The following is a 57,671-nucleotide window of genomic DNA, read 5'->3' as shown; positions in this document are numbered from 1 at the left end:
CCTTATAAGTCTTCAAATTCATCGTCCTTTAAGTCCTCACCCAAAAAATTCGTCCGATAACATTCGTCATATCGCTGCGCATGCATCGGATCGATTTTGCAATAATACTCGAAGGAGTTGTACGGCTCCGGCTTCCGATTCCGTTCCTCCAGCTTCTTCACGTTGACCCATTTCCCGTCGATGTACTGAATATTCGAGGCCCAGCAGACGAAGCACAAAATCAATATTGCAAGCAGCATGTTCTCACTCCTTTCACGACCCAAAATTTTCACGGTCCAAAATCTCCATCTTTACAGGTATTCTACCCCCTTTCCCCGCCGCTGGGAAGCACATCTTCTGTTTCACGACCGCAATGAGAGCTTTCTTTACCAATTAATCCCGCCGCTTTCGCCACGCATCAACGGAACTCCGCATCTAACGCGAGTTCGCGGAGTTTTCTTTATATAAAGAGAGTGATTCGCCCGGCGAATCACTCTCCTTCCTCTCTTATCTTCTCTTTTTCTAAAAACATTCCTTATAGATCTCATAGATTTCATCCTGCCGGATTTCCCGGAAGGCGCCGCCGGCGGTGTAGCAGGAATCGGCGATTTCCCGAAGGTCTGTGCTTTCATCCACGCCCAGCTCCCGCAGGGTTCCCGGAAGCCCGCACTCCCGGATGAAATCCTCCAGCGCCTGAATGCCTGCCAGCGCCAGTTCCTCTTCATCCGCATAGTCCGCCGGATTCAGGCCCCATACGTTCGTTGCGAAACGGGTGAATTTGCCCAGGCCGTCCCGGAAAATATGGCGGTAATACGTCGGGTGCAGCACCGCAAGTCCCTCTCCGTGGTTGCAGTCCGTATAGGCACTCAGCTGGTGCTCCATATTGTGAACCTCGAAATCCTTGGTTTTGCCCATTTTGATCACCCGGTTTTCCGCCATGGAAGCTTCCCACATGATGTTGCTTCGTGCTTCGTAATCCTCCGGATTCTGAAGGGCCTTGCGGAAATCCCGAATGACGCCCTTCATCAGGGCTTCGGAAATATCATCGGACACGTTGTCCTCAATCGGGAAACTGAAATAGGTTTCCATAATATGGGACAGGATATCGAAAGTGCCTGCCCGCAGCTGCCGCAGCGGCATGGAGTAGGTATAGGTCGGATCCATCAGGGCGAAATCCGCATTCATCCGCGGATAGTCCCGGTCGGTCTTGATGTGTTTTTCCGTATTGGTCAGCACTGCGGAACCGTTCACCTCACTGCCGGTGGCCGGCATGGTTACGATCATGCCCAGCGGCAGTGGATCGAAATCCAAATTGCCCGGCTTTTCCCAGAACTCTTCCCACACGTCGCCGTCGTAAGGAACGGCGATGGAAATGGATTTGCAGCAGTCCATTACACTGCCGCCGCCCACAGCCAGAATCCAGGTAACCCCCTGTTCCTTTGCCAGACGGGCGCCCTCCTGCATTTTCTCCAGGGTCGGGTTGGACATGATGCCGCTGAACTCCACGATCTCCACGCCGGCATCCTTCAGGATTCCGGTGACTTCATCGTATACGCCGTTCTTCTTAACAGAGCCGCCGCCGTATCCCAGCAACACCTTGCCGCCATAGCCAGCGGCCAGCACCGGCAGCTTTTCTGCCACCACACCTTTTCCGAAATATACCTTCGTCCGATTCTCAAACTCAAAATTATTCATCGTTCTTCCCTCTGCTAATTTTCTTCTTAAAGAATTGCATTTCATGCCTCTCCATCTTACAACAAAAAAGTCTTTTTCCGCAAGCCTGTTGCGGAAAAAGACTTTTTTGCATAATGACTTCTACTTCAGTCCGGTGAGTTCCAGCACTTCCTCCACCCGGCTTACCGGCAGGATCTCCAGCTTCTCCCGAACTTCCTCTGCCACATCCTTCAGATCCTCTTCGTTCTCCTTTGGAATGAGTACCTTGCGGATGCCGGCCCGCTGCGCTGCCATGAGTTTCTCCGGCAGCCCACCGATTGGCGTCACCGCGCCCCGCAGGGACACCTCGCCGGTCATGGCGATTTCCGGCGATACCGGCCGGTTCTCAACCAGAGAGGTCAGTGCCGTGGTCAGGGTAATTCCCGCCGAAGGCCCGTCCTTCGGTACCGCCCCTTCCGGCACGTGAATGTGAATGTCGTTCTCCTCAAAAAGCGCCGTCTTATCCGGGTGCATGGATTTCACCAGACTCACCGCAATCTGAGCGGATTCCTTCATCACATCTCCCAGCTGACCGGTGAGAATCAGCTTGCCGCTTCCCTTTGTGAACAGGGTTTCCACAAAAAGAATTTCGCCGCCGGCCCGGGTCCACGCCAGTCCGGTCACGATACCGGGTTGCTTTTTCTCCAAAATCCGGTCGTGACTGATTGGTCGCATATCCAGATATTCCCGGAGATCCTCCTTCCGGACTTCCACCTTCGCCGGTTCTTCGCCCGCTTCCTTCACCATTTTCACTGCAGCCACTCGGCACAGGGTGTCCAGTCGTTTCTTCAGGCCCCGAACGCCGGCCTCCGCCGTGTAATCCGAAATGATGGTCTCCAGCACGTCCTCCGAAATCTCCAGATTCTCCTCCCGGATTCCCATGGATTCCATGGCTTTCGGCAAAAGATGCCGCCGTGCAATCTGGAATTTCTCCGTGGCCGTATAACCGGAGAACTGAATCACTTCCATCCGGTTCAGCAGCGGCTCCGGAATGGTATCCGTGGAATTGGCCGTGCAGATGAAGAACACATCCGACAGGTCGTACGGCACGTTCATGTAGTGATCGGTAAACGTGCTGTTCTGCTCCGGATCCAGAACTTCCAACAAAGCGCTGGCCGGGTCGCCGTTATAGGACGCGGACAGCTTGTCCACCTCATCCAGCACCATCACCGGATTGGACACACCGCTCTTATGAATGCCGTTCATAATCCGGCCGGCCATGGCACCGATATAGGTCCGCCGATGACCCCGAATATCCGCCTCATCCCGAACGCCGCCCAGGCTGACCCGAACGTATTCCCGCTTCAGCGCGCGCGCAATGCTGCGGCCGATACTGGTTTTACCCGTGCCCGGTGCACCTACAAAAAGAAGGATGGAGCCGGTCTGCTTTTTCTGAAGCTCCATCACCGCGATCTGCTGAATGATCCGGTGTTTCACCTTATCCAGGCCGAAGTGGTCTTCCTCCAGCACGCTTTCCGCCTCGTCCAGGTCGATGTGCTCCGGTTCCGCCTTGCCCCATTTCAGGGTGGTGACAAAGTCCAGATAGTCATAAAGCATGCCGGATTCCGGACTGTTCTGACCCTCCTGCTTCAGTCGGTTCAGCACCTTCTTCGCTTCCTTCTCGGCCTCCGGGTTCATGCCCGCCTCTTCGATTTTCTTCTCGAATTTGCGAATATCGGAAACGCTTTCCGGATCCATTTCGTCCAGCTCCCGCTGCAGAAATTCCATCTGCCGCTGGATGGCCTGTTTCCGGTACGCCTTCTCGTTCTCATTTTCCTGAGCACTCTCGGCTTCCCCGGTGAGCTTCGCCATCTCCAGATATTCGTAAACCATGGACTCCATGATTTCCATTCTTTTTACCGGACTGCTCTCCAACAGTACCCGGTACTTCTCCTCCGGCGTATTGCTCATCCAGATGGACAGGGCGGAAGCGATTTCTCCCACGCTCTCCATGTTCTTCAGGTAGCTTTTGGCCATGACCCCCCACGGCACGGTGCTCAGGAACTCGTAAAGCTTCTGCTTCATGCGGTTCACTCGAGGCTGTTCAATTTCGGGATCCATCTCCTCCTCGTCCGGAATCCGGCTGATGCTGAGCTCTGCGTGAAACGCGCCCTTTCCGTTAATGGCATCCAGGCTCACCCGATCTGAGGTTTCCACGATGCAGTAGCCGTTCTTGCTCACATCGGTGACGGTACCGCCCACGCCCACGGGATAGAACCCCTCTTCCGTCAGTTCCTTCCAGCTGTCCTCTTCCCGAGAAAGCAGGAGAATCACTCGTTCTCCCACTTGCGGCAATTGACCGGTTACCATCCGGTACCGGTCGCTGATAATGTATACTTTTCCGTTTGGAATTATGATTCGATTATATATCGGTACTAATGTCATCTCTCTTCATCCCTTCTATGTATTTGTTTGCGGCATGCCTGCATCAGCGGGAATGCTGCAGGTTTCTTTACTTATGATAGGTCTCATTGTTGGCAATCTTGAAGCTGCGGTAGATTTGCTCCAGCAGCAGCACCCGGGCCATCTGGTGGGGGAAGGTCATGCGGCTGAAGGAAAGCCCGAAGTCCGCCCGCTTTTTTACCGCCGGGGACAGCCCCAGGCTGCCGCCGATGATGAAATCCACGGTGGACCGACCGCTGTCGAAGGTTTTCGTGAGATGCCGGGACAGTTCCACGGAGTCCAGCATCTTCCCCTCCACCTCCATGGCAATCACGTAATCCGACTCTCCGATTTTGGACAGGATGGTCTCCCCCTCCTTCTCCATCACCTGACTCTCATCCGCCGGCGATGCGTTCTTCGGGAGTTTCGATTCCTTCAGCTCCACAATCTGAATCCGGGCATACCCACCGATTCGTTTGGTGTACTCCGCCACCGCCGCCTGCCAATATTTTTCCTTTAATTTTCCGATGCAAATAATATTGATGTTCATTTTCTTCCTATCCTAGAATCCGATCAGCGGTCCGGCTGCGCTCTTGGCCGCCACCTCCATGCGGAAATTCACGTTCTTGTGGTAATCGTTCTGGTCCAGCACATCCCGCACCGTCAGCGCCGCATTGAAGGGCGTGTTGTTGGTGGTACTGAGATGGGCTAAAAGAATTTTCGGCAGCGCCAACTTCCCGTCCTCACAAGGGTGTCCGGCAAGGCTCAGGGACGGCCGGTCTTCCAGCATGCGGGTCAGGGCTTCGCCGCAAGCCACGTTGGAAAGATGGCCTTGGTCGCTGAGAATTCTTCTTTTTACCGGATACGGGTAGGGACCCATTTCCAGCATGGACACCTCGTGGTTGGCTTCCATCACCAGCACGTCGGAGGTACGGATTTCTTCGTAGATTTCATCGGTGACGGTGCCCGTATCCGTCACCACCGTGATTTTCGTGTTGTCCTTCCGGAAAGAGAAGCCCAGCGGCTCGCTGGCATCGTGGGAAAGGGCGAAGCCCTTAATCTGAATGTCTCCGATTCGGGTTTCATCCTGAGCGGAAAAATACCGAAGCCGATCCTCCGGCACGTACTGGAACTTGTCGCAGTTGTGAGCCGTGCCCCGGGAGGCGATGACCTCTGCGTTCTCGCAGATGCGGGACATCATGCGGATGCTCTTTACGTGATCCACGTGCTCGTGGGTCACCAGAATTCCGGAAACGGCGTCCTCGGAAATGTTGGCGTCCGCCAAAGCCGCGCGGATATTTTTGCCGCTGAGGCCCACGTCCAGAAGGAGGTGCGTGGTGCCATCGGTGATTAAATAGGAATTGCCGGAGCTGCTGCTCCCGATTGATTGTATTGCTAAATTCATGAATTTCTGCCTATGTTCTATATCTGTCTGTACTTGTTGTTTCTGTAAGTTAAGTCGAATTTGCAGATGGCACGGTACTGGCAGTACGTGCATTCTGCCCGTTTGTCCTTCTTCAGGCGGGTCGGGGAAATGTCGATTTTGCCGCGGACGATGCCGTCGCTGAGCAACTCGATGGTTTTGTGCACATCCTCCCGCAGGGCGCGGAATTCTTCTTGACTCAGCTTTTTCGGCTTCTTCTCCAGCATTTCCACCGGCATGCTGCTGAGCACCGCCGGGTCGTCCAGCACGGCGCCCCGCAGGCTGAACCGCTCGCCCTCTTCCTTGGCCAGTTGTTCCTGCTGCTTGACTTCATCCAGCTTGTTGGCGTTGAGCTCGCTGTCGCTGATGTTAAAGTAGAACATGCCCACCGGATTGTATTCGTCGCCGCTGGCCCCTTCCAGGTACACCATCAGCTGCATTTTGTAGCCCATCCGCATCTGCTCGATGTCCAGCTTGTCCTTTCCGGTCTTGTAATCGATGATTCGGATGTTGCCGCCCCGCATCAGATCGGCCCGGTCGATTTTTCCCTCGATGTAGACCTTCTGCCCGTGGAGGGTGTATTCAATGGGCCGGAACCGGCAGCCCCGACCGAACTGCTCTTCGAAGAATGACATTTCCACATTTCCAAGGCGCAGCTGTTCCGCCAGCACCTGCACCGCATCCTCGCAGATTCGACGGATCCGGCTCATGCGGTATTTCTCTCGGTCGCCGGAAACGAAGAGTCCGCCGCGATAGGATTCGGACAGCTTCAGAAGCTCTTCGTCCACCATTTCTGCCAGGTGCTCCATGGAGATACCTCCTTCCGCTTTCGCCTGCGATTCCGACGTCTTCGGTTCCTCCGCTCCCTCACCGATACCGGTGCCGACAGCTTCCGCCTCTTCCGTATTGCTTTTATCCTCCAGAATGCCCTCTGCCAGAAGCCGTTTGGAAACCCGCATGATGCACTCGTGGTACACATCGCCGATTTCCCGGCCGCTGCTTCGAAACTCCCGCGGCTCTTCCGCCCGAAGTCCGTGCATCACAAAAAATTCAAACGGACAGTGGTTGTATTTCTCCAGCTTGGAGGCGCTGAAGACGAAATCCTCCCCTCGGCGGTACAGCCGTCCGGCGGTGTCGATGTCCAGATCCCGAGCGCTGTTCTCATCCAGTCCCGCCCGGCTGAGTTCCTTCAGCTGCTCCGGCCGGTGCTTCTCGTACCAGCGGAGGATGCCCTCTGCCAGATATTTTTCTTCCTCTTCCGCCGATTCCGTTGCCGCTGCAGATGCCGGTGTCGGAATTGCCTCCGTCTCTTCTTCCTCTGACGATGCCTCCTCTTGAAGCGCTCCGATCATCTGATCCATCGGCCGCTCCTTGAAGTGGTTCATCATGTGGCGCAGGGACTCCGGTCCGTTCTGTATCAGATCCGCATTAAAGCCCCGGCTCACCGCATCCTTTCGGATTTTCAGCAGGGGGAACAGGTCCTTCAGGTAATCTACCAGAACGGACGGCTTCATATCGCTGCCATCGCTTCCCGCCAGGGAATAGCTTACGTACAGCTTCTCCGATGCCTGGGACACGGTACGGTACATGGCGCCGTTCTCTTCCATCATTTTCAGGTCGTCCAGGCTCCCCAGAACGAATTCGTGCCGCGCGAACTGCTGCTTTTCATCCACGGAAAACAGCCCTTCCGGCGACGGGGTCTGAGGCAGGATTCCCTCATTGGCGGACAGCACCATCACCACCTTCGGCGGTGCCGGCCGGGTTCGAATCATCACGCCCATGGTCAGCCCGTCCTGAGTCGGCGGAATCAGCCCCACTTCCGCATTGAGAATTCCCACGGAATACAGATCCACGAACTCCTTCAGGTCCATGTTCTCGTCCCCCATGATATTCCCCACGCATCCCAGAATCCGAACCACCTCGTTATAGCTCTGGGCGGTCCACTGAGCCTCTTCGAACCGCTCCCGGTTGTACTGACCGTCCTCGATCTCCCGGATTTTATTCCGAAGATCCCATACCTCATTCAGGTAACGGTAGAATTTCTCGATAAAATCCGCCATCCGCTCCGATTCTTCCGCCAGCACCTTCAGCTGGTCGATTCGTCCGGTAATCTCCACCCGGCTCTCCTCCAGCTTGGCGAATTCCTCCGGGTCATACTCGAAATCCCCGTATTTAAACGGATTCGTCCACATAGAGCCCTTGATGCCGAAATCCCGGACGTAGTTCTCCAGGTTCCAGATGGCCTCCCGCTCCAGCCCGGTGAGGCCGCTCTTCAGCAGCGCCATCACCGCCGGCGTCCGGTACCCGCCGCTGCAGATTTCCAGAAGGTTCATTACGAAACCCACCACCTGCGAATCCCGAATGCTTCGCCGGGCGTCCCGGAACAGAGGCAGTCCGTACTCCCGAAAGGTGCGTTCCACGATGGGCTGCATCTTCTCCGTGTCGTTGCAGATGATGACGATATCCTTCATGCGGTATCCCCGGTGCAGCAGGTTGTACACCTCAATCGCCGCATTTTCCGCCTCGTTGTACAGGTTGGCGCATTCCACCACCTTAAGATCCGCCGGACGGAAATCCGCCGAGGCGATTTTTGTTTTATCCGATTGGGTAAAAAGACCCTGTTCGATGCGCTTCAGGGTTTCCGACTTCTCCAGCACGTCGCCGGTCAGGGTTTCCACGGAAACCGTCAGGCCCTTCTCTTCGGCGGAACGGCAGATGCTCCGAATCAGCACATCTTCCAATCCGAAATCCGTCCGGTTCACCATGACGTATACGTTCCGGGCCACTCCGGCAATCTCCGTCAGGGAGCGGACGAACTTCGCCGTCATGCTGTCGAATCCGTAGACCCACACCGTTTTTCCCACCAGTTCCCGGGATTTCCCGATGGCGTCCGTGTACAGGTCCACGTAATCCTCCACATCCTTGTACTTTCCCTGCACCAGGGATTCATACTCCTCCAAAATGCCGGAGAGCTCCCGGATTTTCTTCCGCAACAGTTCGTCGGTTTCCGGATCCGCCAGAATTTCCTCCAGTTCTTCTCGGGTGCATTCCTGCTGGCGGAAATCCGCAATGAAATCGTGGACCATCTCCACGAAATTCCGCTTGCCGGCGGAGGTGCGGAAAATATCCAGTTGTTTTTCCCGATTGCGAATAATCCGCGCCAAAAGCATGTACCGCTCATACCGGTCCAGCATCCGCACGTTATCCGTGCCCTGCTCCTGCAGCATGCGCAGGCCCAGCCGGTTCATGCTGAGAATCTCCACATTCAGCAGACAGGAGGTGTTCAGGTATTTCAAAGCCTGTTCCTCCGCCACCAGGGTGTACTGATTGGGCACGATCACCAGGGTCTCCCCTTCGGTATGCTCATAAATGAATTTTTCCTTGTCGATGTTCTCTCGGCCCTGATAGATCTTCAGCATGTCCTTCTCCTATATCCGTTTCTGCGCGTGGCATTCTCTAGATCAGCTTCAGCACGTCCGCCGGTGTTTCCACCCGGTACGTCGGCCGGAAGCCCAATTCTTTTAGCTCGTTCTCGTCGATATCATGGCTCCAGCCCACCAGAATGCTGTCCACGCCGGCGTTGTTGCAGCAGCCGATATCGAACTTCGTGTCCCCCAGCATGATGGCGTCCTCCGGTTTCGCGGAAAGCTCCTCCAGCGCCATGCGCAATGGGGTGGGATCCGGCTTATGCTTGTCCGTGTCATCGCAGGTGATGAGTACGTCGAAGTAGTCCCGGATGCCCAGTTCCTTCATGTAATTTAACGTGGTAACTTTGGTGCGAGAGGTCACCACCGAAAGGGTGTGACCCCCTTCCACCATGCGGTCCATCATCTCTCGGGTTCCGTCAAAGAGCCCCACCATTCCGTCGTAATGGGCCTGCTGGTAGTTCCGGTAGATTTGCACCGCTTCGTCCACGTTCGCCTGAGGGAAGAACTTCTTCACGGTGTACCGAATGGTCTCCCCAAAGGTGTGGTAAATATCTTCCACCCGACCTTCTTTGCCGGTGTAGTGGCGGAACACCTCCTGCCAGGAAGCCACGATGACCCTGTTGGAGTCGAAAATTGTTCCGTCGAAATCAAAAATAATATGCTTTTTCTTCACCTACAGATTCCTCTCTTTCGCATCCTGAGACAGTTTCGCACGCACAAAAAGATCCAGATCTCCGTCCATCACCGCGCCGATGTTTCCGGTTTCCGCGCCGGTACGGGTATCCTTCACCATAGTATAAGGCTGGAACACGTAGTTCCGAATCTGAGCGCCCCAGGAGGCCTGACTCATATCCCCCTTCAGCTCGTTCAGGTTCTCCTTGTGTTCCTCCTCCGCCAGCTTGGTGAGCTTGGAGGTGAGGATTTTCAGTGCTACTTCCTTGTTCCGCAGCTGGGACCGCTCGTTCTGACAGGTAACTACGATGTTCGTCGGCAAATGGGTGATTCGAATGGCGGAATCCGTGGTGTTGACGTGCTGACCGCCGGCTCCGCTGGCCCGATAGGTATCGATCTTCAAATCCCCCGGATTGATGACCACATCCAGGTCATCTCCCAGGTCCGGCACCACTTCCACGCCGGCAAAAGACGTCTGCCGCTTTCCCGCCGAATTAAACGGCGAAATTCGAACCAGCCGGTGGACGCCGTTCTCGCTCTTCAGATATCCGTAGGCATTCTCCCCGGACACCATAATCGTAGCGCTCTTGATGCCCGCCACGGTATCGTTCTGAAGGTCCACCACTTCCGCCTTGAAGCCCTTCTTTTCGCAGTACCGAAGGTACATCCGCTCCAGCATTTCCGCCCAGTCCATGGCGTCCACGCCGCCGGTGCCCGCATAGACGGAAAGGATGGCGTCGTTGGAATCGTAGCGGCCGCCCAACAGCGTGCGGAGCTTCAGCTCTTCCATGTCTTCCTGTAGCGCACTGAAATTCCGGCGAATCTCCTTGGCTTCCTCCTCGTCGTTCAGCTCTTCCGCCAGGTCGATCAGATCCGCCGTATCGTCCAAGCCTTGCCGGATGCGTTCGTATCCCTCAATCTCATTTTCCAGGGATTTCTTTTTCTTCATGAGCTTCTGCGCCGCCGCCGGGTTGTCCCAGAAGCCCTCCTTGCTCATTTCCTTCTCATATCCCTCCAGGGTTTTCTTCAGCGCCGGCAGGTCAAAGATACTCTCCGATTTCCAGCAGCTTCGCCTTCTCCTGAGGGATTGCGGATTTAATCTCTTCCAATAAAACCATGTTTCGTTCCTCCTAATCTTTCGTCTATCCAAAAGCACCCGGATAAAAATCTTATCCGGGCACCCTGTTATTCCTATGCGTTTCTTCCGCAGCAGTTCTTGTATTTCTTTCCGCTTCCGCAAGGGCAAGGATCGTTCCGTCCCACCTTCGGCGCTTTCCGATGTACCGTCTCCTGGTGCTTCTCCTCTTCCGGAGCCGCATCCGGTCCGTTTGCGGTATCCTCGTCCCGATATTCCGCCTTGGAAGATTCCTGGCTGAGAATTCGGCTGGTCCGCTCCGTGCGGGTGGTAACCGTTACGTTATAGCAGTATTTTACCACTTCCTCCCGGATATCGGAAATCATTTCTTCAAACATGGAGAAACCTTCCGATGCGTATGCCATTGCCGGGTCCTGCTGACCCAGACCCCGAAGTCCGATGCCGGTCTTCAGCTGATCCATGGCGTCGATGTGATCCATCCAGCGGTTGTCTACCACTCGGAGCATAATCATCCGTTCCACTTCACGCATCTGCTCGCTGCCAATCTCCGCTTCCTTGGCATCGTATACCTTCTCGAAGGCCTGCTTCAGATCGTCCTTGAAGCTGTCCCCATCCAGGTTCAGCTTCTCCTCATCGGTATATCCGGCAAACGCCTCCCGGTATCTCGGGGTGATGTTGTCCAGTGCATCGTAGATTCGGTCGAAGTCCCATTCCTCCGGATACTTGGATTCCATGGTCACCGGATCCACAATTCCGTCCACCAATTCGCCCATCATGCCCAGGATGTACTCCTTCAGGTCCACACCATCCAGCACCATCCGGCGCTGGCCGTAAATGATTTCTCTCTGCTTGTTCATTACGTTATCGTACTGGAGCACGTATTTACGGATGCCGAAGTTCTTGCCTTCCACCTTCTTCTGCGCGTTCTCAATGGACTTGGACAGCATGCCGGCTTCAATGGCCTCATCGTCCTCCAGTCCCACGCGCTCTACCAGGCGCTGCATCTTCTCGCCGCCGAAGAGTCTCATCAGATCGTCTTCCAGGGAAATGAAGAACTGGGATTCACCCGGGTCTCCCTGACGTCCCGCACGGCCTCGCAACTGGTTATCGATACGACGGGATTCGTGACGTTCCGTACCGATGATGCATAGTCCGCCCAATTCTTTTACCTTCTCCTGCTCCGGCTTTCTCTCCGCCTCGTACTCCTTGCACAGCTTCTTGTAGGTGTCTCGGGCTTCGTTCAGCTCCGGATCCTCCGACTTGGTGATTCCGGTCATAAAAGCAAGCTGCTCCGGAGTATACTCCCGGCGCTTCATCTCTTTCCGCGCTTCAAACTCCGGATTTCCGCCCAGGATGATATCCGTACCACGACCCGCCATATTGGTGGCGATGGTTACTGCGCCCAGGCGTCCCGCCTCGGCAACGATTTCCGCTTCTCGCTCGTGGTGCTTCGCGTTCAGCACGTTGTGCTTGATACCTCTCTTCTTCAGCTGCTGGCTGATGAGTTCGGAAATCTCAACGGAAATGGTACCCACCAGTACCGGTTGTCCCTTTTCGTGGACCTCCGCTACTCGGTTCACGATGGCCGCATATTTTCCGGATTCGTGAGCGTACACCGCATCCTGCTTGTCCACACGGGCAATCGGCAAGTTGGTCGGAACAACCACAACGTCCATGTTGTAGATATCCCGGAACTCGTCTTCTTCGGTCTTCGCCGTACCGGTCATTCCGGACAGCTTCTGGTACATACGGAAGTAGTTCTGCAGGGTGATGGTGGCCAGGGTCTTGGACTCCGCCCGGATATTCACCCCTTCTTTGGCTTCGATTGCCTGATGCAAACCGTTGCTGAAACGGCGGCCGTACATGAGACGACCGGTAAATTCGTCGACAATCAGGATTTCGCCGTCCTGCACGATGTAGTCCACATCCCGCTTCATCAGGTAGTTGGCACGAAGTGCCTGATTCACATAGTGGTTCAGCTCCATGTTGTCCGGATCCGAGAAGTTCTGAATGTCAAAGTACTGCTCGCACTGCGCCACACCTTCATCCGTCAGGGAAATCTGGTTGTCCTTCTCGTCGATCTTATAATCCGTATCCTTCAGCAGCGTCTTTACAAAACTGTTGGCAGATACGTACATACCGCTGGAATCCACGCCCTGTCCGGAAATGATCAGCGGTGTTCTGGCTTCATCGATGAGGATGGAGTCCACCTCGTCCACGATGGCGAAGTTCAGCTCTCTCTGAATCAGCTCTTCCTCATAGGTCACCATGTTGTCCCGCAGGTAGTCGAAACCGAACTCGTTGTTGGTTCCGTATGTGATATCGCAGCGATAAGCCGCCTTCCGGTCTTCTCCTTCAATGGCGTGGGTCACGCAGCCCACGGTGAGTCCCAGGAAGTTGTAAATTTTTCCCATCCATTCCGCGTCACGGCTTGCCAGGTAATCGTTGACGGTAACTACGTGCACGCCCTTGCCGGTCAGTGCATTCAGGTATGCCGCCAGGGTTGCCACCAGGGTCTTACCTTCACCGGTCTTCATCTCGGCAATTCGTCCCTGATGAAGAACCACACCGCCGATGAGCTGTACCCGGAAGTGCTTCATGCCTACCGCACGCCACGCACCTTCCCGGCATACCGCAAAGGCTTCCGGCAGAAGGTCGTCCAAGGTCTCCCCCTCGGCCAGTCGCTCCTTGAACTCTCGGGTTTTTCCCTTCAGCTCGTCATCCGTCAGTTTCTGCATATCCTCGTCGTAAGCCTCGATACGATCGACAATCTTCTCCACCTTCCGGACTTCCTTCGCATTAAGATCTCCGAATATTTTTTCCAAAAATCCCATTCAACTTCTCCTTTAATTAAAACTATTCATCTTCCTCCGGAATGTCCTCAATCCGGATCTGAACCATTAACGCCCTTCTTTCATCCGCCCGGGTTACCCGCACGTGAAAAATCTTATGTCTCGACCGATAGGTGAAGGTGTCTCCCACCTTTGCCAGCCGGTCCAGCTCAATCATCACCCAACCGTTGATGGTGGTGGCATTGATATCGATGTCCTCGCCCACCATCTCGAAGAACTTCTCCACGTTGGCGCCACCGGCAACGGAGTAGGATCCGTCGTACAGCCGAGTCACCTCTCGCATCTCGATGGCATCGTGTTCGTCGTAAATCTTTCCCACCAGCTCCTCGATGATGTCTTCCATGGTGACCAGCCCGGTGGTTCCGCCGTACTCATCCACAATGATGGCGATATGGGTCTTCTTGGTCTGCATCTTCTTCAGCAGCACCGCCGCCTTAATGGATTCCGCCACGTAGGCCACCGGCTTGATGTACTGCTCCAGCTCCCGATTCTCGCCCACCACGTAGTTGTGAAAGTCCTTCTGATTGATGATTCCGATAATGTTATCCAGGTCGTCCTCGTACACCGGAAGTCGGGAAAGCCCGCTCTCCTTAAAGGTCCGGCCGATTTCCTCCACGGAGGTTCCCAGCTCCACCGCCACGATGTCCACTCGCGGGGTAATCACGTCGATGGCCTCCAGGTCGTCGAACTCAATGGCATTGGTAATCAGCTCCTGCTGCTCCTTGCCGATGCTTCCGCCAATCTGGGCCTCCTCCACGATGGTAATCAGCTCGTCCTCGGTGTAGGACCCGTTCTCCTGCGTCCCGAACAGCTTTCCCAGCAGCTTTTTCCACAAGGAAAAGAGCACGTTCAGCGGCGTGAACAGCCACATCAGCCCCCGCATAATCGGTGCCGCAAAAAGCGCGAACCCTTCCGGGTGTTCTTTTGCAATATTCTTCGGAGAGATTTCCCCAAAAATAAGCACCGCCACGGTCATCACCACCGTTGATGCGGTCGGTCCCAATGAGCCGCCCAGCAGCGCAACGAACATCACCGTCGCAATGGCGGTCATACCGATATTGGCAATATTGTTTCCAATGAGAATCGTGGACAGCAGCTTGTCATACCGGTCCTCCAGCTTCAACACCAGCTTCGCGTTCTTCACGTCATCATTGGCCATATTCTTCATCTTAATGCGATTGAGGGATGTAAACGCCGTCTCCGTTGCAGAAAAGAAAGCGGATAACAATAACAGACATAAAATACTGAAAATATAGGCTGTCAAAAATTTCCTCCTGTCCCTAATTATAAATATGCTTACGCATCATTGAATTATACTATATTATTGTGGTGAATAAAAGAATTTCAACTATCGGGACTGTGGTTTTGAAAGGTTTTTTCAATAGATGGGCAGGAAGTATAGATTGGATTGATAGGAATGAATCATTTCACGTTAATTCTATTCGCAAAATGTATCCAACACCTCTTTTGGTCAATATTTCTAGGTTGGAATCAATACGATTTAACTTTTTTCTGAGTGCAGAAACGTGAACGTCAACGGTGCGATTGGAATTGCAAAATCCATAGGTATCTATCTGTGCATGCAAAACTTCTCTGTGAACAACGGCGCCCATGTGATCTATCAAATTTTGAAGAATTACTGCCTCATTTTTGGTAATCTCAACAGAGCCGACTGCCGTTTGCAGCTGATATTTTCTTCTGTTAAACGTCATATTTCCAACAGAAATAACGTTTCCATTAGGAACCGCACAAAAGCACGCTCTCACAGTTTCCAGCAAATCATTGGGCATAAACGGAATCGTAAGATATTTGACAACATTCATGCTGAGTTGATTGCACATATTCACGTCCTCGCTATTTCTCAACATCAAAACTACGCTGCGAAGCATATCAGCATCACTGATATGCTTCGCAATTTTCAATTTCGCATTTTCCAAACTATGTAAATCACACAGAATCAAATCAATGCCCTTAATCTGCAGCAATCTTATCGCAGATGCAGCGTCGCTTGCAACCGTTACTTCATATCCGTATTCCATAAGAAAACTCTTTATGGCTGTTGCGATAACTGCATCAAATTCAATCAAAAGAACCAAATTGCTTGATTTCATATCTCGAACTTAATTCTCCCTTTTTCTTGCCATTTGAACAATTGAAAATGCACACCCTGCCACGGCTATTGCGATAACCGCACCGCCCCATAGAGTTAATCCGGACACGATATCCTTCACCGAATATGCACTTCCTTCAAATTCTTTTCCTTGAGTATATACATATAAAAACACTGCCGGAATGAACAATAAATTTCCAACCAGAAATACCAGTCTGTTTCGCAATAAAATACATCCCGCAATTACTATGCCCAATGTTAAAAACACAAACGGGTTAAGCAAAAAGTGCGTCCCGCGGATTCCGTCAACACCGGATTGATTCGTGTACCACACAAAAGGAGAGAGTAGTACTACAAGCAACGGAAACACAAACGTCTTATCTTTCATAGAAACCTCCTATTTGATTCTTATGATTCGAAATGTATTAGTAGATGCAATCTTTGATATAGACGCATCCACCGCGCTGTTTGATCTAGCAGAATATTTCCAATCACCTTTCTTTCCACCTGTTATTATTATAGTATGATAATATACTGTTTTTCCACTAGAATTCTTTTTTGCTAATTGAACAACATCTCCCAGCTTTGCTTTATCTTGCAATGTTGTCCGGTTTTTACACGATATTATGTTCGCACCCTTATTCTTCCAGTATGTATAAAAATCACTTACTCTCATAAATGCCGTGCTTTGCTTATAACGATGATATGGGTTTGATGACGTGTAATGGTAGGAATACCAATATTTTGTAGTCCCATATTTGTCTGGTTTTGTCTTGTATGATGGAGCATATGTGAATGATTTCCCTCCAGCCTTAATGCACTGAGAGACAAAGTTAGTGCAATCTGAGCCGTATGCAGGATATGCAGGCGTATTTGGATTGCGCGCATGCTTCTTTGCATACGAAATTGCTTTTGAGGACGAAAAACTCTGTTTTGTTGCAAGAGTATCTGATAGTTCATCTGATGCCGCTTTCTCCTGCTCATCAACCAAGGCATATGTCGACCAGATTTCTTTTCCTTCAATCTTATTTCGTGCCTTTTTATTAGCATAAGAATCCGGATTGATTACATACAACGATGCATATGCCATCATTTCCTGATAGTTGTCCTGATTAAGTAAATTTATATCTTTATCAAAGACCAACTGATCTGATAAGAAATCGATATATTCCTTACTATCGATTTCAATTTCCGGATAATTGTTCTGAATGTATGAATTCAGACAATTTCTTGCTTCTAAAACACTAGTTTTCTCACCAGAATCATCTTCCGCAAAAGCCCCCACTGTTAACATACATAGAGTAAGAACTAGTAAACATAGAACATTACAAATAGATACTTTTTTAACGGTTGAATTCATACGAACCTCCTCTTTTAACACTGCAAATAACCACCGTTTCTTTCATTCTAAACAACTTATGTTAAATTAGTGTTAAGATGTGTTAATAATATTTAAACACATCTTGGAATTCGTTTACTTTTTTATACACGTCTGTAATTCCAAGCATATGGGACCATTCATACATCTGCAGGATTCACAAGAGGAAAGCATTTTTCTCAGGTTCAGCCAGAGGGAAGGTAATCGTGTTGTCGCCTCATGACGGTAGTTCAAGGCTTTGCCGGAGGGTGAGGCGCCAACTCGGACGATCCACCGGCGGGCTCTGGGACAAAAAGTTGGCGCCTCGGAACGGTGGCATAAGGCTTTACCGGGGATGAGGCGCCAACTCGGGCGGACGGCCGGCGGGCTCTGGGGCAAAATGTTGGCGCCTCGAAACGGTAGCTCAAGGCTTTGCCGGGAGTGAGGCGCCAACTCGGGCGGTCCATCGGCCGGCTCCGGGGCAAAAAGTTGGCGCCTCGAAACGGTGGCATAAGGCTTTGCCGGGGATGAGGCGCCAACTCGGGCGGTCCATCGGCCGGCTCTGGGGCAAAATGTTGGCGCCTCGAAACGGTGGCTCAAGGCTTTGCCGGGAGTGAGGCGCCAACTCGGGCGGTCCATCGGCTGGCTCTGGGACAAAAAGTTGGCGCCTCGAAACGGTGGCATAAGGCTTTGCCGGGAGTGAGGCGCCAACTCGGGCGCTCGGCAGGCGCCTTTTGATACCTGGGAATAAAAAAACGGCAGAGCCGGAGGCGCTTCTCGTTACGCCTTGTGCTCTGCCGCAATTTCCAGATGTTCTGTGGCCATGCCGTTTTTGATGTGAATCTCATATCCACAGCCCGGGCTCGGGGTCCAGTCGAAGATATTTTTCTTCTCGCCGGAGAACAGGATTTCCATGATTGCGGAAATCACCGCTCCGTGAAGGACCGCGATAACCCGCGGATTGTCCTCTTTGAGAAGGGTTTCCAGGCCCCGGTTGACCCGGCGAAAAAAGACTTCGTAGGAGTCTCCGCCCGGAAAATCAAATTCCGGCATCTCCCCCTTAAGCCAGCGGCTTCCCAAAGGAGTGGCCAGCACCTCGTCGAAGGTCTTCATTTCGAAAATTCCGATTTCAATCTCTCGAAGATCCGGAATCCGGCCGTGAGGCCTTTCCCCGTAGATGGCCTCAAAGGTCTGCTCCGTGCGGAGCATCCCGGAGGTGTACAGCGCAGCGGCCTCGCCCTCCGGATACAACCCGCGCCGCCGCATCGCCTCCACCTCCTGCCGGCCGGATTGGGTAATGGGGAGGTCCGTGCTTCCGTAGAACAGCTTCCGTTCCGTCCCCTCCGTGTTTCCGTGCCGGATTAGATACAGTTTTCTTTCCATGTCTATTTACCGTTTTTTTTCAGGTTAAAGAAGCTGTCCACCGTGTGGCCGGTATCCGCCAGCAGGTTGTACTGCAGCTTCTGATACTCGTTGATTTTCTTGGAATACTTGGATTCCTCCGTCAAGCGGTGCAGCTTGTTATCGTCACCCATGTAGAATTCTCCGGCAACGAACTTCACCGTCTTATGCATATCCACCAGATACTTCTGGTAACCCGTCATCTGAACGCCCATTTTGTCCAAGGTGTAGGCGCCCAGCATGTTGGCGCTGATGTCCACATTGTCTTCCGAGCCGATATCGTAATTCGCCCAGATGATGAACGGGGTGACATACCGGTTGACCTGCTGTTCCTTAGAGATGTTGTCCACGGACTTTCCGTTGTACATGGCATTCCAGAAGGAATCTTCCAGGGCCGGCTGGTGATCTCCGAACATGACGATAACTGTCGGTTCGTCCACGTTCTCGAAGTATTCCGTCAGATCCTTGAAGGCATCGTCGGATTTCTTCATCAGGTTCAGGAACAGCTCCGCCTGATCGTCCTTCAGCTTGGAATCGGTGATTTTAACCGGACGATCGATGTCTCCCTGCTTCGCCGCATCGAACCCGCCGTGGTTCTGCATGGTGACGTTGAAGAGATAGAACGGGTTGCTCTGATTCTTTGCCCGATATCCCTCGTAGTATTCTTTCAGCAGCTTAAAGTCCCCTTCGTCGGACATGTATTTCGCCCGGATGAAGTCCAACTTGCTTTCCGGAATGTCCTCCATGGAGATGAAGTCGTCAAATCCCAGCAGCGGATAGACCACTTCCCGGTTCCAGCCTCTTCCGTAATACGGATGCACCGCCTTGTTGTATCCGTAGTTCTGCTGCTTCAGCGTGGTGGTAAAGTTGGCCAATTCCGTGTGCACCAGGGAATTGTAAGCCACGCTTCGCGGCGGCAGGAAGGCCATGGAAGTTCCCGTCAGGAACTCGAATTCCGAGTTGGCCGTGTTGGCGCCGAAAATGGACATGTGGCAATGTCCCTTGATGGTGTTTTTCTTCAGGCTGTGGATATACGGCATGTAATCCGAAGAGGTTTTGATCTTGCCGTCCACGTTCAGATCTGCCAAGGATTCATTCATCACCACCAGCACGTTCGGAGACTTCTTCCCGATTGTGTTCTTTTTCTCCGAATCCGACGGATACTTGGCCGCAACCTTCTCCACCGCACTCACGGAATATCCTTCCGGTTTCTCGATGGTGTTGTAGGTCCAGGTAATGATAAAGGACAGGGCAGTGCCTCTCCGCTTATAATATCCCTGCGGATGCCAGGTCTTGACCTGGATATCGTGGTTCTTCAGGAAGTCGGTGTTGAACAGGATGTGATAGAACCCGCCCAATGCCACGGCGCAGGCCAGCAGGCCCACCAGACGCTTCTTCCAAGGAAAACCCTTCTCCATGCGCAGGCTTAGCGCTGCGGTCACGAAGACGATGGTGAATATCAGGGAATAGACAATCCGCAGATCCAATTCAAAGGAATAGTTCCCCGCCACCTCCGTCGCTGTGCCCAGGGAATAGATGTCCTGGAACATGATCGGGGTTCCCCGGAACTTGAACACGTAGTAGTTTCCCAGCGCGCAGACCGATGCCACCAGCACGGTCAGAGACGCTGCCACGGTGGTCCGGTTGGTAATCACATAGAAAATCCACGCCACCAGGATGTAAATCAGCAGGTTCAGAAGAACTACCAGCGGCACCCGGGTCGCCTGATGGATGATGGCACCCAGTCCCATGTCGTAGTACCGCATCATGATGATGTGGCAGAAGAACGGCGTTGCCGCCATGAACAGCCATCCGAAGATTCGGTTCAGGCCGGCTTGCGGGAAGAATTTCTTCCGCTTCCACCGCGCATCAATCCAGTCCATCGGCAGCCATGTGAAAATCAAGGCCATCAGAAGCATGATGACCATAAATGCCACGCTCACCACCGGCAAGAACTGATAGACCCACCGGACGCGGAGATCCTGTCCGGATGTATTTTTGCCGTAAACGGTGCTGCCCTTCAGGTAGTCCTTCTGTTCATCGGCCATCTTGCCCATGTAGACGCCCAGGTTGTCCGATTTCGGGCTGCCCTCGGTGCGCACCGCCAGCACGTATTCCTGCCCTTTTTTCAGATCCGTGTTGAATTCAAATTCCGTAAAATCATCGTACTTGGTCAGGTGAATTTCGTTGCACGGCACCTCTATGGCAGACAGCACCTTGCCGTCCTTGTCCCGAATTTCCGCCTTCACCTTTCCCTTCAGAACGGTTTTGTCCAAAGTGTACAGCCGCACCCCGGCCTTCCAAAGATGGGCCTTCTGAGCCACGAAGGTCTGCGTGGCCTCCCGATCGCCGGCAATCTGCACCGGCTCGTAGGAATGGGTCTCCAGCCGCTCCAGCACGTAGTTGCGGTTAAAGGTGCCGGCATTCATGAGCACCATTCCCATTCCGCAGATGATAATCAGTGTCAAAATAATCTTCCGGACGAGAAGGACCTTTCCCTTCCCTTCAAATCCGGAAATTTCAAAAAATCTCTGTAACTTTGCTTTCATTTTTTCTCCCCAAAAAATATTAACCAAATAATTTTACACTCATACCCTTTCATTTTCAAGGGTTGTACGGTATAAAACTCTTTCCACGGTGTGGAATTCCGTATAATTTTTTGCTATAATTCGTATACGGTAAAAAGAAAATTCGCACCCCCGGAGACGTCCGGCGCGGCGCAAACTGTTTTTATGGAGAAGGAGATTACGAGGCAATGGTTGAAACTGAGCACCTAATTGTACGAAACGCATCTTTTGCAGACCTGGATACTTTCGCCGAATGGGAATCCCGGGACGATGTTATTGAGCATTTCTGCCTGGACCACAAGCGAAATCTGGATACCCTGACGGACGATTTCCACGACGTGACGCACGACCCTTCTCGGAAATGGCTCACCATCATGCTGAAGGAAAATCGCAAACCCATCGGTCGAATCGGCATCAACGATATCGACCCGATTAACAACTCCATGAATTTGAAGATCATCTACATCGGAGACGCTTGCTACCGGGGCAAGGGCTACGGCAGCGAATCCACCCGTGCGGTGCTGGAGTACGCTTTTTCCGAGATGGATCTGCACCGGGTGGCCATCGATCACTTCCTGGACGACATGGTAAGCGAGCACCTTTACGACAGCATCGGTTTCCGGAAGGAGGGCATTATGAAGAATGCGGGTCGCCAGGGAAATGACTACTTCGACCTGCAGATGCGGGCGATTCTCAAAGAGGAGTGGGAAGAGCAAAAGGAAATTCTGAAGGCCAAGGAACCGGAGAAAGTGCCGCAGGTGATTGCCGATTATCTGTAAGGTAAAAATAAAATATCGCGAAGCATCGGATTGCATCCCGGCCGGGGTGCAATCTTTTTTTATATTTTTCTTGACATTACAATCGCCGTCTTGTATTATTTCATTGTGGTTAGAGTTCTTTAACTTCTGTAATAGTTTTGGAAGACCAGATTCGATTCTGGAATATTCAATTGAAAATCAAGGGCGTCCGGCTGTTCCTCTTGCGCTTTCAGGGAAATCGTGCGTTGATATACGTATACCGAGAAAAACAGCTGGCGTCCCGGCTGAACAGTCCGGAAGTGGCGGAGTTCCTTCATTCCTACGGATATGACGATATTCACCTTTCCGCCGCGCTGGCCCGACTTCGGGACCGCATTTCAGCGAACCGTGATTTTCCCCACGAAATCGGGATTTTTCTCGATTACCCCCTGGGAGATGTTCGGGGATTCATCGCCAACAGCGGTCGTAACTTCAAATGCGTCGGCTGCTGGAAGGTGTATTGCGACGAATGCGCCTGCCGCAAGAAGTTTGCCCAGTTTCGGAAATGCCGTGACGTGTATCTCCGCCTCTGGGAGCAAGGCCGAAGTGTTTTGCAGCTCACGGTAGCTGCTTAACATATATGTAGTTTATTTTTACAAAGAAAAGAGGTAGAAAAAATGAGCAAAATCGCAGTAGTATACTGGAGCGGAACCGGTAATACAGAAATCATGGCACAGGAAGTCGCTGCCGGCGCAAAGGCTGCCGGTGCGGAAGCGGACGTGCTGACGCCGTCGGATTTCGATTCTTCCAAAATCAGTGCCTATGATGCCATCGCCTTCGGCTGCCCGGCAATGGGTGCGGAAGTGCTGGAGGAAGCGGAATTCGAGCCGATGTGGAACGAGTGCGAAGGCAGCCTCAGCGGAGTGAAGATTGCGCTGTTCGGTTCCTATGGATGGGGCGACGGCGAATGGATGCGCACCTGGGAAGAGAGCGCTGGGAATGCCGGTGCGATTCTGGCCTGCGACAGCGTGATGGCCAACGAGGAACCGGACGACGAAGCGAAGACCGCTTGCCGGAACCTGGGGCAGACGCTGGCATAGAATAATATAGACCCATTTACATCACTTTACACATAATAACTCCCTTTACATTACACGGAAAACGGGGGCTGCCGACGGCAGCCCCCGTTTTCTTCCCAAAATTCCAAGACTTGTGCTATAATTGACTTGGGTTCCGCAGCGACTCTATTTACAGCTGCCGGAAATCAAACCATCAAGGGAGGATTAGAGATGAACACAATTACAAGAGAGACCGCATGGGGACTTCTGACGAAGTACAACAAGGAGCCCTTTCATCAGCATCACGCAGTGACCGTGGAAGGCGTCATGAGATATTACGCGGAGAAAATCGGCGAGGATCCGGATTTCTGGGGAATCTGCGGACTGCTTCACGACGTGGATTTCGAGCAGTGGCCGGAGGAACACTGCACCAAAGCCCCGGAGCTTCTGGCGGAAATCCAGGCGCCGGAGGAAATGGTCCACGCCATCTGCAGCCACGGTTACGGCCTCTGCTGCGACGTCCGGCCGGAGTGTGAAATGGAGAAATTTCTTTTTGCCGCCGACGAACTCACCGGACTAATCGGCGCCGCCATCATTCTTCGCCCGTCCCACAGCTGCAAGGACATGGACGTGAAGTCGGTGAAAAAGAAATTCAAAGACAAGCGATTTGCCGCCGGCTGCGACCGGGAAGTCATCCAAAAGGGTGCGGAGATGCTGGGCTGGGAACTGACCGATCTTTTCCAGACCGTGCTGGAAGCCATGCAGTCTTTGCCGGATCCGGAGGAGCTAGATGCCCGGAACGGAATCGAAGGATAATAAATTATGGGACAAAAAACTCGGCAAGCCGGACGCCTGCCGAGTTTTTATTCTTCATTCTATTTGTAGTGCTTGTCGAACATAGCCGCTGCTTTTTCGTTATTGACAATATTCGGAACATCGTCAATTTTTTTACCGGGATAATTCTCTCCACCGTAATGGATTGTAACTTGTTCCCCCGTTCCTTCTATTGTCAATTCCGCTACCGCAACGACAAGTTTATTATCTTTTATTTTTCCAAATCCTTCCCGCACGTTTTTTTCATCATTCTGTCGATATATTACAACAGGACGCTTCTTCTCCGAAGTGGGTTCTCCCACTGCAACATAAAGGCAGTCATCGCTTACCTGTTCCCCTAACACATACGTTCCGGTATATATCGCCCTTTCGTTTCGGTCTGTGTACGAAGCATAAATCTGTGCAACTGCAAACAGTCCCGCCACGCAAAGCAGAACCACACCGGCAATCACGATTTTCTTGCGTCTTCCACTTGTCATTTTGCTTCCTCACTACTTTCCTTTTTTGCAATGGTGCGCACCATTAGGGCATACTCTCTTCGCATAATACTGACGTGCGGTAACGCCAAGGTTTTTAACTCCTTTACTGGAATATACCCATCGCTCTCTTTTCACTCTCGGATCATATCGCCATACGTACACTTTGTATTTTCGATATTTTACCTGCTTTTTTACGTACACTTTATAAAAGTGTTTTGTCGCTGGAATTTTCACTGATTGACCTCGAGTTCCTTTCGACGAAGAGATTCCCAGGCCAACACTTCCGTACCCATAACCCGCACCAAAAGAAAAAGATACCTTTGGTCCGCCCTTATCTGTCCACCATACCGCACCACCGGTTGGCATACTTATACCATTTTTATCAATACCGCCGGAATATCCTTTAGCCCACTTATAAAAGGATTTCCCCTGATAAACCACCTTGCTTCTCTTTGCAAAGGCTACATTTGGAACAGAAATTATAATTAATCCTACCATAAGAATAATTACTAAACAAGTTGCTCTTCTAGTCATTTTAATTTCTTTGTGCATGCCGTCCCCCTTAATCTGTTCGATTGCACTGAGTAATCTTTTAGGTAGTATATCAAGGCTTTTTCAGGTCACTAATTTTCAATGTTTATGAAGTTGGTGTGAAGTGTTGTGCATTTCGGGGTTTATCGATCGGTTTGGCACAACATCTCTTCCGAATTTCTAATTCTGCCAAAAGCAAATTCGCCTCGTCTCCGGTTTTCCGGCCATGCATCCACAACTTAGGACGTTAAGTTGTGCAGAAGTCTTTGTATCCCCCTCATCTGCACAACTTTTCACACAATTTCCTTATTTCATCCAGAAGATGTTGTGCAGATTCCATCCTAAAAGGCGGTTCTGCATAACACTTCACACCAACTTCACATTTCAAAGTATAATAGCATGCTCGGATATATACTCCATATTAATTGGAGTCACCCACTCGTTGCTCAATCCGCCACACCACAAAAGCCGCCCGACAGGTTCGACCCCTGCCGGGCGGCTTTCGCTACACGCAAATCTCTTCAATTACTTCAACACCACTGCGATGAACTTCTTCTTGCCCTTCTGGATGATGATCTTGTCATCCTTGAAGTCCTCCAGCGTTACCTGGTGCTTTCTGTCCACAACCTTCTCGTCGTTGATTCGGAATCCGCCCTGCTCAATCATGCGGAATGCTTCACTGTTACTGCCCACCAGCTTCAATTCCTTTGCCAGAGCAGCCAGGCCGATGCCTTCGCCCTCAAATACGGAACGCTCCATCTCTACGCTCGGAATGTTCTCTGCCGCAGCAGCGTTTCCGCTAGTAAATACCTTGCGGGATGCTTCCAGCGCTTCCTGCGCAGCCTTCTCGCCGTGAACCAGCTTGGTAACCTCGTAGCCCAGGATTTCCTTCGCCTTATTGATTTCGGAGCCTTCCAGTGCGGACAGTCTGTTCACCTCTTCCATCGGCAGGAAGGTCAGCATTCTCAGGCACTTGTTCACGTCCGCATCGTTCACATTTCTCCAGTACTGGAAGAACTCGTACGGAGATACTCTGTTCTCATCCAGCCAAAGTGCACCCTTTGCGGTCTTGCCCATCTTCTTGCCTTCACTGTTGGTCAGCAGTCCGAAGGTCATACCATACACTTCCTTGTCACACGCCTTGCGGGTCAGATTCACGCCGGCGATGATGTTGGACCACTGGTCGTTTCCGCCGAACTGTGCCTTCAGGTCAAAGTCTCTTGCCATAACCATGAAGTCGTATGCCTGCAGTGTCATGTAGCAGAACTCGAAGAAGGACAGACCCTCGTTCCGATCCATTCTGCTCTTGAAGCACTCCGCTCTCAGCATGGTGTTTACGTTGAACTGCGTACCGATTTCTCTGGCGAACTCGGTGTACTTCGCTTTCCGAATCCATTCCGCATTGTTCACGCTGACAGCCTTTCCTTCCAGCGGCTCTCTGTTCTGATGTCCCGGAACGTATACGCCGCCGTTGCCCTCGTATTTCCACTCATCGTCAAACTCGAAGAATCTTTCGAACAGCTTCTTGAACGCTCTGCAGTTATCGTCGATGGTATCAATGGTCATCACCTGACGCATGTCGCTTCGACCGGAAGGGTCGCCCACTTCACCGGTACCGCCGCCCAGCAGAATAACCGGAGTATGGCCGTATTTCTGCATGTACAGCATGATAATAATCTGGATGAAGTGTCCCACATGCAAGCAATCCGCAGTCGGATCGAAACCGATGTAGAACTTAATCTTCTCCCGGCCCAGCAGGTCTCTCAGTGCCTCCGGATTGGTACACTGTTCAATCAATCCTCTTTCCTGAAGTACGTCGAACACGTTATCGTACTTGCTCACATTGTCTGGAATCTGAAACATTTTCTCTCTCCTTCTCAATCTATCATAATAAAATTATCCTTCGAAACGATGACATTATTCTATCACATTCCCGGGGCAAAATAAAAGGCTCCGCAGCATTTTGCCGCGAAGCCTGAATACTTCATTTCCGGATTTCTGAACCCACATCGCAACAAAATCACCTCTTCAGTTAGGAGAAGAGGTAATAGTAGGCCTGCTTGTGAGATCTGTTTCTAAGAAATGTAGTCATTGTTCCATCCTCTTTGTGTTGTGATTTATTACAATATATCACCGCATTTGTATGATGTCAACATATTTTTCGGAAGTTTTCGGGTAAAAACACAATTGTTTTTACCCGAACGTTTCCGATTAGTCGTCTCCCTGCGTCCGAACTTCTTCTTCAATACGAGCCACCTCTTCGCCCAAATGCTCCAATCCCGGAAGCATATCCGCATATCGACTTTCGGAGCAGCGAAGAACGCCGGCTTCCTTCTCGGACACACCCAGCTGATAATCCGCGCGGTTCAGCGCCAGTAGGGTTCCGGCCCCGCCGATACAACCTCCCGGGCAGGCCATTCCTTCCAGCAGATATCCGTTCAGCTTTCCGGCTTTTGCCCGCATCAGCATTTTACGGCAGTTGTCCAAGCCCTCGGCGCGCTCGATCAGAACTTCTCGATCCGGATCCACTTCTTCCAGACGCTTCTTCACCGCTTCCGCTACGCCGCCGCTGCGGGCGAAACCGTAGCCATCGCTGCTGGCGCGGCGGAGCTCCTCTCCTTCCGGTATTGCGCCGAAGTCCACTCCTTTCGCGGCGAACATTCCTGCAACCTCTTCATAGGTCAATACGAAATCCACGTAGCTCTTCACGCTCCGGCGGCTGGCTTCCTGTTTCTTTGACAGGCACGGTCCGATGAATGCCACCTTGCACTCCGGATGTAGCTTTTTCGCCAGGCGGGCACTCAGTACCATCGGCGTCAACGCCATGGAAATGTTTCCGGCAAATTCCGGGAACTGCTTCTTTGCCATAATGGACCACGCCGGGCAGCAGCTGGTGCCCATGAACGGCAGGTTTTCCGGCACGTCGTGCATGAAATGCTCCGCTTCCTGGATGGTACACAGATCCGCACCTACGGCAACTTCCACGACATCCGCAAATCCCAGCTTGCCGAAAGCTTCTTTCATCTTGGTGTCGGTCAGTTCTTTTCCGAACTGTCCGGCGATGGACGGTGCCACCATAGCGATAACCGGTGCATCGTCTTGCATTGCTTTGATGGTTTGATAGATCTGACCCTTATCCACGATAGCGGCAAACGGACAGGAGTTCAGGCACATGCCGCAGGAAACGCACTTTTCCTGGTCAATTTCCGCATGACCGTACTCATCCTTGTGGATGGCGTTGATTCCACAGGCTTTCTCACAAGGGCGCTCCTGCTTTACGATGGCGTTGAACGGGCACACCTGAACGCAGCGGCCGCACTTGATGCACTTGTCCGAATCGATGACGGACCGTCCGTCCTTCTGAATGGTGATGGCATCCTTCGGGCAGACCTCCTTGCACGGATGTTCCAGGCATCCCTGACATCCGTTGGTCACCGTCACGCCATCCGGACAGCAGTTGCAGGCGAACCGAATGATATCGATGAGCGGCGGTTCATAGTATTTCTCGGCAATCATGCTCTCATCCACGCCCTTTGATGTGTTAGCATGCTCGTTGATTTTCCGGAGCGACATCCCCATCGCCACCCGAAGGCGTTCGCCGATGATGGCTCTCTCCAGGAAAATGCTGTCCCGGAAAGGCTCGTTCTCTCCGGAAATAATCTTGTACGGCAGGTCGTCCAGCTGCTCCGGGCCGCCTCCTTCGTAGGCCAGCCTTGCCACCTCTTCAAATACCCTTCTGCGAAGTTTCGTCTTGTCTGTGATGTACCCTTTCATGTTCTCCTCCAATTCATGAAATCGTGCAACAGAAAACCCGGGGCATCCGCCGATGCTCTGGGTTCCCTATTATTAGTTAAAAGTAAAATGCGTGCTTCCCTCTACATTTCAAATAACCAATCATCACATATTGAATTTTATTTTAATTTCCCCGTACCGCCCCCGTCCGACAGTCCCGAGAAAATCATCGTCCTCTATATTTTTTATTCCCTACTTCGTTCCGTACAGGCGGTCTCCCGCATCGCCCAAGCCCGGAAGGATGTAAGCGTTTTCGTTCAGGCATTCATCCTTTGCCGCAATGTAGATGTCCACATCCGGATGTGCGGTGTGGAGCGCCTCAATTCCCTCCGGTGCCGCAATCAGACACATGAACTTGATATTGGTAGCGCCTCTCTTCTTGATGAAGTCGATGGCTGCAATCGCGCTTCCGCCGGTTGCCAGCATCGGATCCACCACGAAACACTCCCTCTTCTCAATATCCACCGGCAGCTTACAGTAATATTCCACCGGCTTGTGGGTTTCCGGATCCCGGTACAGCCCCACATGACCGACCTTTGCGTTCGGCACCAGTGCCAGCATTCCATCCACGAACCCCAGTCCGGCCCGCAAAATCGGAACGATGGCGATATCTTCTCCCTTCAACATCTTCACCTGTGTGGTGCACATCGGGGTTTCGATTTCCACATCCTCCAGCGCCAGATCCCGAGTTGCCTCAAAACCCATCAGCATCGCCACCTCGGTTGCCAGCTCCCGGAATTCCTTTACAGTCGTGGATGTTTTTCTCATCAGCGAAACCTTGTGCTGAATCAGCGGATGATCGAATACATAAACCTTTCCTTCTCTTGCCATTACTTTCCTCCGATTAAATCTCTTCCAGCATATTGATTCGGCGCAGGTGTTTTCCGCCCTCAAATTCCGTCTTCATCCATGTATCGATCATTTCAAAAGCCAGCTCCTGAGAAATCATCCGAGCGCCCATGGCAATTACGTTGGCATTGTTGTGTCTCCGGCACATCTCCGCCATCTCCACGGAAGTGCACAGCGCACAGCGAATGCCCTTCACCTTGTTGCAGGCGATGGAAATTCCAATACCGGACCCGCAGATTGCAACTCCCCGCTCCGCCTTACCGGAAGCCACCGCTTCTCCGACGGCTTTTCCGTAAATCGGGTAATCCACCGATTCCGTAGAATTCGTGCCCACATCCAGCACTTCGTGACCTTCCGCAATCAACTTCTCCTTGACCGCTTCCTTCAGGGGATAACCCGCGTGGTCGCATCCAATCGCAATAATCATTTCTTCCACCTCCTACACATGTATCACGTCGTACCCTGCCGACTTGAGCATCCGGTTCATCACCGAGAACCCCAGTTCTTCTTCCGGAAGGGCCCGAACTAGAATCACGTCTACATCTTCCCGATCCAATTCTCTCAGACGGGCAAAAAAATCCTTCGCCGCGGCCTTACTGTCCCGGCCGTAATTCAGCGCCACCGCCTTCTGCCGAGCGTATTTGCACAGTCGCAGCTGCTCTTCGATTTCCCGCTCCACCGCAGCGTCATCGTCGCCTTCGATAATCTTCACTTCCGCCTTCGGCGCATAGTGACGATACTTCATTCCCGGTGCCTTCGGGTGGAACTCTTCCCCCTCGCTGCGATGCATCGGATCCACGAACAGCGCCGGGTCGTATTTCACTTCGCTTCCCAAAGTAAACTCCAGCATTTCCTTCGTGATATATCCCGGCCGCAGAATCATCGGCACTTCCCCGGTAAGGTCCAGCACCGTGGATTCAATGCCCACCTCGCAGTCTTCTCCCAGAAGAACCGCATCGATCCGGCTGTCCATATCCTCCAGCACATCTTCGTATCGGGTCGGGCTGGGTCTGCCGGACCGATTGGCGCTGGGCGCCGCAATCGGTCTTTCTGCCGCCCGAATCAAATCTCTGGCCGCCTCACTGAGGGGCATGCGAATTCCCACGGTATCCAATCCTCCGGTAGTCACCATCGGCACGCCCTCGGCCTTTTTCATGATAAAGGTAATCGGTCCCGGCCAGTAAGCCTGAATCAGCGGCACCGCCACTGCCGGAATTTCCGACGCCATATCCGCCAGCTGTCCCATCTCCGCAATGTGAACGATCATGGGATTATCGCTGGGACGGCCTTTGGCTTCGTACACCGACCGAACCGCATCCGCATCCAGCGCATTGGCCCCCAGGCCGTACACCGTCTCTGTGGGAAACGCTACCAGTCCGCCTCGCCGGATGATCTCGCCGGCATGATCGATATTTTTTTCTGTAATCTCAAGTCTTTCGGTATCCATTAGAAGCTCTTCATCTTCTCTGCCTGGTCATGGGTGATCAGAGCGTCGATAATTTCGTCCAAATCTCCATCCAGGAAGTTTTCCAATTTGTAGATTGTCACGTTAATTCTGTGATCGGTTACACGACCCTGCGGGAAGTTGTACGTCCGGATTCGCTCGGAACGGTCTCCGCTTCCCACCTGGCTCCGGCGCTCTGCCGAAATCTTGTCGTTCTGCTCCTGGAGCATCAGGTCGTACAGACGGGCCTTCAATACCTTGAAAGCTTTGTCCTTATTCTTAATCTGGGATTTCTCATCCTGGCAGGTTACCACCAGTCCGGTCGGAATATGGGTCAGACGAACCGCTGAGTCCGTGGTGTTAACGCACTGTCCGCCGTTACCGGAAGCGCGGTACACATCCACCCGGACGTCGTTCGGGTCAATCTTCACTTCCACGTCATCTACTTCCGGCAGCACCGCGATGGATGCGGCAGAAGTGTGAATCCGTCCGCTGGACTCCGTCTCCGGCACACGCTGTACCCGGTGCACGCCGCTCTCGAACTTCAGACGGGAGTACGCGCCCTTACCCTTGATCATGATAACCGCTTCCTTCACACCGCCGATTCCGGTATCGTTCAAGTCGATGATTTCCGTCTTCCATCTTCTTCTCTCTGCATAGCGCAGGTACATTCTCATCAGGTCGCCGCCGAACAGCGCCGCCTCGTCTCCGCCGGTGCCGGCACGAACTTCCAGAATAACGTTCTTCTCATCGTTCGGGTCCTTTGGCAACAGCAGAATCTTCAGCTCCTCCTGGGATTTCTCGATGCCCGCTTCCAGTTCCTTGATTTCTTCCCGAGCCATCTCCCGGAGTTCCTCATCGTCTTCCATCTCGAAGATTTCCTTGGAATCCTCCAGCTCCTGCTTCATATCCTTGTAGTGCTTGTATTCCTTCACAATCGGCTCCATTTCGCCCATTTCCTTCATGTACTTCTGCCATGTCGGCTGGTCGGAAATGATATCCGGGTCGGAAACTTTTTTTGCCAGCTCCTCGTACTTGTCTACGGTAAAATCCAATTTGTCAAACATAATCTTTTTCCTCTATATTATATATGTAAAAAAACGATAACATTTCTTCCGGTCTTCCGGCGCGTCATCTGCTGTCGTTACAAGAAAATCACGCTCTTTGCCATTATATCACATCCCACATCCGTATAAAATACAGTCATACGAAAAAGGGATGCTGCAGTCTCTCCCACAGCATCCCCCTTACTCGTTCGTTCCCTAAAGGTTGTACTTGTTCTTGAACTTTTCGATACGTCCGCCACGGTTTGCAAACTTCTGCTGACCGGTGAAGAACGGATGACACTCAGAGCAAACGTCCACTCTCATCTCGGAGTTGTTGGACAGTGTCATAAATGTATTACCACATGCGCAAGTAACTTTACATTCCTTATAATCAGGATGGATTCCTTCCTTCATGTTGTCTCTCCTCTTTCTGTGAATGTCCATCCGGGCACGGCTTAGTCCATTACCCAAATAGCTTTATAATTATATCAGCATGAAACCCTGTGCGCAAGGGATTTTTGCTTTATTTTTCGGGTTTTTTGCCCTTTTCTTTCGATTTTTCGTGAAGGAAGCGCTTTCACCCCGTCAATTTGTCCATTCCCTATCAATCATTGCACCCCGCTCCCCCGATGGTTATAATATATTTGTAAAAAAAGGTTTATATTTCAACATGTTCCGGCAGTTCGGGATGCAACCCTCTGCCGAATCGATTACTGAAAGGAAATTCACTATGCTACAGGGAAAAACCGTGCTGCTGGGCATTACCGGTGGCATCGCAGCATATAAGAGTGCCATGCTGGCCAGCGCTTTGAAGAAACAGCACGCCGATGTGCACGTCATCATGACCAAGAACGCCACTCGGTTCATCGCACCCCTCACCTTTGAAACCCTGACCAACAACCGGGTTTCGGTGGACACCTTTGACCGAAATTTCAAATACGATGTGGAACACATCTCTTTGGCGAAAGCCGCAGATTTGATCTGCGTGGCTCCGGCCACCGCCGACTTCATGGCAAAGGCGGCCCACGGTCTGGCCGACGATATGCTCACCACCGTTCTTCTGGCAGCGAAGTGTCCGAAGCTGGTGGCGCCGGCCATGAACACTGCCATGTATGAAAATCCGATTACTCAGGATAATATGGCGATTCTCCGGAAATACGGATTCCACATTATGAATCCGGCCAACGGCCACCTGGCCTGCGGCGATTCCGGTCCGGGAAAAATGCCGGAACCGGAGGTGCTGCTGGAAGAAATTCTGTACCTCCTGGCCTGCGACAAGGATTTTGCCGGGAAACGGGTTCTGGTTACCGCCGGTCCAACGCAGGAATCCATCGACCCGGTGCGATACATCACCAACCACTCCACCGGAAAGATGGGATACGCGCTGGCACGGGCCGCTTCGTTCCGCGGCGCGGAAGTCACCTTGATTTCCGGTCCTACTGCTCTTCAGCCGCCGGCACACGCAGAATTCATTCCGGTTACCGACGCCGAGGAGATGCATGACGCGGTTCTGGAACAGGTGCCGAAAGCTGACTTCGTATTTAAAGCTGCCGCCGTTGCGGATTACACTCCGGCAGTGACATACGATCAGAAGGTCAAGAAGAAGGACGAGGACGTGTCCATTCCCCTTACCCGAACCAAGGATATTCTAAAGGACGTTGCCGGAATTCGCCGGGCAGACCAAATCCTCTGCGGGTTCTCCATGGAAACGGAGAATCTCATCGAAAATTCCCGGGGGAAATTAGAACGAAAAGGACTGGATATGATTGCCGCCAACAGCCTGCGGACGGAAGGGGCCGGATTCGGCACCGACACCAACGTGATTACGGTAATCACCAAGGATCTGGTACGGGAACTGCCGATTCAATCCAAATTCGATGCGGCAGGTGAACTGCTCACCATGGCGTTGGCCATGGCGAATCGGGAATAATTTTACTTACTTATATGGTTGCTTAGAAAAACGCGCCTTCTCCGCGGGGGGGAGGAGGCCGCATCGCTCGGTGATATCGAGCAGAGAGAGGGCTTTTATGTTATTTAGTGAAAACAATGCAGATATTCTGTACAACGAGATTACCGGTGCTTATCTGGATCGAGGGTACATGCATGGCGAAGGTCTGACCAAGGATCAGGTAAATCGGTCACGAGACCTGTTCAAGGCCATGGCCTACGACCTAATTGACCGCGGCGATGAAACCGGACGAATTCACACACCGGAGATTCTGGCCGTGTGGAAAAACCACCTCCATACCGGCAATTCGGAACCGGAGGACGGCTGGCTGCAGCATTGCTACATGTTTCTTCGGAATCAGCTGTTCCCCCATCTTCCGGGGCCGGCGGATGCCGACGCTTTCCGCCAGCAGCGGAACAACCTGCTCCAGCTGATGCGCGGCGTATTCATATATGAACAGAAAACCCTTCCTTTCGATCCCACAAAGGATCTTCGCCTGCTCAGCGATGTTCAGATTGCAGCCGGCCACTTCAATCCGGAATACACCAAGATGCACAAGATGATTCGCAACAAGTACATCTACGAATTCATGCGCATTGGCATCGATATTACACCGTACAACACCCTGGGTCATATCAGCGGTGTGCATTACGTTGCCATGTATATGGCATATCAGCTGCACCAGGTAGGGATGCCGGTGGATCTGGGCATCATCTCCGGTGCCGCTGCCATGCATGACATCGGGAAATACGGCTGCCGCCCATTCGAAGAAAAGCGGGTACCGTATCTTCATTACTACTACACCAACTATTGTCTCAGCCGGAATGCCCTTCCCACCATTGCGCACATCGCCGCCAATCACTCCACCTGGGACCTGGAACTGGAGAACCTTTCCGTGGAATCCCTGCTGCTCATCTATGCGGATTTCCGCGTAAAGAGCACCCGAGTGAAGGACCGGGAAGTCATTCACTTCTATTCCCTTAAGGAAGCGTTCGATGTCATCCTGAACAAGCTGGACAACGTGGATGCCGCCAAGCGCCATCGCTACGTAAAAGTCTACGCCAAACTGAAGGATTTCGAAGACCTGATGATTGAGAACGGAGTTTCCGTGGATATTCCGAAAGATGCCACCGCACATTTCGATGAGCAGTGCATTCAAAAACCGATTCCACTGCGCCTCCGCCCGGCTCTGCTCCGAAACGATGAGGTGGTGCAGGAGCTGAAATTCCGGGCCATCGGCCATAACATTCGGGTGATGAGCCGATTCAGTAATCCGGAACAGTTCGCCAGCCTAATCGAATCCGCTCGCAGCTGTCAGCGCTGGAAGGACACCCGTACCTACATCACTCTTCTGGGAGAGTACTCCACCTACATGTCCGAGGATCAGAAAAACCTGACCCTGAATTTTCTGTACGAAATGTTGGCTCATCAGGCCAGCGACATTCGAGAGCAGGCGGCGGTACTCATGGGCCGCATCGTGGCAAATTACCGGGAAGAATACAAAAAAGAACTGCCGAAGGATGTCCCTTCGCCCAACATCACTTCCACCAACATCTATCAGTTTGAATCCTTTCTGATAAAAATACTGAACCCGGATTACAAAGTGACCGACCATCACCGGAAATGGATTACTTCCTGTGCGGACTTCTACGTAGAATCTGCTCTGAACAACTGCAATCCGGCACGCCGGCACTTCTATTTCGATGTGCTGGAGAAATATTACGATTCGGACGATGTATCGGAAGCGCGAATTGTCGTTTTGATGATTACCGCCCTTCGAATCAATCCGTCCTGGTGCCCGGACTCCTTTATTCAGACCATCCGCTTCTTTTCCAAGAATATGCTGGGTTCCTTCTCCCAGGATGTGGACCTGATTACCTTGGACGTGATGGATCACTATTTCGGCGATACCATGGACAACTTCACGGATATCCGCCGGAGGGATATCCTGGGGCTGTCGGGAAAAACCCTTACCGACAAAGAGCTGTCCACCATGTTCCTGGACAATCTGAAAACCCGCACTTCCTGGAACCGAAAGATGGCCAACATCCGTTATATGCTGGAATCGGTGCATACCGAGGTGGGACAGGCCCGCATCCTTCAGATTGCGATTCACCTGGCCAACCTGATTAAGAACAGTGAAACCGTCACGGTTCGCCGATATGCGGCTCAGGTTCTGTTCCAAATCCTGCCGGATCTCACATCGGATCAGGCCAACGAGCTGATGATTGAAATTTTCAACGGATTGGAAATCGAGGATTACCAGTTCAGCCGGTCCTTGCCGAAGGTGCTGGGCATCATCACCCTGTATCTTCCGCCAAAGGAGCTGGATGAGGTAATCGACGAACTGGAGAAAATGCTGAACAACGGCGTGGAGCGTTCCGCCTGTGCGGCTCTCCAGACCATTGCCGTCATTCTGGAAGAATGCAGTATCTACAAATTCAAAGAAAAGGACGGCGTCATGGAAACCCGGACCTCCCGACTGCTGGGACTCCTTCTGAAGGGTTTTGCCTATTACCGTGCGCCGATCTCTCAGGAAGCCTTCCGCATGATTGGCGAAAGAATCTTCCATAGTGAGAAGCTCACCCCGGAGCAGAAGCACGACCTCGCGGCTCGCTGTTTCAAGCGACTGGTAACCATCATCCCGTTTTCCGCCAAGGAACGGGAGGATTTGCAGTTCTACAATAACTCTGCCGGACTGCTGAACATCTATCGCTTCATATCGGAATACCAGACGGAGGTGGGCGACTTCCATTTCCCGGAAACGAAGAAGATTGCGTTCTTCCCGGGAACCTTCGACCCGTTCAGTCTGGGGCACAAGGCCATTGCCACCACCATCCGAAACATGGGGTATCAGGTATATCTGGCCATCGACGAATTCTCCTGGTCTAAGAAGACCCTGCCCCGCATGCTGCGGGAAGAAATTCTCACCATGTCCATCGCCGATGAAGAGAACCTCTATGTTTTCCCGGATGACATTTCCGTCAACATTGCCAATCCGAAGGATTTGGCGGAACTGCGCAGCCTGTTTCCGAATCAGGAGGTCTACATTGCAATGGGCTCCGATGTGGTGAATAACGCTTCTTGCTACCGGCTGGAACCCTGCGAAAACTCCATCCATTCTTTTAACCACATCGTCTTCGCACGAGATGCCAAGAATATGGAGGCTGAAACCGGTGAAGCCTATCCGATTACGGGAGAGGTTATCCACCTGAAGCTGAAAAAATACTACGAAGATATCAGTTCCACCAAAATCCGGGACAATATCGATATGGGACGAGATATTTCCAACCTGCTGGACCCGATTGTACAGAACTATATCTACGACCACAACCTCTATTCCAGAGAGCCGGCGTACAAACACGTACTGCAGGCACAGGATTTGAAGATCAGCGATTACAAGCACGACAACTACGCGGCCATCGCCAATATGCGGGAGGAGCTGAGCGGTCGGGGCTACGCTTTCGACGCACTGTGGAACTACCTCTCCCACGAAGACACCCAGACCCTCTACGTGGAGAGCGGACATAAGAACCGAAAAGTTTCCGCTTTTGCAGCGGCACGAAGATTTGAGACCCACGATTTGCTGACGGAGTTCCAGGATCCGAAGATTACTGCCACCATTCGAAATCAGGCACACGGAGGTATTGCGGTTATCGGCGCATTCTACGCGAACGCCAACCGCTCCGTCAGCAATTTGAACCAGATTCTTCTGACGGAACTGCTCACCGGTCTGCTGGCTAAGGACTACGCCTATGCGGTCTACCATCCGATTGACCCAAGCGGTTACAGCGGTGCCACCATCGAGGCGCTGCGCCGACAGGGTTTTGTAAATATTTCGGATACCGCTGCTCATCCGGTGTATGCGGTAGACCTCACCGACCCGATTGTCATTTTCCGGGATGTGGAGACGGTCATTAAATCGCCGCTGAACAAGATTCCAAAAGTTCAGAAGACCATCGACGATGCCCACAACCGGCTGTTGAACACCTTTACCCAGATGTTCCCGGGAAAACTTGTAATTTCCTTTAATACCAGTGCGGTGTACAGCAAGATTGTGGATCTGGTGGCACTGGACAACGGGGTATCCACCGTTCCGGATCCGACACAGAAACGCGGACCGTATCTGGCGGTACCGTTCGGAAAAGCGCTGTCCGATGTGGCCGTTCCCAACACGGTAACGAAAGCACTGTACACAGAGAAGTATTTCCGAAACGACCTGTCCGGCTTTACCGTGGGCGCATCGGAAAATTATCCATCTCTAAAAAATCAGGCACGGATGCTGAAATCCTTTAACCGGCCGGTGATTCTCATCGATGATTTGCTCCATAAGGGACAGCGCATGAACAACATCGACCCGATTCTTCGGGCACAGAATATCGACGTGCACAAAATCATAGTAGGCCTCCTTACGGGGAACGCCCGGGACACCATGAGCGTGCGAGGCCGGGAGGTGGAATCGGCCTACTTCATTCCGACCATCTCCATGTGGCTCAATGAGCGGGACTGCTACCCGTTCATCGGCGGGGACAGCATCGAACGGCCGGACGGTTCCACGTCACGCTCCGTTAATTTTATCCTGCCGTACACCAGCTTTAACTTCGTGGGCGGAAAGAATCTGGAGCACATTTACAAATACTCCATGACCTGCCTGGAGAACGCCCGGGATATCCTTCAGGTGTTGGAGCAGGAGTATCAGGCCACCTTCGGCAAGAAGCTGACCATCCGGCGGCTGGGAGCCATCATCAGCAATCCGCGGATGCCGATGCTGGGGGCCGACCTGGAATACGATGAGCACCTTTCCCCGTCCCAGTACGTGGAAAGCGATATCCGGAAGGCGCAGCGCCTGAGCCTGTACCGAGAATGCGAATTGGAGGAATAGACAATGCATATTCATGATCTGGTAAAAGAACCCCTCTCCCTGCGAAAGTGTCCGGTAATCCCGGGCACCAAAGCTCGGGTGAATATCGTGGCGCTGGGGGATGTGGGCACCACCATGCTCATCGGCCTCAAGCTTCTGGGAAGCGATGTAATCGAGTCCATCGGCATCTGCGATATTCGGAAAGAAAACACCGCACGGCTGGAAATGGAAATGAATCAGATTGGATACCCCTTCGAGGGGCCCGCGCTTCCGTCCGTAGTGGTGGTGCCGGAAGACGAACTCTTTACCGGAGATGTGCTGATTTTCTGTGCCAGCCGAGGGATTCCGCCGGTGGAGCCCGGCTCCAAAGCGGACGTGCGCATGGCTCAATTAGATGCCAACCGGGATATCATCCGCCACTATGCCGGACTGGCACGAAATGCCCGGTATCAGGGGCTGGTATGCGTGGTCAGCGATCCGGTGGACAACCTGTGCGCGGCGTTCCTGAATGAATCCGGGCTGGAGCCATGGCAGATTCAGGGATACGGTCTTGGAGTCATGCACAAAAGAGCGGAATACTACGCCTCCAAGGATTCCCGTTTCGCCTCCTATCTCACGGAAGGACGGGCCTTCGGTCCACACGGGAAAGACCTGGTGATTGCCAACAGCATTGACCGATACGACGATGCCCTTTCCCGAGAATTGACGGAACAGGCAGTTCGGGCCAACATCGCTGTCCGGGACCTGGGTTTCAAACCCTACATCGCACCGGCCCTTTCCTCTGCCGCACTGTCCATCCTTCTCACACTCCGAGGTGAATGGCATTACGGCTCCCTGTACCTGGGTACCCGGGAGCGGGGTGCATTTCTGGGAATGAAAAACCGCCTTACGAAAGGCGGCTGGGAATGGGAGGATTTGGACCTTCCGGAAGAGCTTTACGAAAGGATTCGAAACGCTTATGACAACCTCTGCGAAATCCGATAATGAGATTCATAATAACAAGCCAAAAGAACTTCTGGTAATTCGTCCCATCTGCGAGATGCTGGGACGAATCGGCCGGATGGAGCAGGTGCTGGGAGACTGCCTGACCCGATTGGAAGCGGAAGGCATCCGGGTTACCCTGGTGGAAAAAGTCTCCGAACTGGAGGATATTCCCATGCCCGGAAAAAAGGTGATTTTCGCCATCTGCCTCTCGGAGTCCGGCGTCAACCTGGAATACTACCGACTGCTGGAAGCATTTCGGCTCCATCCCCACTGCCTGGACGGTTCCGTGGGAGGAATTATCGTGGACGGCGCCAGCGACCTGTACACCAAAGCATTGGCCCGCCGCATGGCCTTCTCCGCCAACAGTTCGGGCTGCACCTTTCCCGGAAAACCCCTGGTGGAAGCCACCGGCACCCTGGCGAACTTCCGGGTCCTGAGCCAAATCACGGGAAAGTCGGTAGAAGAAGTCTACGCCCTTCAGGTGGAAAATCTAATGCGAAAGGTCCTGGACTTCGATCTGACCGATGCCGGGTGGTGCTATCCGGATGACGCCCCGTCTGCGTCCCCGCTTCATATTGCCGCCATCCATTCCGGTTCCCGAAAAACCTCCAACACGCTTCTTCTGTGGGATATGATTCGGCGTAATTTGCCAAAGGATACCGTGGTGGAAGAGGTGTCCCTCCGGAACGGCTCCATTCAGGATTGCCGCGGCTGCACCTTCGAGACCTGCCGTCACTTCGGCGAGAAGGAAGATTGCTTTTACGGCGGAATCATGACGGAGAAGGTTTTTCCCGCCATCCTCCGCAGCGATGCGGTCATGCTGATTTCACCGAATTACAACGATGCCCTGAGCGCCAACCTCACCGCCATGGTCAACCGGCTCACTGCACTGTTCCGGACCCATGATTTTAGTAAAAAAAGAATCTACAGTCTGGTGGTTTCCGGCTACAGCGGCGGCGATATCGTATCGGAGCAGATTCTGGGAGCCTTCTGCTTTAACAAAAACTTCATCCTGCCGGGGCGGTTTGCCATTGTGGAAACCGCCAACGACCCCGGTGCCATCTTGAATGTGCCGGGAATTGAGACCAAGGCGCGCACCTTTGCAAGACATATGTGGTGATGGGTTTTGGCTGCGACTTAAAGCAGGTGCTATTATACATTTAACCAAATGATGTGAATTGCGGTGTATCTCCGATTATGCGGAACACACCTAAGAGAATCGGATGCGTCCGATTCTCTTTTTTGATTTTTTTCTTTTCTTGCGATTTTCGTTGGGTTGCTTCCTCGAGTTTAAAAACAAGGTTATATAGTTTTTTTATCGGTGGTTTCAGTCCTTTTTGTTCTAAACATATTGTGATTAAAACTATTAAAGTAATCAAATACCCGAAAGAGCGGAATGGAAATGGACCGTTCCGCTCTTTTTTTGCGTTTCCTTTTCGGGATTGTCTTTTTTATTCCACCTTCGGCAGCTGGGCTAGGCTCTTAGCGATGTCCTCGTCCGCCGGAATCGTATCGCTCATGGTTCCGTCATTGGACTACTCGTAGGCCTTCAGGTCGAAATGGACGAAGGGCTATTCTTCTTCAAAAATGCTCAGATCGTCCCAGGAAAGCAGCTTCGCTTTAATCGGAAACAGGTTGATTTCCTCCGGATACTCCTCGCTGATCAGCTCCGCCCCCAGATGGCGGTACATCTGCTCCGCATTGTCGTTTCCTTTGAAGACATCTATTACCATTTGACCGTATCCCTGGTTTTTCGCGCAGCGTCCCATGTGCTCAATCAGCTTCCGGCCCAGACCTTTGCCCCGAGCCGCTTCCGTCAGGAACAGCTTTTCCAGCCAGAAGGCGCCCAAAACCTCCGGCGACGGAAATCCGCTGGTGAACCCCAGGAAGGTGTGTTCTCCCGCCTCCGACACTTCCTCGGCAATCCAGAATTCGCCCCCCGGCTGCAGCCAGTCTCCCCGCATCCGCTGCACGGTGTCCTCCTGGTTGATGGACGTAATCAGTCGAGAATCCACGATTCCCTGATAAACGGTGTTATATATTTCCTTGTATAAAGCGGCACAAAGCTCCATATCGGAGGCTTTTGCCGGACGAATTTCTATGCTCATACCTTCTCTCCGTTCTAATTATTCTATACTTTCTATACTTCAGATTTCCTCGGATTCAGGTGCTCTGTCCGGTCGAAAAAAGCCTTGAGTGCACTCCGGTATTCCGCCGGGTTCTCGTAATAGGATGCCGCATGCTCCGCGCCGTCAATCCACAGGATATCTTTATCCGCCGCACCGCAAGCCTGATAGTTCCGAATGGCATGGGACGGCGGAACGAATTTGTCTGCGGTCCCGTGGATGAACAGACTTGGAATCCGGCATTTTCGAAGGGCGTGTTCCGCATCCGCTTCCTGCATTCCGAAATGCGCCTTCCGCTGGCATCGCCGGTCAAAGCTCTGCATGAACGGAAATGCCGGCAGGTGAAACCATTTTTTTAGGCAAAGGGTGCAGATATCCTTCATGGAAGTGTATCCGCAGTCCGCAATCATTCCCCGCACGTTGGGCGGAAGGGTCAGGCCGGAAGCGCAGGACACAGTGGACGCCCCCATCGACACGCCATACAGATAGACCGGTAGGCCTTTTCTGTTATGGCTCTCGATGAAATCCAGCCAATCCAACACGTCGTACTTCTCCCTGGCACCGAAGGTGATGTATTCCCCGCCGCTTTTGCCGCAGCCCCGCTGATCGATTGTCAGCAGGTCGCAATTGTTCTCGTGAAGCCACCGGGCGACTCCGGCAAAATCCTTCAGGGAGTTGGTTCGGTATCCGTGGGCACAAAGTATAATCCGCTTAGGATTCTCGCATCGAAGATAGCGACCGAACAGCGGGGTGTCGTCCACGGTGGAGCAAATCTCCAATTCGTCCTGTTCCCGGTTCTTCAGCCACTCTTGGTCCTGTTCCGGAATCCGCCCGTACCGATCCAGCGGCACGGCTTTGGCCTTCCCATCCTTCTTTTTCTTTCCGCCGTAACTCCACAGGCTCTTCCGCGCCACCGTAAAATCAAAAAGCTGATTGCAAACGGCGGTATATCCCAGTGCAGCCCCGGCAGCCGCTGCGGCACCGATTATTTTTGTGCGATTCTTGTTCTTGCTTCCCATACGCCCTCTCCCTTGGTTATCAATGCGTTCATGCAGGATTTTCGATACTGAAATTCTAACACATCCACCGCCCGCCTTCAATCGCTGACGAGACGTTTAGATTCCAATTTCATTGGCAATTATTCTTTGGATATGTTATTATCTAACACAGCTCAATTCTACAAAAAATGAGGTGCTTCATGCTTGTTTTATACCTTCAGATGCCGTCAGTGAGACTTTTCTTCGTGTTGGTCATGTTTGTCACCTACTTCCTAAGCTTACTTTTTCAATTCAGGTACTTCCTAAGTGATATGTCTTGTTTAGATGATTATAACAATTTAGTCTTTTATCGCAACCTCTTTCCCTATTTATATTTCCTATATCGGAGGTCCCTTCCGGCGCGGTTCGCGCTCGCCTCCCTGCAAAGCCATTGAATTCGGTTTTCGGGCGCGAACCGCCGCCCCGCAAATCAGCAGCAACCGGCCCGACCTCTGATAAAGTTCGCGCTCGCCCCCCTGCAAAGCCATTGAATTCGGTTTTCAAGCGCGAACCGCCGCCCCGCAAATCAGCAACAGCCGGCCCGGACTCCGGAAAAGTTCGCGCTCGCCCCCCTGCAAAGCCATTGAATTCGGTTTTCGAGCGCGAACCACCACACAGAAATTCAACTGCAGCCGGCCCGGACTCCGGAAAAGTTCGCGCTCGCCTCCCTGCAAAGCCATTGAATTCGGTTTTCGGGCGCGAACCGCCGCCCCGCAAATCAGCAGCAACCGGCCCGGGAGACCCGGTCCGGCAGCAAAAGAAAGCCCCGGCGGGACTGAAACGCTCATTCCCGCCGGGGTTCCATTTATTCTCGTGTGTAAAAGAAAAGTCTACAGTGCCTTCTTGATGGCATCCAGCAGTTCGTCGAACTCTTCGTACGCCGGAACGTCTGGATACTCCGTCTGAATGGATTCCGGACTCTTGAACAGGAATCCTGCCTTGCTGGCCTGAATCATTCCCAGGTCGTTGAAGCTGTCGCCCGCCGCGATGGTCTCGAAACCGATAGACTGCAGGCCCCGTACCGTCGTCAGCTTGGATTTTTCGCAACGCATCCGGAAATCATCTATCATTCCGTTTTCCCCAATCACCAGCTCGTTGCAGAACAGGGTTGGATATCCCAGTTTCTTCATCAGCGGCTGTGCAAACTGCAGGAAGGTATCGCTGAGAATGATTACCTGTGTAATGGAACGCAGCTCATCCAAGAATTCTTTGGCACCCGGCAGCGGATCGATTTTTCCGATGGTTGCCTGCACGTCCTTCAGTCCCAGGCCGTGCTCTCGCAGAATGTCCAGCCGGTAATTCATCAGCTTGTCGTAATCCGGCTCATCTCTTGTGGTTCTCTTCAATTCCGGGATTCCCGCCTCTTCCGCAAACGCAATCCAGATTTCCGGTACCAGAACACCTTCCATATCCAGGCATACGATATTCATATTTTCTTCTCTCCTTTTATTATTTTACAAAAAATCTTGATTAATTATATCAATAATCACAAATTTTTGCAAGTTGAAAAGTCGCCCGCTAGCGTCCTAATTTCTCTCGAGCCAGAATCGCTGCGCCGTAGGCGCCGGCGTACCGACCGTTCTCCATGGGCAGAACTTCCCGGTGAAGTTTTTCCGACAGAAGTTTTGCGAAGAACGGATTGTCGCTGAGGCCGCCGGTAACGATGACCATATCCATCAGCTCCTTCCTCTGCATCAGCGCAACTACTTTTACCGCCACGGAATTGATCACCCCCGCCGCGATTTCATCCTTCTCCTTGCCCTCGCCCATGTAGCTGATGACTTCGGATTCCGCAAAAACCGTGCAAATGGAACTTAGCGGCAGTGGCTTTCCCTTCGCCGCCAGATCGAACAGCTCCCCGATAGTCACTCCAAGCCGGTTGGCCATCACCTCGATGAACTTCCCGGTTCCGGCCGCGCACTTGTCATTCATCAGAAAATCCACCGCCCGGCCGCGCTTCACGTTGATGAATTTGGTGTCCTGGCCGCCGATGTCCACGATGGAGCAGTCCCGCCCAATCATTTCGTATCCGCCCCGGCCGTGGCACGAAATCTCCGTAATCACCTTATCCGCGTAGTCCACGGAAATCCGCCCGTACCCGGTGGCCACAATCCGGCAATCCTCCACGCTTCCCAGCTCTTCCGTCAGCCCGTCCAGAATAATTCCGGACGTAATCTTGCTGTTCCAGCCGGTGGGCATCACCTTGAATTCCGGTTCCCCGTTCTCCCGGAGAATGCAGATTTTTGATGCCGTGGAGCCGATGTCGATTCCAATGTAGTTCATAGTTTCCTCGCCTAAAAATAAATTTCTTTTCGTCTAACCATACCGATGGCGCCGGTTGTTGAATTCGTTATCCAAGCCTTCGATTCCGATGTATTCCAGCTCCTGTTCCTCTGCCAACTTTCGGATGGTATCGATATCCTCTTGATGGATTAATAGAGAAATGCCGCAGCATACCGACAGCTCCCGAGGAGTCGGACTGATTTGGGCATACATGCCGGCTCCTTTTATCGCCTGATACATGGCCAGCCCATCTGTATGGGTGTTGAATAGTATATAGTAGTGTTTCATGGTTTTATTCTAACATACAGAGACTGCGTCCGCCAGAAGGGGACGCAGTCCATGTTCCTGTGTAAGGATGGGGGATAGGTTATTCGCCGATGACTTCGCAGAACGCTTCGATTCTGGTCTTCAGCTGCTGTGCGTCTGCATCGGTGTAGTCGGTTTCGATGCGCAGTACCGGAATGTTCTCCTCCTGCAGTCTCTTCTCCAGGGTCGCACCTTCGATGTCGTAGGTCTGGCAGAACTTCAGGGTGACGTCGATGACGCCGTCTACGTCGTATTCCTTTGCCAGGCGAACTACATCGTCGAATCTTCCGGTATTCGGTGTGAAGCATGCGCAGTTGATGCCCATGTATCTCTCGGCAATCTTGTCGATCATCTCGTCTACGGTCTTGCCGCTTTCGTCTACATTGTTCTCGAAGTAGCGGGTTCCGGTGCAGGTCTCTTCGCAGACAACGGCAGCGCCGGAGGTTTCAATTAAGTTGTGCATCTTCCAGTTCGGAATTGCCATCGGTGTTCCGGTGACCAGAATTCTCTTGGTGCCTGCCGGGAATACGCTGACGCCGTCTTTCACTCTCTGATCCAGCTCATCGCACAGGGTATTTACCATCTGGGTGAATCTTTCCGGATCGTCGTAGTATGCAATCTGAGAAATCAGCAGGGTGTCGGTTCCGCTGATTGGAATGTTCTTTTCTTTTCTCAGATCGTACAGTCTCTTAAGAGCGGATCTCTTGGCATTGATTTTCTTGATATTCTCTGCCAGGTTCTCCGGAGTAACTTCGTTTCCGGTTTCCTTCTCTACCAGCGCTTTCAGTTCCCGGATTTCCTCGGCCCACTTCTTCACATCCTTATCTCTCTTCATCTGCGGAAGATCCATTACGTGCATCGGAACGTCGGTTCCCAGGATTTCATATGCTTTCTTTTTGCCGTCGCAAGTGGTCTCACCGATATATACATCTGCCAGACGATAGAACGGACATGTTCTGTCGAACCGTGCACCCAGCATCGCCTTAATCAGCGGGCAGGTGTTGGCCGGCAGATATTTCTCGCCGCCCGGAACCCAGAACTGAGAGCCGGCACAGAGGCCGGTTGCAATTCCGCCCGCAGCGAAAATCACTTCGTCCGGAACGTATGCGCAGAAGGTACCAAATACCTTTCCGCCTTTTTCTCTAAAATCTACCAGCTCTGCCGGACGAACGCCGTGAACCTCTGCCAATACGAAATCAAAGTAGTCCATCTTCTCCGGTCTGTTTTCCTGGGACAGGAACACGTCGCCGATTGCGCCCGGAAGCACGTTGCACAGGACATCGTGGTTGTCCACGTCCATTCCGAGATCTTTCCACATCTGATGATAATCTGCCATTCTTATTTCCTCCTGTATCAAAAAAACTTTTTCCATATGCGTAGTCGTATCAATACCTCTTCGTCATTAGTGTAACACCCGTTTTTCACCAGAAGAAATAGATATCTTTCGCAGTTAAACGGATTTAATATATATATTTTCTATAGGTTGATTGATTAATAATTTTAATAGGTTTTATTAAATAGTTTAGTTTAACAAATCGATTGGCCGGTGGTATATTATAGGTGTCGAAGGAATTCGGCAGTGACAACTAAATACACCATACAATATAGGAGGTATCATTATGAGAAATATGTACAATGTGATTGGTATGATTATTCTGGTAGTTAGCGCAGCTCTCGGAATCGTATTCACTGTTGCAATGGACGCGGTCTCAGCTGGTTCCGGTGCACAGATTGTGCTGATGATCCTCATACTCGCATCCATGGGTGCTTTCGATGTAACATCCTACGAGATGCTCAAATAACATATAGTTGTTCTTCAATATTATTCGGCATGCATCCTCACGGGGGTGTGTGCCCTACCCCAAAGCTATCAATACCTATTATTACCAATACAAAGTAAAAGGAAGCGGCGAGTCCGCTTCCTTTTACTTTGCAATATATTCTTCCAGCATAAGGCAACGGCCGAAACCGCCGCCCTTCCACGATTCATTACGCTCTTGCCGCCTCACAAACCGCTTCTACAAAAGTCGGGTGTGGGTGAATGGTGTTTGCCACTTCTTCAACGGTCAATCCATTGGCAATTGCTACTGCCAGCTCTCCGATGATATCAGTAGCTCTGCCGCACATCAGCTGTGCACCCAGCAGCGTGTGATCTTCCTTGCTGGCAACCAGCTTGATGAATCCGCGATCCAACTCCTCGATGATGGTCTTGCCGTTAGCAGAAGTCGGGAACTTCTTGGTAATTACATCGATGCCCGCTTCCTTCGCTTCGTCCTGCGTCAGTCCAACGGAAGCGATTTCAGGAGATGTGTAGATGCATCCTGCAACCACGTTCATATTGATTTCCGGCTCTTTGCCGTTCATGATCGCCACCGCATTTCGGCCCTCTGCCGTTGCGGTGTGGGCCAGCATAGTTCCGCCGATAGCATCCCCGATTCCGTAGATGGACGGAATCTCCGTGCGATAGCAATCGTCGACCTGCAGGAAACCTCTTGCGCCCAGCAGCTTCTCCTCCAGCTCTTCACTGAAGACACCCTTGGTCACCGGACGTCTTCCGGTGCAAACCAGGATGTGGTCGGCTTCCACTTCCTGAACTTTGTCCTTCTCCTTGTAAAAGCATACCAGACGGCCATTGCGTTCTTCGATCTTCTCTACCATTGCGTTGGTATGCGTATCGATGCCTCTGTTCTTGAAGTTCATCTTCAAGCTGCGACCCAGCTCCTTGTCCATGTTTGGAAGGAGACGATCCATGGCCTCCACAACGGTAACATTCGTTCCCAGGTCGCTGTAGATGGTTGCAAACTCGATACCAATCACGCCGCCGCCGATGATTACGAAATCCTTCATGATTTCGCCCCGAAGCTCCAGCAATCCGGTGCTGTCCAGCACGCCCGGAAGGTCCGCGCCCGGAATCGGCGGAGTTGCCGGTTCCGAACCCGTGGCAATCATGATGTTGGCCGCAGTCAGTTCCGATACCTCATCGTTTCCGCTGATTTCAACGGTGTGCCCGTCCGTAACCTTTGCGGTTCCCGCTACGAAATCCACCTTCTTTTTCTTCAGCAAGAACATGATCCCGTCTCTCAATGTCTCGGAAACCTCGCACTTCCGGTCGATGATGCGGTTCAAATCTGCTTTTACGCCCTCGGCGGAAACGCCGATATTTGCAGACTGGGTGGCAATCCGATACGCATCGGAAGAATGCATCATTGTTTTGGTTGGCACGCAGCCCCGATTCAGGCAGGTTCCACCTACCAGATCCTTTTCCACCAGGGCAACCTTCATGCCGAAATCTGCCGCTTCATACGCTGCCTCGTATCCGCCCGGTCCGGCTCCGATAATCACCAGATCATACTGAAATTCGCTCATAATCCTACCTCCTGCTTTACTCCATCTGCAGCGTAATCTGCTCAATCACCTTTGCTGCAATTGCCTGTTCTTCCTCTGTCTCAAACTGATTCAAGTCCAATCCGCTCAAGTTTGCTTTTTTGTATGCTGCACCCTTCAGCAGTTCCTCGATTTCCGGGAAAACGTCGGTTTCCAGAGAGTCCGAATAGATTTTCGCCTCCTGAATCACGCCTCCCACTACGTGCAGCTGAATGGTCACGCTTCCGAAATCCAAACGATTGTCGATTTCCACATCGAACGGAATGCGGCGGCCCAGGCGCCACTCGTCCGAGCGATAGCGATCGTACAATGCTCGAACATCCGGATCCTCAATGGATGGCAGCGGCTCTTCCACCGGTGCCCCCTGATATACCTCACCGAACGCCTGAATCAATGCATCCTCCACTTCCTTCAGGGTCAGCTCCGGACGAAGCTCCGTCAGGTTCGTTACCCTGGAACGTACCGAGTCCACGCCTTTGGACTTCAGCTTCGCCGTGGAAACGTTCAGATAGCGGGAAAGCACATCCCGGTTTACGTCCATCATGATGGTTCCGTGGTGATAGCAATACTTTCCCCGTTTGAAATATGCATGACCGGAGAATTTTTTTCCGTCAATGGTAAGGTCGTTTCGACCGTTTTTCTCCGCGTGAATTCCCAGAATCTGTACCGCCCGGAGGATGACTTCCGTCTGCTTTGCCACGTCGTACAAGCCTTCCTGTGCGATAAATGTAAAATTAAGATTTCCCAGGTCGTGGTATACCGCACCGCCACCGGAAACTCGTCTGGCTAAAGTGCATCCGCCTTCCGCCATCTCTTCCAGGCGGCATTCCTTCCATGGGTTCTGGTTTCTTCCGATTACCACCGTATTGGCATTCTGCCACAGATACAGGGTTACCTCGTCCGGATCTGCCCGGAATGTCAAATATTCTTCCACGGCCAAGTTTTTTGCCGGATCGGTGCAGTCAGTGAGTATGTATTTTAATTTTGTCATGATTCTCCTGTGGATAAAGACGCGAACCTTGCGGCCCGCGCCTTTACTGCAATGCATTTTATTCAGCTGTGTACTTTAGAATCGGATGTCTTGCCGCACTCACTTCGTCCAGACGACGAACCGGTGTGGTTACCGGGCAAGCCATTACGCTTTCCGGTGACTCCATCATCTGCTTATGAATTGCGATAAATGCCTCGATGGCTTCATCCAGCACTTCCTTTGCCTCGGTTTCTGTCGGCTCTACCATGAGTGCTTCGTCCACGATCAGCGGGAAGTACATCGTTGGCGGATGGATTCCGTAATCCAGGAGTGCCTTTGCTACGTCCAGTGCGGATACGTGGCTTTCCTTGTGGAATTTCTCCAGGCTCATAACGAACTCGTGCATGCAAGTGTGGTCATATGCCATTGGATAGTAATCCTTCAGCTTCTCCATCATGTAGTTGGCATTGAGAACCGCATTCTTTGCCAGTTCCGGAACGCCTTCTGCACCGATGGTGAGCAGGTATGTCAGCGCCTTCATGCAAACCAGGAAGTTGCCGTGGAATCCGGTCATATCTCCCAGGCTCTTCTCTGCACGAACGAAGCCGTCATCCTTGGAATAGGTTCCCGGCATGAACTCTGCCAGGAAGTCCTTGCAGCCTACCGGACCTGCACCCGGGCCGCCGCCGCCATGCGGGGTGGAGAAGGTCTTGTGCAGATTCAAGTGAATGCAGTCAAAACCAATGTCTCCCGGACGAACCAGACCGATTACCGCGTTCAGGTTCGCACCGTCGTAGTAGCACAGACCGCCGGCCTCGTGTACCATTCTGGTGATTTCCATAATATTGTCGTCAAAAATACCTACCGTATTCGGGTTGGTCAACATCAATCCGGCAGTCTTCTCGCTGAGATGTGCCTTCAAATCGTCCAGGTCAATCATTCCCTTTTCGTTGGACTTGATGACAACAACCTTGAAGCCGGCCATTGCAGCGCTGGCTGGGTTGGTTCCGTGAGCGGAGTCCGGAATGATGATTTCCTTACGCTGATTCTCGCCTCTGGATTCGTGATAGGACTTAATCAGGAGAAGTCCGGTGAATTCACCCTGTGCGCCGGCAGCCGGCTGCAGAGTGATGCGGTCCATTCCGGTGATTTCGCCCAGATCGTGTTCCAGCATTTCCATAGCCTTGCACGCACCGTATACGGACCACTCCGGCTGCAGCGGATGGATGTTGGTAAATCCAGGCAATGCGGCCATCTTCTCGTTGATTCTCGGGTTGTGCTTCATGGTGCAAGAACCCAGCGGATAGAATCCGTCATTTACACCGCGAGATGCTTTTGCCAGTTCGGTGTAATGTCTGCCCATTTCATTCTCGGAAATTTCCGGCAGCGCTGCTTCTTTCTCTCTCAGTGCTGCCTGTGGCAGTTTAATCTCTACATCGCATTCCGGAAAGATGTCCTGGCCACGGCCCGGCATGCTTCTTTCAAAAATCAGTTTCATGCGCTGAACACCTCCTTAGCGATTTCTACTACATCATCCATATCTTCCTTCGAGTTCAGCTCGGTGCAGCACCACAGGATCTCGGTATCGCTGAGCTTCAGTCCGCCCAGGATGCCGTTGTCTTCCAGTGCGTCCAGCAGCTGATCGGCGTTCGGGCAGGTGGTTACGAATTCATGGAAGAATTCACCCTCATATGCTCTCTTCATGCCGATTTCCTCGAACTTCTCTGCCAGATAGTGTGCCTTCGAAGTGCACAGGGTGGCTACCTGCTTCAGTCCCTTCGGACCGATGGTTGCCAGATAGATGGACGCCTTCAGTGCGCAAAGAGCCTCGTTGGAGCAGATGTTGCTGGCTGCTTTCTCTCTACGGATGTGCTGCTCTCTTGCCTGAAGTGTCAGAACGAATCCTCTTTCGCCCTGGGAATCCTTTGTTTCACCAACGAGACGACCTACGATCTTACGCATGTTTTTCTCGGTGGTTGCCAGAATTCCAAGGTATGGACCGCCGTAAGCCAGTCCCAGTCCCAGAGGCTGTCCCTCTGCCACAACGATATCCGCACCGATTTCGCCCGGTGTCTTCAGAACGCCCAGGGCAATCGGGTTCACGCTCATGATCAGCTGTGCGCCGGCACCGTGAACGATTTCTGCGATTGCATCGCCGTCTTCGATGATTCCGTTGAAGTTCGGATACTGCATCAGGAAGCAAGCGGCTTTGTCGTCTGCCTCCAGCGTTTCCTTCAGTGCGGCCAAATCGGTCGCGCCGGCTGCTGCCGGAATTGTTTTTACCACGGAATCCTTTCCGAATGCGTAGGTCTTGATTACGCTGAGGATTCTCTTGTCTACGGTATCGGATACATAGATTGTGGAATGTTTCCGATCCTGTGTCATTGCACATGCTTCTGCCGCTGCGGAAGCGCCGTCGTACATGGATGCGTTGGCAATGTCCATGTCGGTCAGCTGGCACATCATGGTCTGATATTCAAAGATGGACTGCAGGATGCCCTGGCTGATTTCTGCCTGATACGGCGTGTAGGCAGTCAGGAATTCTTCCTTATTGGCAATCGCATCTACCGCTGCAGGTACGTAGTGATTGTACGCGCCTGCACCCCGGAAAATCGAATCAAAGACAACGTTGTCCGATGCCAGCTCTTCCATGATCTGGCTTACTTCGATTTCCGACTTTCCCTTTGGCAGGTTCAGCTCACCCTGAACTCGTGCTTCCGCCGGGATGTCCTTAAAGAGGTCGTCGAAATCCGCATAGCCGATTTCGTTCAGCATTTTCAGCTGTTCCTCTTTTGTGTTCGGAATAAAAGTCCCCATTTCTTTTTGGTCCTCTCTTTTATAAGCTTTTTTTACGCTTCTTCTTCAACAAACTTATCGTACGCTTCCTCATCCAGCAGCTCTTCGGTCTCTGTGATGTTTCCAACGCGAACGAACCATGCGTCATACGGATGCTCGTTAATTGCTTCCGGTGCATCCAGCAGCTCTTCGTTTACTTCCAGAACGGTTGCGGAAACCGGGGAAAGTACATCTTCTACGGCCTTTACGGACTCGATGTCGCCCAGCGCTTCGCCTACTTCGATCTCATCGTCTACTTCCGGCAGATTTACGAATACCAGGTCACCCATGCTGCTCTGTGCAAAATCGGTGATTCCGATGTACGCCTCGTCTCCTTCGTAACGTACCCACTCGTGAGATTTCGAATACTTCAGTTCGTTAGTATTAGCCATTATATGTTCCTCCTGTTTTACAGTAAAAATAATTATCGTGTTCTATTTCTCTCTCTTGTAGAATGGCAGTTTCACCATTTCTGCGTCGATCATTCTTCCTCGAACCTCTACCTGGCAAGCCGCGCCGATTTCTCTGTCCGCTGCTTCTACGATTGCCATCGCATAGGATCCCTTGAGGTATGGCAGGAATGTTCCGGATGTGGTTACGCCCACTTTCTTTCCGTCTCTATATACGTCGCATTCCTCTCTCAGTATTCCTCTTCCGGTAACCTTCAGGCCCACTCTGCGCTGCTTCAGCGGAGTTGCTGCCTCGATGGCTTCCTTACCGATGAATTCCGGCTTGTCCATCTTTACGGCAAATCCCAGGCCGGCAACCTTCGGGGAAATCTCGTCGTTCATCTCGTGTCCGTACAGAGGCATTGCTGCTTCCATTCTCAGGGTATCTCTTGCACCCAGACCGCATGGAAGAATTCCATATTCCTGACCCGCATCCATCAGCAGTTCCCAAGCGTCCACCGCTCTGTCTGCCGGCATGTAGATTTCGAAACCGTCTTCGCCGGTGTATCCGGTACGAGAAATCATGCATGGAATTCCCTGCATTTCGGTATCAAATACGCAAGTATAATATCCTGCCGGGATTGCTTCCGGCTTCGCAACCTTTGCCAGAACCTTCTCGGAGTTCGGACCCTGCAGTGCCAGCTGGCCCCACTCTGCCGATGCGTTGGACAATTCCACGCCGTCAATCTTGTGATCCACCATCCACTGGAAATCCTTCTCGGTATTTGCCGCGTTTACAACGACGAAATAATCGTTGTCCGCCTTCTTGTAAACAATCAGATCGTCTACGGTACCACCGTTCTCATTGCACATTGGGCTGTATCTCGCACAACCGTCCTTCAAATCCGTGTAGTCGTTCGTCAACACGTGATTCAGGAACTCCAGAGCCTTCTCGCCCTGAACCAGAATCTCTCCCATATGGGAAACGTCGAACAGGCCGCACTCCGTCCGAACTGCCATATGTTCCTTCTTGATACCGGCTTCGTACTGAACCGGCAACAGAAAACCACCGAAGTCCACGATGCTTCCACCGTACTTCACATGGGTGTCATAAAGGGGTGTTTTTTTTCCTTCCACTTTTGTACCTCCATTCGTACATCAAATTCTTTTCCTATATTATCATTCACAAAATCCGCCGTCAATACGCCGAACCCCCTTGTGGAATAAGTTATTTTTTTATCTATTACAATTTTCTTTTGATGATTTTGTATATAAAGGAAAATCAAAAAGAAAAACAGGTATATGTTGGAGGCCATATACCTGTTTCTTCACTACGAAATTATTAATTAAGAAAGAACAATTAAGGAAAATGTCGTTTTGTTCGCTTTTTCTGACACTCATATAATAGCAAGCTTATATGTAGATTCGGTAAAGACTCCTTAGTCATTGTATGTGTATACTGTAGCACGCCGTCAACACAGACGTGCACATTTCCGTCATATTCTTTCTCCCGCCATCACTTATTCGTTCAATCCCAAAATATCTCTGGCAACGAATATACCGCTGGCGGATGCATGGGACAGGGAATGGGTCACGCCACTTCCGTCCCCGATAACGTACAGCCCCGGATACTTCGTTTCCAGATGCTCATCCAGCTGCACTTCCATGTTGTAGAATTTCACTTCCACGCCGTAGAGCAGCGTGTCGTCGTTCGCGGTTCCCGGAGCAATCTTATCCAGGGCGTAAATCATCTCAATAATTCCGTCCAGGATTCTCTTCGGCAGCACCAAGCTCAAATCTCCCGGTGTCGCCTGCAATGTCGGAATCACCGTGTTGCGTTTCATTCTTTTTTCCGTGCTCCGGCGTCCTCGCTCCAGATCGCCGAAACGTTGCACGATTACGCCGCCCCCCAGCATGTTGGACAGTCTGGCGATGCTTTCACCGTACCCATTGCTGTCTTTGAACGGTTCGGAGAAATGCTTGGACACCAGCAGGGCAAAGTTGGTGTTCTCCGTCTTCTTATCCGCTCCGTCGAAGCTGTGACCGTTCACCGTCACGATTCCGTTGGTGTTTTCGTTCACCACAAAACCCTGTGGATTCATGCAGAAGGTGCGCACGTTGTCTTCGAACTTCTTGGTGCGGTACACGATTTTGCTCTCGTACAGCTGATCCGTCAGATCCTCAAAGATTACCGCCGGCAGTTCTACCCGGACACCCAGGTCTACCCGGTTGGAGCTGGTTGGAATTTCCAGATCCCGGCACAGCTTCTCCATCCACTTGCTGCCGCTGCGGCCCACGGAGATGATGCACTTGTCGCACTCCGCCGTGCTGCCGTCTCGCCCGATCACTCGGTAGGTCCCATCTTCCAGCGCCTCCACCGTTTCCACCGGTGCGCGGAAGCGGAAGTCCACCTTGTCTTGCAGTTCTTTATAAATATTTTCCAGAACGATATAATTCACGTCCGTTCCCAGATGGCGAACGGATGCGTTCAGCAATGTGAGCTTGTTCTGCATGCAGATTTTCTTGAACTTGGACCCCACGGTGGAATACTTCTTCGTATCGCCGCCGCCCTTGGCGCAGTTGATTTCGTCCACGTAATTCATCAATTCCAGCGCCTTCTCCCGGCCGATATATTCGTACAGCGTCCCGCCGAAATCGTTGGTGATGTTGTACTTCCCGTCAGAGAACGCGCCGGCGCCACCGAAGCCGTTCATGATGGCGCAAGTCGGGCAGTTGATGCAGGCTTTTACATTCTTTCCGTCGATGGGACATTTTCTCTTCTCCAAAGGATTTCCCTCTTCGAAAACGCCCACCTTCAATTCCGGATTCTTTTTTGTCAGCTCATAGGCTGAGAATATTCCTCCCGGGCCGGCACCCACGATGATTACGTCATACTTCATACTTTTCGCTCCTTGTTTTTGTCGCATTTGTTTTTATGGTATTGCGAAAGCTAGAGATACTCAATCTTGCTGGTATTTCGCCAAATTCCCATTTTCTCCGCTTCGCGAATCAGGTCCTCCCGGAAATCCGGATGAGCAATGCTAATCAGCATCTCCGCCCGCTGCCAGGTGGATTTGCCCTTCAGATTCACCGCGCCGAACTCCGTCACTACGTAGTTCACCGCCGCTCTCGGTGTCGTCACGATGGATCCCGCCGGAAGCACCGGATGAATCAGGGAATGCAGCTTTCCGTTGGAATCCCGCCGCGTGGAATGGGTGCACATGAAACTCTTGCCGTTCTTCGACGCAAAAGCCCCCTGCACGAAGTCCAGCTGTCCGCCGGTTCCGCTCACCTGGCGATACCCCGCGCTCTCCGAACAAACCTGGCCGAACAGGTCCAGACCGATACAGCTGTTGATGGAAATGAAATTGTCGATTTCCGAAATGGTGTGCACATTGTTCACGTAATCCACCGGCGCGCAGCAGCAAATCGGGTTGTCATCGATAAAATCATACAGCGCTTTACTGCCCACCGCCGCAGTGTAGACGCTAAGTCCTTTGTCCCGGGTCTTGTTGTTGGTGAGCTTGCCCGCGTAGTACAGATTCATAAAAGCATCCACGAGCACTTCGCTGTGTCCGCCCAGGTCCCGGATGTCCGACTCGGCCAACATTTTGCCGATACTGTTGGGAACCGCGCCGATTCCAAGCTGCAGCACGCTGCCGTTTCGAATTTCACTGACAATATACTCCGCAATCCGGCGATCCTCCGGATCCGCATCCTTCGGAAGGGATTCCGGAATGTCCGGACTGTCCCCTTCGATAATGTAATTCACATCCGAAATATTGATGTGGGATTCGTACCCCAGCGCAATCGGCATCTTCTCGTTGACTTCCACAATCACCTTCTTGGACGCCTTGATAATTCCGTGCAAATCCGCGTTGGTCGGTCCAAAATTGAAGTTGCCGTATTTGTCCATCGGCGCTACCTGAATGCAGCAGATGTCGAACTGATTGCCCTCTAAAGACCAGTACAGCGGCTCTTCATTGAACATGATTGGCACATACCACGTATTTCCGGACTCCGACATTCTCCGGTCCATTCCCGTAAAATGAGAAGAATAGAAGCGTACCCGCTCCACCGGCTGCTTCGCCTTAAACGTCTCCATATAGTCGTTCCGCACCGCCACTTCCGTCTGAATCTCCACGCCTCGCAGCAGGGTGTCGTCCTTCAGGCGCTCTCCCAGCGCCCGATCCATGTATACCGAGGTGCCCGTGCCTACACCAAAATGAAGGCGGTAGTTACTCTTAACCAGGCTGGCTGCAAACTCCGCAGAAATCAGTTTGGTCTTATACTCCCCCTGCACCTGTTTAATATCGTACATTCTGTCCCTCCGTTATTCTAAGATATCCTAAGAAATAACAAACATACCTTGTCGTATTTTATAATATTCTTAATAAAAAGACAAGTGAAGTTTGTATGTAGCGAACAAATTCACAGTATAATCTTCAGTTGCCTTCGCCTCAGCGAGGGCTCAAGTCTCTGTATAAAAACGCATAAAAAAACACGAAGCGAAATGCTCCGTGCTTTCGTGGTGGGCTTGAGTGGACTCGAACCACCGACCTCACGCTTATCAGGCGTGCGCTCTAACCAGCTGAGCTACAAGCCCAAATAGGAAAAAACCGGCGACTTCCTAATTTCCCAGGCAGCTTCCCGCCAAGTATCTTCAGCGCAGGAGAGCTTAACTTCTGTGTTCGGGATGGGAACAGGTGTATCCTCTCTGCTATAATCACCGGATTTTCCTTATTTGTTTTTTGAAGGCTGTACCTTCAAAACTGAATAATATCTACTGGCCATCTAA

49 protein-coding genes, 1 tRNA gene and 1 rRNA gene (1 of these 51 running past the window's edge) are annotated in these 57,671 nt (G+C 52.1%); 9 read left to right on the top strand and 42 right to left on the bottom strand.

The annotated features are described in order from the left end of the window. The 16 genes from FYJ65_RS06915 to FYJ65_RS06840 form a co-directional block, all read right to left on the bottom strand. Window positions 1-16, bottom strand: partial view of a CCA tRNA nucleotidyltransferase gene (locus FYJ65_RS06915; protein WP_206157347.1) — the 5' end (the start) only. It extends 1,349 nt beyond the left edge of the window; only the first 16 of its 1,365 coding nucleotides appear in the window; the start codon lies at window positions 14-16; its stop codon lies off the left edge, out of view. After that, window positions 3-239 (bottom strand): hypothetical protein, encoded by a 237-nt coding sequence (locus FYJ65_RS06910; RefSeq protein ID WP_154554616.1) that lies wholly within the window; start codon window positions 237-239, stop codon window positions 3-5. The genes FYJ65_RS06915 and FYJ65_RS06910 overlap by 14 nt, the downstream gene beginning before the upstream one ends. 262 nt (window positions 240-501) lie before the next feature. Further along, complete coding sequence (locus tag FYJ65_RS06905) at window positions 502-1,674, bottom strand: iron-containing alcohol dehydrogenase (RefSeq protein ID WP_154554615.1); 1,173 nt, start codon at window positions 1,672-1,674, stop codon at window positions 502-504. A 120-nt stretch (window positions 1,675-1,794) separates the two neighbouring features. After that, complete coding sequence (gene lon, locus FYJ65_RS06900; protein ID WP_154554614.1) at window positions 1,795-4,077, bottom strand: endopeptidase La; 2,283 nt, start codon at window positions 4,075-4,077, stop codon at window positions 1,795-1,797. A 67-nt stretch (window positions 4,078-4,144) separates the two neighbouring features. After that, a complete protein-coding gene (gene rlmH, locus FYJ65_RS06895) occupies window positions 4,145-4,624 on the bottom strand; it encodes a 23S rRNA (pseudouridine(1915)-N(3))-methyltransferase RlmH (RefSeq protein ID WP_154554613.1) in 480 nt (159 codons plus the stop codon). A 12-nt stretch (window positions 4,625-4,636) separates the two neighbouring features. Further along, the gene (locus FYJ65_RS06890) at window positions 4,637-5,479 is read right to left on the bottom strand and encodes an MBL fold metallo-hydrolase (protein ID WP_206157346.1); all 843 of its coding nucleotides are present in this window, start codon (window positions 5,477-5,479) and stop codon (window positions 4,637-4,639) included. Window positions 5,480-5,496: 17 nt separating this feature from the next. Next, window positions 5,497-8,916 (bottom strand): PD-(D/E)XK nuclease family protein, encoded by a 3,420-nt coding sequence (locus tag FYJ65_RS06885; RefSeq protein ID WP_154554611.1) that lies wholly within the window; start codon window positions 8,914-8,916, stop codon window positions 5,497-5,499. A gap of 37 nt (window positions 8,917-8,953) precedes the next feature. Then, window positions 8,954-9,598, bottom strand: a complete 645-nt coding sequence (locus FYJ65_RS06880; RefSeq protein ID WP_154554610.1) for an HAD family hydrolase — start codon at window positions 9,596-9,598, stop codon at window positions 8,954-8,956. Further along, a protein-coding gene (gene prfB / locus FYJ65_RS06875; protein ID WP_235898228.1) for a peptide chain release factor 2 occupies window positions 9,599-10,715 on the bottom strand; the annotation gives its coding sequence in 2 pieces (ribosomal slippage) (window positions 9,599-10,648 and window positions 10,650-10,715; 1,116 coding nt in all). Between the two features lie 73 nt (window positions 10,716-10,788). Further along, a complete protein-coding gene (secA, locus tag FYJ65_RS06870; protein WP_154554608.1) occupies window positions 10,789-13,527 on the bottom strand; it encodes a preprotein translocase subunit SecA in 2,739 nt (912 codons plus the stop codon). A 22-nt stretch (window positions 13,528-13,549) separates the two neighbouring features. Beyond that, window positions 13,550-14,809, bottom strand: a complete 1,260-nt coding sequence (locus FYJ65_RS06865; protein ID WP_154554607.1) for an HlyC/CorC family transporter — start codon at window positions 14,807-14,809, stop codon at window positions 13,550-13,552. Window positions 14,810-14,972: 163 nt separating this feature from the next. Further along, entirely contained in the window at window positions 14,973-15,656 is a 684-nt protein-coding gene (locus FYJ65_RS06860) for a response regulator transcription factor (RefSeq protein WP_154554606.1), read from the bottom strand. Between the two features lie 9 nt (window positions 15,657-15,665). Continuing rightward, window positions 15,666-16,043: a hypothetical protein gene (locus tag FYJ65_RS06855; RefSeq protein ID WP_154554605.1), complete on the bottom strand. Its 378-nt coding sequence runs from the start codon at window positions 16,041-16,043 to the stop codon at window positions 15,666-15,668. 9 nt (window positions 16,044-16,052) lie between these two features. Then, window positions 16,053-17,015: an amidase domain-containing protein gene (locus tag FYJ65_RS06850; RefSeq protein ID WP_154554604.1), complete on the bottom strand. Its 963-nt coding sequence runs from the start codon at window positions 17,013-17,015 to the stop codon at window positions 16,053-16,055. 777 nt (window positions 17,016-17,792) lie between these two features. Then, the gene (locus tag FYJ65_RS06845; protein WP_154554603.1) at window positions 17,793-18,395 is read right to left on the bottom strand and encodes a histidine phosphatase family protein; all 603 of its coding nucleotides are present in this window, start codon (window positions 18,393-18,395) and stop codon (window positions 17,793-17,795) included. Window positions 18,396-18,397: 2 nt separating this feature from the next. Continuing rightward, on the bottom strand, window positions 18,398-20,962 hold the full coding sequence (locus FYJ65_RS06840; protein ID WP_154554602.1) for an LTA synthase family protein: 2,565 nt from the start codon (window positions 20,960-20,962) through the stop codon (window positions 18,398-18,400). 206 nt (window positions 20,963-21,168) lie between these two features. Between FYJ65_RS06840 and FYJ65_RS06835 the strand changes: the two genes are divergently transcribed. The 4 genes from FYJ65_RS06835 (at window position 21,169) to FYJ65_RS06820 (ending at window position 23,591) form a co-directional block, all read left to right on the top strand. Further along, complete coding sequence (locus FYJ65_RS06835; RefSeq protein WP_154554601.1) at window positions 21,169-21,759, top strand: GNAT family N-acetyltransferase; 591 nt, start codon at window positions 21,169-21,171, stop codon at window positions 21,757-21,759. 137 nt (window positions 21,760-21,896) lie between these two features. Next, window positions 21,897-22,352 carry a DUF3793 family protein gene (locus FYJ65_RS06830; protein ID WP_154554600.1) on the top strand — a complete coding sequence of 152 codons (456 nt, stop codon included), beginning with the start codon at window positions 21,897-21,899 and terminating at the stop codon, window positions 22,350-22,352. A gap of 42 nt (window positions 22,353-22,394) precedes the next feature. Next, entirely contained in the window at window positions 22,395-22,817 is a 423-nt protein-coding gene (locus FYJ65_RS06825; protein WP_154554599.1) for a flavodoxin, read from the top strand. Window positions 22,818-23,006: 189 nt separating this feature from the next. After that, on the top strand, window positions 23,007-23,591 hold the full coding sequence (locus FYJ65_RS06820; protein ID WP_154554598.1) for an HDIG domain-containing metalloprotein: 585 nt from the start codon (window positions 23,007-23,009) through the stop codon (window positions 23,589-23,591). 59 nt (window positions 23,592-23,650) lie between these two features. Here the strand turns inward: FYJ65_RS06820 and FYJ65_RS06815 are convergent, their stop codons facing one another. From FYJ65_RS06815 to rpmE, 9 genes are all read right to left on the bottom strand, one after another. Then, complete coding sequence (locus FYJ65_RS06815) at window positions 23,651-24,088, bottom strand: hypothetical protein (protein ID WP_154554597.1); 438 nt, start codon at window positions 24,086-24,088, stop codon at window positions 23,651-23,653. A gap of 12 nt (window positions 24,089-24,100) precedes the next feature. Continuing rightward, entirely contained in the window at window positions 24,101-24,640 is a 540-nt protein-coding gene (locus FYJ65_RS06810) for a hypothetical protein (RefSeq protein WP_154554596.1), read from the bottom strand. 504 nt (window positions 24,641-25,144) lie between these two features. Further along, window positions 25,145-26,482: a tyrosine--tRNA ligase gene (gene tyrS, locus FYJ65_RS06805; RefSeq protein WP_154554595.1), complete on the bottom strand. Its 1,338-nt coding sequence runs from the start codon at window positions 26,480-26,482 to the stop codon at window positions 25,145-25,147. 348 nt (window positions 26,483-26,830) lie between these two features. Further along, window positions 26,831-28,393, bottom strand: coding sequence for a 4Fe-4S dicluster domain-containing protein (locus tag FYJ65_RS06800; protein ID WP_154554594.1), 1,563 nt, complete (start codon window positions 28,391-28,393; stop codon window positions 26,831-26,833). Between the two features lie 210 nt (window positions 28,394-28,603). Then, a complete protein-coding gene (upp, locus tag FYJ65_RS06795) occupies window positions 28,604-29,242 on the bottom strand; it encodes a uracil phosphoribosyltransferase (RefSeq protein ID WP_154554593.1) in 639 nt (212 codons plus the stop codon). A gap of 13 nt (window positions 29,243-29,255) precedes the next feature. Then, complete coding sequence (rpiB, locus tag FYJ65_RS06790) at window positions 29,256-29,687, bottom strand: ribose 5-phosphate isomerase B (RefSeq protein ID WP_154554592.1); 432 nt, start codon at window positions 29,685-29,687, stop codon at window positions 29,256-29,258. Window positions 29,688-29,699: 12 nt separating this feature from the next. Beyond that, window positions 29,700-30,707 (bottom strand): L-threonylcarbamoyladenylate synthase, encoded by a 1,008-nt coding sequence (locus FYJ65_RS06785; protein WP_154554591.1) that lies wholly within the window; start codon window positions 30,705-30,707, stop codon window positions 29,700-29,702. Next, entirely contained in the window at window positions 30,707-31,771 is a 1,065-nt protein-coding gene (gene prfA, locus FYJ65_RS06780) for a peptide chain release factor 1 (RefSeq protein WP_154554590.1), read from the bottom strand. The genes FYJ65_RS06785 and prfA overlap by 1 nt, the downstream gene beginning before the upstream one ends. A 195-nt stretch (window positions 31,772-31,966) precedes the next feature. Beyond that, window positions 31,967-32,164, bottom strand: coding sequence for a 50S ribosomal protein L31 (gene rpmE / locus FYJ65_RS06775; RefSeq protein ID WP_154554589.1), 198 nt, complete (start codon window positions 32,162-32,164; stop codon window positions 31,967-31,969). Window positions 32,165-32,480: 316 nt separating this feature from the next. On the opposite strand from rpmE, the gene coaBC reads away from it, so the two are divergent. The 4 genes from coaBC to FYJ65_RS06755 all read left to right on the top strand — a co-directional run bounded on the left by coaBC (window position 32,481) and on the right by FYJ65_RS06755 (window position 40,663). Continuing rightward, window positions 32,481-33,680, top strand: coding sequence for a bifunctional phosphopantothenoylcysteine decarboxylase/phosphopantothenate--cysteine ligase CoaBC (gene coaBC / locus FYJ65_RS06770; protein ID WP_154554588.1), 1,200 nt, complete (start codon window positions 32,481-32,483; stop codon window positions 33,678-33,680). 97 nt (window positions 33,681-33,777) lie between these two features. Beyond that, a complete protein-coding gene (locus FYJ65_RS06765; protein WP_206157345.1) occupies window positions 33,778-38,580 on the top strand; it encodes a nicotinate-nicotinamide nucleotide adenylyltransferase in 4,803 nt (1,600 codons plus the stop codon). 3 nt (window positions 38,581-38,583) lie between these two features. Then, on the top strand, window positions 38,584-39,543 hold the full coding sequence (locus FYJ65_RS06760; RefSeq protein WP_154554586.1) for a lactate/malate family dehydrogenase: 960 nt from the start codon (window positions 38,584-38,586) through the stop codon (window positions 39,541-39,543). After that, a complete protein-coding gene (locus FYJ65_RS06755) occupies window positions 39,518-40,663 on the top strand; it encodes a flavodoxin family protein (protein WP_154554585.1) in 1,146 nt (381 codons plus the stop codon). Before FYJ65_RS06760 ends, FYJ65_RS06755 begins: the two co-directional genes overlap by 26 nt. Before the next feature lie 451 nt (window positions 40,664-41,114). On the opposite strand, the gene FYJ65_RS06750 is transcribed toward FYJ65_RS06755, so the two are convergent. The 7 genes from FYJ65_RS06750 to FYJ65_RS06720 all read right to left on the bottom strand — a co-directional run bounded on the left by FYJ65_RS06750 (window position 41,115) and on the right by FYJ65_RS06720 (window position 46,631). Continuing rightward, window positions 41,115-41,651: a GNAT family N-acetyltransferase gene (locus tag FYJ65_RS06750; RefSeq protein ID WP_154554584.1), complete on the bottom strand. Its 537-nt coding sequence runs from the start codon at window positions 41,649-41,651 to the stop codon at window positions 41,115-41,117. A 32-nt stretch (window positions 41,652-41,683) separates the two neighbouring features. Beyond that, the gene (locus FYJ65_RS06745; RefSeq protein WP_154554583.1) at window positions 41,684-42,688 is read right to left on the bottom strand and encodes an alpha/beta hydrolase; all 1,005 of its coding nucleotides are present in this window, start codon (window positions 42,686-42,688) and stop codon (window positions 41,684-41,686) included. 518 nt (window positions 42,689-43,206) lie between these two features. Next, window positions 43,207-43,494 carry a hypothetical protein gene (locus FYJ65_RS06740; RefSeq protein WP_154554582.1) on the bottom strand — a complete coding sequence of 96 codons (288 nt, stop codon included), beginning with the start codon at window positions 43,492-43,494 and terminating at the stop codon, window positions 43,207-43,209. Between the two features lie 42 nt (window positions 43,495-43,536). Further along, window positions 43,537-44,136, bottom strand: a complete 600-nt coding sequence (gene thrH / locus FYJ65_RS06735; protein ID WP_154554581.1) for a bifunctional phosphoserine phosphatase/homoserine phosphotransferase ThrH — start codon at window positions 44,134-44,136, stop codon at window positions 43,537-43,539. An 88-nt stretch (window positions 44,137-44,224) separates the two neighbouring features. Next, complete coding sequence (locus tag FYJ65_RS06730) at window positions 44,225-44,989, bottom strand: acyl-CoA dehydratase activase (RefSeq protein WP_154554580.1); 765 nt, start codon at window positions 44,987-44,989, stop codon at window positions 44,225-44,227. 33 nt (window positions 44,990-45,022) lie between these two features. Further along, the gene (locus FYJ65_RS06725; RefSeq protein WP_154554579.1) at window positions 45,023-45,277 is read right to left on the bottom strand and encodes a putative Se/S carrier protein; all 255 of its coding nucleotides are present in this window, start codon (window positions 45,275-45,277) and stop codon (window positions 45,023-45,025) included. A 79-nt stretch (window positions 45,278-45,356) separates the two neighbouring features. Further along, on the bottom strand, window positions 45,357-46,631 hold the full coding sequence (locus tag FYJ65_RS06720; RefSeq protein WP_154554578.1) for a double-cubane-cluster-containing anaerobic reductase: 1,275 nt from the start codon (window positions 46,629-46,631) through the stop codon (window positions 45,357-45,359). Window positions 46,632-46,914: 283 nt separating this feature from the next. On the opposite strand from FYJ65_RS06720, the gene FYJ65_RS06715 reads away from it, so the two are divergent. After that, window positions 46,915-47,097, top strand: a complete 183-nt coding sequence (locus tag FYJ65_RS06715; protein ID WP_154554577.1) for a hypothetical protein — start codon at window positions 46,915-46,917, stop codon at window positions 47,095-47,097. A gap of 187 nt (window positions 47,098-47,284) precedes the next feature. On the opposite strand, the gene lpdA is transcribed toward FYJ65_RS06715, so the two are convergent. From lpdA to rrf, 10 genes are all read right to left on the bottom strand, one after another. Next, window positions 47,285-48,661, bottom strand: coding sequence for a dihydrolipoyl dehydrogenase (lpdA, locus tag FYJ65_RS06710; protein WP_154554576.1), 1,377 nt, complete (start codon window positions 48,659-48,661; stop codon window positions 47,285-47,287). 16 nt (window positions 48,662-48,677) lie between these two features. Then, window positions 48,678-49,670: a lipoate--protein ligase gene (locus tag FYJ65_RS06705; protein ID WP_235898227.1), complete on the bottom strand. Its 993-nt coding sequence runs from the start codon at window positions 49,668-49,670 to the stop codon at window positions 48,678-48,680. Window positions 49,671-49,728: 58 nt separating this feature from the next. Further along, window positions 49,729-51,147 carry an aminomethyl-transferring glycine dehydrogenase subunit GcvPB gene (gene gcvPB, locus FYJ65_RS06700; RefSeq protein ID WP_154554574.1) on the bottom strand — a complete coding sequence of 473 codons (1,419 nt, stop codon included), beginning with the start codon at window positions 51,145-51,147 and terminating at the stop codon, window positions 49,729-49,731. Then, window positions 51,144-52,466, bottom strand: a complete 1,323-nt coding sequence (gcvPA, locus tag FYJ65_RS06695) for an aminomethyl-transferring glycine dehydrogenase subunit GcvPA (RefSeq protein ID WP_154554573.1) — start codon at window positions 52,464-52,466, stop codon at window positions 51,144-51,146. Before gcvPA ends, gcvPB begins: the two co-directional genes overlap by 4 nt. A gap of 32 nt (window positions 52,467-52,498) precedes the next feature. After that, complete coding sequence (gene gcvH, locus FYJ65_RS06690) at window positions 52,499-52,876, bottom strand: glycine cleavage system protein GcvH (protein WP_154554572.1); 378 nt, start codon at window positions 52,874-52,876, stop codon at window positions 52,499-52,501. Window positions 52,877-52,918: 42 nt separating this feature from the next. Next, window positions 52,919-54,010: a glycine cleavage system aminomethyltransferase GcvT gene (gene gcvT, locus FYJ65_RS06685; RefSeq protein ID WP_277671976.1), complete on the bottom strand. Its 1,092-nt coding sequence runs from the start codon at window positions 54,008-54,010 to the stop codon at window positions 52,919-52,921. 383 nt (window positions 54,011-54,393) lie between these two features. Further along, a complete protein-coding gene (locus FYJ65_RS06680; RefSeq protein WP_154554571.1) occupies window positions 54,394-55,773 on the bottom strand; it encodes an NAD(P)/FAD-dependent oxidoreductase in 1,380 nt (459 codons plus the stop codon). Window positions 55,774-55,823: 50 nt separating this feature from the next. Continuing rightward, a complete protein-coding gene (locus FYJ65_RS06675) occupies window positions 55,824-57,194 on the bottom strand; it encodes an acetyl-CoA hydrolase/transferase family protein (RefSeq protein ID WP_154554570.1) in 1,371 nt (456 codons plus the stop codon). Window positions 57,195-57,402: 208 nt separating this feature from the next. Then, window positions 57,403-57,479: transfer RNA gene (locus FYJ65_RS06670), tRNA-Ile, on the bottom strand. 11 nt (window positions 57,480-57,490) lie between these two features. Continuing rightward, a 5S ribosomal RNA gene (gene rrf, locus FYJ65_RS06665) occupies window positions 57,491-57,607 on the bottom strand. Window positions 57,608-57,671: the final 64 nt, after the last annotated feature.

Source organism: Mogibacterium kristiansenii, assembly GCF_009695905.1.
GTDB lineage: Bacteria > Bacillota > Clostridia > Peptostreptococcales > Anaerovoracaceae > Mogibacterium_A > Mogibacterium_A kristiansenii.
Note: the sequence above shows the minus strand (reverse complement) of the source record. Positions and strands in the feature narration are given on the sequence as shown.

Excerpts from the sequence above, each read along its gene's own strand:
- FYJ65_RS06910 (WP_154554616.1), bottom strand. The coding sequence starts at position 239 with ATGCTGCTTGCAATATTGATTTTGTGCTTCGTCTGCTGGGCCTCGAAT.
- FYJ65_RS06905 (WP_154554615.1), bottom strand. The coding sequence starts at position 1,674 with ATGAATAATTTTGAGTTTGAGAATCGGACGAAGGTATATTTCGGAAAA.
- lon (WP_154554614.1), bottom strand. The coding sequence starts at position 4,077 with ATGACATTAGTACCGATATATAATCGAATCATAATTCCAAACGGAAAA.
- rlmH (WP_154554613.1), bottom strand. The coding sequence starts at position 4,624 with ATGAACATCAATATTATTTGCATCGGAAAATTAAAGGAAAAATATTGG.
- FYJ65_RS06890 (WP_206157346.1), bottom strand. The coding sequence starts at position 5,479 with ATGAATTTAGCAATACAATCAATCGGGAGCAGCAGCTCCGGCAATTCC.
- FYJ65_RS06885 (WP_154554611.1), bottom strand. The coding sequence starts at position 8,916 with ATGCTGAAGATCTATCAGGGCCGAGAGAACATCGACAAGGAAAAATTC.
- secA (WP_154554608.1), bottom strand. The coding sequence starts at position 13,527 with ATGGGATTTTTGGAAAAAATATTCGGAGATCTTAATGCGAAGGAAGTC.
- FYJ65_RS06860 (WP_154554606.1), bottom strand. The coding sequence starts at position 15,656 with ATGAAATCAAGCAATTTGGTTCTTTTGATTGAATTTGATGCAGTTATC.
- FYJ65_RS06855 (WP_154554605.1), bottom strand. The coding sequence starts at position 16,043 with ATGAAAGATAAGACGTTTGTGTTTCCGTTGCTTGTAGTACTACTCTCT.
- FYJ65_RS06850 (WP_154554604.1), bottom strand. The coding sequence starts at position 17,015 with ATGAATTCAACCGTTAAAAAAGTATCTATTTGTAATGTTCTATGTTTA.
- FYJ65_RS06845 (WP_154554603.1), bottom strand. The coding sequence starts at position 18,395 with ATGGAAAGAAAACTGTATCTAATCCGGCACGGAAACACGGAGGGGACG.
- FYJ65_RS06840 (WP_154554602.1), bottom strand. The coding sequence starts at position 20,962 with ATGAAAGCAAAGTTACAGAGATTTTTTGAAATTTCCGGATTTGAAGGG.
- FYJ65_RS06835 (WP_154554601.1), top strand. The coding sequence starts at position 21,169 with ATGGTTGAAACTGAGCACCTAATTGTACGAAACGCATCTTTTGCAGAC.
- FYJ65_RS06825 (WP_154554599.1), top strand. The coding sequence starts at position 22,395 with ATGAGCAAAATCGCAGTAGTATACTGGAGCGGAACCGGTAATACAGAA.
- FYJ65_RS06820 (WP_154554598.1), top strand. The coding sequence starts at position 23,007 with ATGAACACAATTACAAGAGAGACCGCATGGGGACTTCTGACGAAGTAC.
- FYJ65_RS06815 (WP_154554597.1), bottom strand. The coding sequence starts at position 24,088 with ATGACAAGTGGAAGACGCAAGAAAATCGTGATTGCCGGTGTGGTTCTG.
- FYJ65_RS06810 (WP_154554596.1), bottom strand. The coding sequence starts at position 24,640 with ATGCACAAAGAAATTAAAATGACTAGAAGAGCAACTTGTTTAGTAATT.
- tyrS (WP_154554595.1), bottom strand. The coding sequence starts at position 26,482 with ATGTTTCAGATTCCAGACAATGTGAGCAAGTACGATAACGTGTTCGAC.
- FYJ65_RS06800 (WP_154554594.1), bottom strand. The coding sequence starts at position 28,393 with ATGAAAGGGTACATCACAGACAAGACGAAACTTCGCAGAAGGGTATTT.
- upp (WP_154554593.1), bottom strand. The coding sequence starts at position 29,242 with ATGGCAAGAGAAGGAAAGGTTTATGTATTCGATCATCCGCTGATTCAG.
- rpiB (WP_154554592.1), bottom strand. The coding sequence starts at position 29,687 with ATGATTATTGCGATTGGATGCGACCACGCGGGTTATCCCCTGAAGGAA.
- FYJ65_RS06785 (WP_154554591.1), bottom strand. The coding sequence starts at position 30,707 with ATGGATACCGAAAGACTTGAGATTACAGAAAAAAATATCGATCATGCC.
- prfA (WP_154554590.1), bottom strand. The coding sequence starts at position 31,771 with ATGTTTGACAAATTGGATTTTACCGTAGACAAGTACGAGGAGCTGGCA.
- rpmE (WP_154554589.1), bottom strand. The coding sequence starts at position 32,164 with ATGAAGGAAGGAATCCATCCTGATTATAAGGAATGTAAAGTTACTTGC.
- coaBC (WP_154554588.1), top strand. The coding sequence starts at position 32,481 with ATGCTACAGGGAAAAACCGTGCTGCTGGGCATTACCGGTGGCATCGCA.
- FYJ65_RS06765 (WP_206157345.1), top strand. The coding sequence starts at position 33,778 with ATGTTATTTAGTGAAAACAATGCAGATATTCTGTACAACGAGATTACC.
- FYJ65_RS06760 (WP_154554586.1), top strand. The coding sequence starts at position 38,584 with ATGCATATTCATGATCTGGTAAAAGAACCCCTCTCCCTGCGAAAGTGT.
- FYJ65_RS06755 (WP_154554585.1), top strand. The coding sequence starts at position 39,518 with ATGACAACCTCTGCGAAATCCGATAATGAGATTCATAATAACAAGCCA.
- FYJ65_RS06750 (WP_154554584.1), bottom strand. The coding sequence starts at position 41,651 with ATGAGCATAGAAATTCGTCCGGCAAAAGCCTCCGATATGGAGCTTTGT.
- FYJ65_RS06745 (WP_154554583.1), bottom strand. The coding sequence starts at position 42,688 with ATGGGAAGCAAGAACAAGAATCGCACAAAAATAATCGGTGCCGCAGCG.
- FYJ65_RS06740 (WP_154554582.1), bottom strand. The coding sequence starts at position 43,494 with ATGAGCGTTTCAGTCCCGCCGGGGCTTTCTTTTGCTGCCGGACCGGGT.
- thrH (WP_154554581.1), bottom strand. The coding sequence starts at position 44,136 with ATGAATATCGTATGCCTGGATATGGAAGGTGTTCTGGTACCGGAAATC.
- FYJ65_RS06730 (WP_154554580.1), bottom strand. The coding sequence starts at position 44,989 with ATGAACTACATTGGAATCGACATCGGCTCCACGGCATCAAAAATCTGC.
- FYJ65_RS06725 (WP_154554579.1), bottom strand. The coding sequence starts at position 45,277 with ATGAAACACTACTATATACTATTCAACACCCATACAGATGGGCTGGCC.
- FYJ65_RS06720 (WP_154554578.1), bottom strand. The coding sequence starts at position 46,631 with ATGGCAGATTATCATCAGATGTGGAAAGATCTCGGAATGGACGTGGAC.
- FYJ65_RS06715 (WP_154554577.1), top strand. The coding sequence starts at position 46,915 with ATGAGAAATATGTACAATGTGATTGGTATGATTATTCTGGTAGTTAGC.
- lpdA (WP_154554576.1), bottom strand. The coding sequence starts at position 48,661 with ATGAGCGAATTTCAGTATGATCTGGTGATTATCGGAGCCGGACCGGGC.
- FYJ65_RS06705 (WP_235898227.1), bottom strand. The coding sequence starts at position 49,670 with ATGACAAAATTAAAATACATACTCACTGACTGCACCGATCCGGCAAAA.
- gcvPB (WP_154554574.1), bottom strand. The coding sequence starts at position 51,147 with ATGAAACTGATTTTTGAAAGAAGCATGCCGGGCCGTGGCCAGGACATC.
- gcvPA (WP_154554573.1), bottom strand. The coding sequence starts at position 52,466 with ATGGGGACTTTTATTCCGAACACAAAAGAGGAACAGCTGAAAATGCTG.
- gcvH (WP_154554572.1), bottom strand. The coding sequence starts at position 52,876 with ATGGCTAATACTAACGAACTGAAGTATTCGAAATCTCACGAGTGGGTA.
- FYJ65_RS06680 (WP_154554571.1), bottom strand. The coding sequence starts at position 55,773 with ATGAAGTATGACGTAATCATCGTGGGTGCCGGCCCGGGAGGAATATTC.
- FYJ65_RS06675 (WP_154554570.1), bottom strand. The coding sequence starts at position 57,194 with ATGTACGATATTAAACAGGTGCAGGGGGAGTATAAGACCAAACTGATT.